Origin of the sequence: Streptomyces sp. NPDC090021, from assembly GCF_044748225.1 — a bacterium.
In the GTDB taxonomy this organism is placed as follows: domain Bacteria; phylum Actinomycetota; class Actinomycetes; order Streptomycetales; family Streptomycetaceae; genus Streptomyces.
Genome location: NZ_JBIVFO010000056.1, coordinates 1 through 42522, shown reverse-complemented (window position 1 = coordinate 42522; position 42522 = coordinate 1). Strand labels below are relative to the sequence as shown.

At 70.9% G+C, this 42522-nt stretch carries 36 protein-coding genes and 2 pseudogenes; 15 read left to right on the top strand and 23 right to left on the bottom strand.

Annotated features, from left to right (window positions below):
• Positions 1-89: 89 nt before the first annotated feature.
• A complete protein-coding gene (locus tag ACIPXC_RS31985) occupies positions 90-881 on the bottom strand; it encodes a metal-dependent hydrolase (RefSeq protein WP_401625100.1) in 792 nt (263 codons plus the stop codon).
• 142 nt (positions 882-1023) lie between these two features.
• Here ACIPXC_RS31985 and ACIPXC_RS31980 point away from each other — a divergent pair, with 142 nt between their 5' ends.
• From ACIPXC_RS31980 to ACIPXC_RS31970, 3 genes are read left to right on the top strand one after another with little or no spacing between them, the layout of a single operon-like run.
• Positions 1024-3546 carry a DEAD/DEAH box helicase gene (locus ACIPXC_RS31980; protein ID WP_401625097.1) on the top strand — a complete coding sequence of 841 codons (2523 nt, stop codon included), beginning with the start codon at positions 1024-1026 and terminating at the stop codon, positions 3544-3546.
• A 52-nt stretch (positions 3547-3598) separates the two neighbouring features.
• Entirely contained in the window at positions 3599-4522 is a 924-nt protein-coding gene (locus ACIPXC_RS31975) for an acyl-CoA thioesterase (RefSeq protein ID WP_401625094.1), read from the top strand.
• 8 nt (positions 4523-4530) lie between these two features.
• Positions 4531-4932, top strand: coding sequence for a YchJ family protein (locus tag ACIPXC_RS31970; RefSeq protein ID WP_401625091.1), 402 nt, complete (start codon positions 4531-4533; stop codon positions 4930-4932).
• Here ACIPXC_RS31970 and ACIPXC_RS31965 read toward each other — a convergent pair.
• Positions 4896-5762, bottom strand: a complete 867-nt coding sequence (locus ACIPXC_RS31965) for a DUF6397 family protein (RefSeq protein WP_401625088.1) — start codon at positions 5760-5762, stop codon at positions 4896-4898. The two genes, ACIPXC_RS31970 and ACIPXC_RS31965, sit on opposite strands and share 37 nt — an antisense overlap.
• Positions 5763-5888: 126 nt before the next feature.
• Positions 5889-6287 carry a roadblock/LC7 domain-containing protein gene (locus ACIPXC_RS31960; protein ID WP_030657457.1) on the bottom strand — a complete coding sequence of 133 codons (399 nt, stop codon included), beginning with the start codon at positions 6285-6287 and terminating at the stop codon, positions 5889-5891.
• Positions 6288-6393: 106 nt separating this feature from the next.
• Here ACIPXC_RS31960 and ACIPXC_RS31955 point away from each other — a divergent pair, with 106 nt between their 5' ends.
• The gene (locus ACIPXC_RS31955; RefSeq protein WP_401625085.1) at positions 6394-6831 is read left to right on the top strand and encodes a PPOX class F420-dependent oxidoreductase; all 438 of its coding nucleotides are present in this window, start codon (positions 6394-6396) and stop codon (positions 6829-6831) included.
• A gap of 120 nt (positions 6832-6951) precedes the next feature.
• Here the strand turns inward: ACIPXC_RS31955 and ACIPXC_RS31950 are convergent, their stop codons facing one another.
• The 5 genes from ACIPXC_RS31950 to ACIPXC_RS31930 form a co-directional block, all read right to left on the bottom strand.
• Complete coding sequence (locus ACIPXC_RS31950) at positions 6952-7623, bottom strand: GTP-binding protein (protein ID WP_401625082.1); 672 nt, start codon at positions 7621-7623, stop codon at positions 6952-6954.
• The gene (locus tag ACIPXC_RS31945; RefSeq protein ID WP_401625079.1) at positions 7623-8006 is read right to left on the bottom strand and encodes a DUF742 domain-containing protein; all 384 of its coding nucleotides are present in this window, start codon (positions 8004-8006) and stop codon (positions 7623-7625) included. Before ACIPXC_RS31945 ends, ACIPXC_RS31950 begins: the two co-directional genes overlap by 1 nt.
• A gap of 17 nt (positions 8007-8023) precedes the next feature.
• A complete protein-coding gene (locus tag ACIPXC_RS31940; protein ID WP_401625076.1) occupies positions 8024-8467 on the bottom strand; it encodes a roadblock/LC7 domain-containing protein in 444 nt (147 codons plus the stop codon).
• Positions 8467-11256 carry a nitrate- and nitrite sensing domain-containing protein gene (locus tag ACIPXC_RS31935; protein ID WP_401625073.1) on the bottom strand — a complete coding sequence of 930 codons (2790 nt, stop codon included), beginning with the start codon at positions 11254-11256 and terminating at the stop codon, positions 8467-8469. The genes ACIPXC_RS31940 and ACIPXC_RS31935 overlap by 1 nt, the downstream gene beginning before the upstream one ends.
• A 159-nt stretch (positions 11257-11415) precedes the next feature.
• The gene (locus ACIPXC_RS31930) at positions 11416-12195 is read right to left on the bottom strand and encodes an MHYT domain-containing protein (protein ID WP_401625106.1); all 780 of its coding nucleotides are present in this window, start codon (positions 12193-12195) and stop codon (positions 11416-11418) included.
• Between the two features lie 177 nt (positions 12196-12372).
• Here ACIPXC_RS31930 and ACIPXC_RS31925 point away from each other — a divergent pair, with 177 nt between their 5' ends.
• Positions 12373-12972: a class I SAM-dependent methyltransferase gene (locus tag ACIPXC_RS31925; protein ID WP_401625070.1), complete on the top strand. Its 600-nt coding sequence runs from the start codon at positions 12373-12375 to the stop codon at positions 12970-12972.
• A 101-nt stretch (positions 12973-13073) separates the two neighbouring features.
• On the opposite strand, the gene ACIPXC_RS31920 is transcribed toward ACIPXC_RS31925, so the two are convergent.
• Entirely contained in the window at positions 13074-13988 is a 915-nt protein-coding gene (locus tag ACIPXC_RS31920; RefSeq protein ID WP_401625067.1) for an oxygenase MpaB family protein, read from the bottom strand.
• A 134-nt stretch (positions 13989-14122) separates the two neighbouring features.
• Between ACIPXC_RS31920 and ACIPXC_RS31915 the strand changes: the two genes are divergently transcribed.
• The 3 genes from ACIPXC_RS31915 (at position 14123) to ACIPXC_RS31905 (ending at position 16691) form a co-directional block, all read left to right on the top strand.
• The gene (locus ACIPXC_RS31915; protein WP_401625064.1) at positions 14123-14902 is read left to right on the top strand and encodes a hypothetical protein; all 780 of its coding nucleotides are present in this window, start codon (positions 14123-14125) and stop codon (positions 14900-14902) included.
• 139 nt (positions 14903-15041) lie between these two features.
• The gene (locus tag ACIPXC_RS31910) at positions 15042-15500 is read left to right on the top strand and encodes an SAM-dependent methyltransferase (RefSeq protein WP_401625061.1); all 459 of its coding nucleotides are present in this window, start codon (positions 15042-15044) and stop codon (positions 15498-15500) included.
• 192 nt (positions 15501-15692) lie between these two features.
• Complete coding sequence (locus ACIPXC_RS31905; RefSeq protein WP_401625103.1) at positions 15693-16691, top strand: polyprenyl synthetase family protein; 999 nt, start codon at positions 15693-15695, stop codon at positions 16689-16691.
• Between the two features lie 214 nt (positions 16692-16905).
• On the opposite strand, the gene ACIPXC_RS31900 is transcribed toward ACIPXC_RS31905, so the two are convergent.
• A complete protein-coding gene (locus ACIPXC_RS31900) occupies positions 16906-17088 on the bottom strand; it encodes a hypothetical protein (protein WP_401625058.1) in 183 nt (60 codons plus the stop codon).
• 1084 nt (positions 17089-18172) lie between these two features.
• On the opposite strand from ACIPXC_RS31900, the pseudogene ACIPXC_RS31895 reads away from it, so the two are divergent.
• The 4 genes and pseudogenes from ACIPXC_RS31895 to ACIPXC_RS31880 all read left to right on the top strand — a co-directional run.
• Positions 18173-18391: pseudogene (locus ACIPXC_RS31895) on the top strand (aldehyde dehydrogenase family protein); the annotation flags it as partial.
• 252 nt (positions 18392-18643) lie between these two features.
• Positions 18644-18967, top strand: coding sequence for an oleate hydratase (locus tag ACIPXC_RS31890; protein ID WP_401625055.1), 324 nt, complete (start codon positions 18644-18646; stop codon positions 18965-18967).
• A 30-nt stretch (positions 18968-18997) separates the two neighbouring features.
• Complete coding sequence (locus ACIPXC_RS31885; protein ID WP_401625052.1) at positions 18998-20020, top strand: universal stress protein; 1023 nt, start codon at positions 18998-19000, stop codon at positions 20018-20020.
• Positions 20021-20190: 170 nt separating this feature from the next.
• On the top strand, positions 20191-21102 hold the full coding sequence (locus tag ACIPXC_RS31880; protein ID WP_401625049.1) for a universal stress protein: 912 nt from the start codon (positions 20191-20193) through the stop codon (positions 21100-21102).
• 393 nt (positions 21103-21495) lie between these two features.
• Here ACIPXC_RS31880 and ACIPXC_RS31875 read toward each other — a convergent pair whose 3' ends face one another.
• The 9 genes and pseudogenes from ACIPXC_RS31875 to ACIPXC_RS31835 form a co-directional block, all read right to left on the bottom strand.
• On the bottom strand, positions 21496-22401 hold the full coding sequence (locus ACIPXC_RS31875) for a universal stress protein (protein WP_401625047.1): 906 nt from the start codon (positions 22399-22401) through the stop codon (positions 21496-21498).
• Between the two features lie 175 nt (positions 22402-22576).
• A complete protein-coding gene (locus ACIPXC_RS31870; RefSeq protein WP_401625044.1) occupies positions 22577-22816 on the bottom strand; it encodes a hypothetical protein in 240 nt (79 codons plus the stop codon).
• Positions 22817-23082: 266 nt separating this feature from the next.
• The gene (pflA, locus tag ACIPXC_RS31865) at positions 23083-23811 is read right to left on the bottom strand and encodes a pyruvate formate-lyase-activating protein (protein WP_401625041.1); all 729 of its coding nucleotides are present in this window, start codon (positions 23809-23811) and stop codon (positions 23083-23085) included.
• Positions 23808-26075: a formate C-acetyltransferase gene (gene pflB / locus ACIPXC_RS31860; RefSeq protein WP_401625038.1), complete on the bottom strand. Its 2268-nt coding sequence runs from the start codon at positions 26073-26075 to the stop codon at positions 23808-23810. Before pflB ends, pflA begins: the two co-directional genes overlap by 4 nt.
• Before the next feature lie 276 nt (positions 26076-26351).
• A complete protein-coding gene (gene ppdK, locus ACIPXC_RS31855) occupies positions 26352-29054 on the bottom strand; it encodes a pyruvate, phosphate dikinase (protein ID WP_401625035.1) in 2703 nt (900 codons plus the stop codon).
• A gap of 82 nt (positions 29055-29136) precedes the next feature.
• Positions 29137-29529 (bottom strand): hypothetical protein, encoded by a 393-nt coding sequence (locus ACIPXC_RS31850; protein WP_401625033.1) that lies wholly within the window; start codon positions 29527-29529, stop codon positions 29137-29139.
• Positions 29530-29613: 84 nt separating this feature from the next.
• Entirely contained in the window at positions 29614-30324 is a 711-nt protein-coding gene (locus tag ACIPXC_RS31845) for a response regulator (protein WP_401625031.1), read from the bottom strand.
• Positions 30325-30513: 189 nt separating this feature from the next.
• Positions 30514-33171 carry a bifunctional acetaldehyde-CoA/alcohol dehydrogenase gene (adhE, locus tag ACIPXC_RS31840; RefSeq protein ID WP_401625028.1) on the bottom strand — a complete coding sequence of 886 codons (2658 nt, stop codon included), beginning with the start codon at positions 33169-33171 and terminating at the stop codon, positions 30514-30516.
• A 232-nt stretch (positions 33172-33403) separates the two neighbouring features.
• A pseudogene (locus tag ACIPXC_RS31835) lies at positions 33404-33589 on the bottom strand (type I glyceraldehyde-3-phosphate dehydrogenase); the annotation flags it as partial.
• A 360-nt stretch (positions 33590-33949) separates the two neighbouring features.
• Here ACIPXC_RS31835 and ACIPXC_RS31830 point away from each other — a divergent pair.
• The 3 genes from ACIPXC_RS31830 (at position 33950) to ACIPXC_RS31820 (ending at position 36746) form a co-directional block, all read left to right on the top strand.
• Positions 33950-34624, top strand: a complete 675-nt coding sequence (locus ACIPXC_RS31830) for a CBS domain-containing protein (protein ID WP_401625025.1) — start codon at positions 33950-33952, stop codon at positions 34622-34624.
• A 305-nt stretch (positions 34625-34929) separates the two neighbouring features.
• Positions 34930-35727: a sigma 54 modulation/S30EA ribosomal C-terminal domain-containing protein gene (locus ACIPXC_RS31825; protein WP_401625022.1), complete on the top strand. Its 798-nt coding sequence runs from the start codon at positions 34930-34932 to the stop codon at positions 35725-35727.
• Between the two features lie 86 nt (positions 35728-35813).
• Positions 35814-36746: a universal stress protein gene (locus ACIPXC_RS31820; RefSeq protein WP_401625019.1), complete on the top strand. Its 933-nt coding sequence runs from the start codon at positions 35814-35816 to the stop codon at positions 36744-36746.
• A 671-nt stretch (positions 36747-37417) separates the two neighbouring features.
• Here ACIPXC_RS31820 and ACIPXC_RS31815 read toward each other — a convergent pair.
• The 4 genes from ACIPXC_RS31815 to ACIPXC_RS31800 form a co-directional block, all read right to left on the bottom strand.
• Positions 37418-38950 carry a YfcC family protein gene (locus tag ACIPXC_RS31815; protein ID WP_401625016.1) on the bottom strand — a complete coding sequence of 511 codons (1533 nt, stop codon included), beginning with the start codon at positions 38948-38950 and terminating at the stop codon, positions 37418-37420.
• On the bottom strand, positions 38947-39900 hold the full coding sequence (gene arcC / locus ACIPXC_RS31810) for a carbamate kinase (RefSeq protein WP_401625014.1): 954 nt from the start codon (positions 39898-39900) through the stop codon (positions 38947-38949). The genes ACIPXC_RS31815 and arcC overlap by 4 nt, the downstream gene beginning before the upstream one ends.
• A 33-nt stretch (positions 39901-39933) precedes the next feature.
• A complete protein-coding gene (gene argF, locus ACIPXC_RS31805) occupies positions 39934-40935 on the bottom strand; it encodes an ornithine carbamoyltransferase (RefSeq protein WP_401625011.1) in 1002 nt (333 codons plus the stop codon).
• A gap of 72 nt (positions 40936-41007) precedes the next feature.
• On the bottom strand, positions 41008-42231 hold the full coding sequence (locus ACIPXC_RS31800; RefSeq protein ID WP_401625008.1) for an arginine deiminase: 1224 nt from the start codon (positions 42229-42231) through the stop codon (positions 41008-41010).
• Between the last annotated feature and the right edge of the window lie 291 nt (positions 42232-42522).

Sequence of the window (42522 nt, the reverse complement as noted above, 5' to 3'; positions counted from 1 at the left end):
GCTACAGACCCTCCTCGCGACATGGACCGGCGCCTGCCCCACGTGCCACCGCGGCACACCCACACCAGCCCCAACCTGACCAAGCCCTACTAGATGAAGCCCAGGGCGGAGGCGCCGCCGAAGCCGCCCAGCAGGATGAACACCGGCATGAGGACCTTCAGCTCCACCCAGCTGCCGGCGCGGAAGCGCATGGCCTTCGGCGGGCCGATCGGGTACCAGCGCTTCCCTGCGATCGGCAGGGGCCACAGGACCGGGCAGCCGGAGACCGTCAGCGCGTCGCCGATGTCGTGGACCAGGGCTCCGAGCACGATGGGCAGGCCCAGCCAGAGGTATTCCTGCCCGGGTTCGGTGAACAGCCAGTTCGCACCGTTGCCGGGCTGGTCGAGGACCCCCGCCATGATCCATGCGCTGGTCGCGCCGAGCAGCCAGACCAGGACGTCGCTGGACATCCGGGCGGCCCGCCACAGGAGCCCCTCGACCGCGAGCACCAGGTGCACGAAGAGCAGGGCGAGCACGCCCCAGCGGTCGGCGGTGACGGCGAGCGCGGAGGCTCCGCCCCCGATCAGCACGGCCCAGAGCCAGGTGTGCGTCAGGGTGCGGTGGCCGCCGGAGCGGCGGGGGTCCTTCGTGGAGCGGGTGGCCTTGTAGACGGCGTAGGAGATCTTGTCGACCACCTCGCACAGCCCTTTGGACAGCGGACCGAAGGCGCGGGAGATCGTCGCCGACTTGTGGTCGAGGTCCGGGGCGAGGGCGGCGCCGGCGCAGATCAGTGCGCCGACGACGAGGACAGGCCAGGGCATGGGGTGGCCGGCGGCCGCAGTGGCCGCGCCCACCCCCAGCCAGGCCGCCGCCCCGGACAATGAGTGCGCCGGACCCATCATGGTCGTTCCCCGCCCCGCTGGTGTGTGTCGGGCCCTGTCGACCGGTTCGTTCGGGCCACATCGACGGCACAGCGTACAGCCGGTGATCTTCCTCCCGTCCTCCGGTTCCCTGATCCGGGGGGAAGCCAGGCAAGATGGGGGCGTGACCCTCATTGATCAGCTCCCGCCGACCGCCGACCCCGACGCCCTCTTCGAGGCTTTCTCCTCGTGGGCCGAGGAGCAGGGCATCACTCTGTACCCGGCTCAGGAGGAGGCGCTGATCGAGGTCGTCTCCGGGGCGAACGTGATCCTGTCCACCCCGACCGGCTCCGGCAAGAGCCTGGTCGCGGCCGGTGCGCACTTCACCGCCCTGGCCCAGGACAAGGTGACCTTCTACACCGCCCCGATCAAGGCGCTGGTGTCGGAGAAGTTCTTCGACCTGTGCAAGCTCTTCGGCACCGAGAACGTCGGCATGCTGACCGGTGACGCCTCGGTGAACGCCGATGCCCCGGTGATCTGTTGCACCGCCGAGGTGCTGGCATCCATCGCACTGCGCGACGGCAAGCACGCCGACATCGGCCAGGTCGTGATGGACGAGTTCCATTTCTATGCCGAGCCGGACCGCGGCTGGGCCTGGCAGATTCCGCTGCTGGAGCTGCCTCAGGCGCAGTTCGTCCTGATGTCGGCGACCCTCGGCGACGTGAAGCGGTTCGAGGACGACCTGACCCGGCGCACCGGCCGGCCCACGTCGGTGGTCCGCTCCGCGACGCGTCCCGTCCCGCTGTCGTACGAGTACGTCACCACGCCGATCACCGACACGATCACGGAGCTGCTGGAGACCAGGCAGGCCCCCGTCTACATCGTGCACTTCACACAGGCCCAGGCGGTCGAGCGGGCGCAGTCGCTCATGAGCATCAACATGTGCACGCGCGAGGAGAAGGACAAGATCCAGGAGCTGATCGGCAACTTCCGCTTCACCACCAAGTTCGGCCAGAACCTCTCGCGGTACGTACGGCACGGCATCGGCGTGCACCACGCCGGCATGCTGCCCAAGTACCGGCGCCTGGTGGAGAAGCTCGCGCAGGCCGGTCTGCTGAAGGTCATCTGCGGCACGGACACGCTCGGGGTCGGCGTCAACGTCCCCATCCGCACCGTGCTGTTCACCGCGCTCACCAAGTACGACGGCAACCGGGTCCGTACGCTGCGCGCCCGCGAGTTCCACCAGATCGCCGGACGGGCCGGCCGGGCCGGCTTCGACACGGCGGGCTTCGTGGTCGCCCAGGCGCCCGAGCACGTCATCGAGAACGAGAAGGCGCTCGCCAAGGCGGGCGACGACCCGAAGAAGCGCCGCAAGGTGGTCCGCAAGAAGGCCCCCGAGGGCTTCGTCGCCTGGTCGGACACCACCTTCGAGAAGCTGATCGCCGCCGACCCGGAACCGCTGACCTCGCGCTTCAAGGTCACCAACATCATGCTGCTGTCGGTGATCGCCCGGCCCGGCGACGCCTTCCAGGCGATGCGCTCCCTGCTGGAGGACAACCACGAGCCGCGCAAGGCCCAGCTGCGGCACATCCGGCGAGCCATCGCGATCTACCGCTCGCTGCTGGACGGCGGCGTGGTGGAGAAGCTCGACGCCCCGGACACCGAGGGCCGCACCATCCGGCTCACCGTCGACCTCCAGCAGGACTTCGCGCTCAACCAGCCGCTGTCCACCTTCGCGCTGGCCTCCTTCGACCTGCTGGACCCGGAGTCCCCCTCGTACGCGCTGGACATGGTGTCCGTCGTGGAGTCCACCCTCGACGACCCGCGCCAGATCCTTGCCGCCCAGCAGAACAAGGAGCGCGGGATCGCGGTCGGCCAGATGAAGGCCGACGGGATCGAGTACGAGGAGCGGATGGAGCGGCTCCAGGACGTCACCTATCCCAAGCCTCTGGAAGAGCTCCTCTCCCACGCCTACGACGTGTACGCCAAGAGCCACCCCTGGGTGCGCGACCACCCCGTCTCCCCGAAGTCGATCATCCGCGACATGTACGAACGCGCGATGACCTTCACTGAGTTCACCTCCTTCTACGAGCTGGCCCGCACCGAGGGCATCGTGCTGCGCTACCTCGCGAGCGCGTTCAAGGCGCTGGACCACACCATCCCCGACGACCTCAAGTCCGAGGACCTCGAGGACCTGATCGCCTGGCTGGGCGAGCTGGTCCGCCAGGTCGACTCCAGCCTGCTCGACGAGTGGGAGCAGTTGGCGAACCCGGAGGTGGAGACGGCGGAGCAGGCCCAGGAGAAGGCCGACCAGGTCAAGCCGGTCACCGCGAACGCGCGCGCCTTCCGTGTCCTGGTCCGCAACGCCATGTTCCGCCGGGTGGAGCTGGCCGCCCTCGACAACGTCGACATGCTGGGCGAGCTCGACGCCGAGTCGGGCTGGGACGCCGACGCCTGGGGCGAGGCCATGGACGCGTACTGGGACGAGTACGACGACCTGGGCACCGGCCCCGACGCCCGCGGCCCGAAGCTCCTCCGGATCGAGGAGGACGCGGCGCACGGTCTGTGGCGCGTCCGCCAGACCTTCGCCGACCCGAACGGCGACCATGGCTGGGGCATCAGCGCCGAGGTCGACCTGGCCGCGTCCGACGAGGAGGGCCGGGCGGTCGTCCGCGTCACCTCGGTCGGCGAACTCGGCGCCCTGTGACCTGATCCGGCAGGCCGCCGGACCGCCCGGACCCGACAGTGGAGATCCTCTGATGACGAACCCCGCCGAGAGACTGGTCGATCTGCTCGATCTGGAGCAGATCGAGGTCAACATCTTCCGCGGCGCCAGCCCGCAGGAGTCCCTCCAGCGCGTCTTCGGCGGCCAGGTCGCCGGCCAGGCGCTGGTGGCCGCGGGCCGCACCGTCGGGAGCGACCGTCCGGTCCACTCGCTGCACTCGTACTTCCTGCGCCCCGGCAGCCCCGGGGTGCCGATCGTGTACCAGGTGGAGCGGGTGCGCGACGGGCGGTCCTTCACCACGCGCCGGGTCACCGCGGTCCAGCAGGGCAAGACGATCTTCAATCTCACCGCCTCCTTCCATCATCCGGAGGAAGGCAGCATCGAGCACCAGCTGCCTCCTCACCACGTCCCCCATACCGACACGCTCCCCAAGGTCGCGGACGAGATCCGCGAGCACCTCGGGGCGCTGCCGGAGGCACTGGAGCGGATGGCCCGCCGCCAGCCCTTCGACATCCGCTACGTGAACCGGCTCCGCTGGACCCCCGAGGAGCTCAAGGGCGCCGATCCGCGCAGCGCGGTGTGGATGCGAGCGGTCGGCCCCCTGGGCGACGACCCGCTCGTGCACACCTGCGCCCTCACCTACGCCAGTGACATGACCCTCCTCGATGCCGTGCGCATCCCCGTGGAGCCCTTGTGGGGCATGCGCGGTTTCGACATGGCCTCGCTCGACCACGCCATGTGGTTCCACCGGCCGTTCCGGGCCGACGAGTGGTTCCTGTACGACCAGGAGTCGCCCATCGCGCACGGGGGCCGGGGCCTGGCCCGGGGCCGCATCTACGACCTGGAGGGCAGACTGCTGGTCTCCGTGGTCCAGGAGGGACTCTTCCGCCCGTACCACGCCCAGCAGCCGAGCCCGGACCAGCCGGGCCGGTCGTCCGATCCCGCACCGAAGAACTGAGCAGACCGATGCCCACCCCCGCCCTGCCGTGCCCCTGCGGGCTGCCCGCCGCCTATCCGGAGTGCTGCGGCCGCTTCCACTCCGGTGACCGGCAGGCACCCACCGCCGAACTGCTGATGCGCTCCCGCTTCAGCGCCTTCGCGGTAGGTGACGCCGCCTACCTGCTGCGCTCCTGGCACTCCTCGACGCGCCCGGCCGCCCTCGACCTGGATCCCGGGCAGCGCTGGGAGCGGCTGGAGATCCTCGCGACGGAGCGCGGCGGGATGTTCGAGACGGAGGGCTCGGTGGAGTTCCGCGCGCACTACCGGGAGGGCCGGCACACCGGCTCACTGCGCGAGCACAGCGCCTTCTCCCGCGAGGAGGGGGCCTGGGTCTACATCGGGCCTCTCTCCCCGGTCGACTTCGACTGACCACGGGCCCCGGTCAGGGCGAACTCCAGGCTGCTGCGGTACCAGTGGACCTCGTCGGGCGGCCCGGCCCGCAGCAGCCCCTCCGCCACCGCGGCGGCTGCGGGAACCTGCGGATGCCCGTACGGCGGGGGCGGGGCCAGCGCGGCCAGGACAATCCGCTCCGCCGGATCGGGCACGGCCTCGCGCAGCTCGTCCTCGGGAAGCACGCCTGCCAGCACGGCCGCTCGGGCCCATGGGTCGGCGGTCCGTCTCAGCAGGAGTCCCACATGCCGCCCGCGCCAGGTGCGCGGGCGCAGGTCCCCCTTGGCCTCCAGCAGGTCCCGGTCCTGGGCGGACGCCCTCCCGCGCAGCAGGTCCGGCTGCCGGTCGGCGAACTCCCTGAGCTCCACGGTCAGATAGAGCCACACGACGGCGCGGTAGCGATTGATCCGGTAGCCGACGGGGATGAAGTGCCCGCAGCGCGCGAGCCGGGTGAACCGGCTCGGGCCGATCCCCAGCACCTCGGCCGCCGCCTGCGCCCCGGCCACGGTCTCGACCCGGCGGCGCAGCGCGTCCGGCGGGCCTTCGGCCGCGGCCCGCACCCGCGCCAGCTCCGCCCGTGCGAAGCGTGCGGCCCCGCCGGTCGTCGGCGGCCCGGCCCGCACGATCCCCAGCTGGACGGCCCTGGCCAACTCGCCGCGCGTCAGCCCCAGTTCCCCTGCGGCCTGCGCACTGCCCACGAGCGGCTGCGCGGCACGGTCGGCACAGTCGGTACGGTCGCCGCGGGCGGCCGCCGGGTCCTCCTCGCGCACGGCCCGGTCCTGCGGCGGTGCGGTCACCATGTACGTCATCACGATCCTCCCCCACGAGCAATGATTACTCTGCGTGAAGACCGTAACGTGCTGCGACGACACCCCGCGAGGCCTGTGGAAAACTCCACGCGCCCGCCGAGAGCCGCCGCCGGATCCGCCGCCGGCTCAGCCGCCGGTGATGCGGCGCTCCGCGACTCCCAGGTGCTCGCCCACCCTGTTGACCAGCAGCGTCATCTCGTAGGCGACCTGACCGATGTCCGCCTCGGCCGCGCTCAGCACGCACAAGGAGCTGCCCGCGCCGGCCGCCATGACGAAGAGCGCCCCGTCGTCGTACTCGACCATCGTCTGCCGGACCTCACCGGCCCTGAAGTGCCGTCCCGAACCCTTCGCCAGACTCTGCAGCCCCGCCGCGACGGCCGCCAGGTGCTCCGCGTCCTCCCGCGGCAGCCCCGCGCTCGCCCCTGTCACCAGACCGTCATTGGACAGGACCACCGCGTGCCGCACTTGCGGGACCCTGCGCGTCAGGTCGTCCAGCAGCCAGTCCAGTTGCTTGTCCAGTGCCATTCCAGGCCCCTCCCCGTCGACGCGGCCCGTTCGGCCGCGCCCCACCCCGCGTACTCGTGCCGCAAGCCTTCCCCACCAGCGCCTTTCCGGCAAGGAGGATGTACCCATGGCGAAGAAGATGACTCAAGAGGAATGGCGGGCATTCGTCTCCCGTTCCACCCGCACCGGAAAGCTCTGCACCGTCCGCGAGGACGGAAGTCCGCACGTCGCGCCCATCTGGTTCGTGCTCGACGGGGACTCCTTCGTCTTCAACACCGGGAAGGACACCGTCAAGGGACGCAATCTGGCCAGGGACGGCCGCGTCGCGCTGTGCGTGGACGACGACCGGCCGCCGTTCTCCTACGTGGTCCTCCAGGGCCGCGCGGAGATCAGCGGACACGCCGACGACGTGGACGGGATGCTCGCCTGGGCGACGCGTATCGCCGCCCGCTACATGGGCGAGGAGGAGGCCGAGGCGTACGGCCGCCGCAACGCCGTGCCGGGCGAACTCCTGGTCCGTGTCCCGATCGACAAGGTGATCGCCGTCGCCGGGGTCGCCGACTGATCCACCCACCGGGCCGGGCCGGGCCGGTCCGCACGCGCCCGCCGGGCGCACCCGGTCCACCCGGTCCGCCCGGTCCACCTGATTCGCCGGGTCGGCCAGGTCCACGCCGAGTACCCCGGCTCACCCGGAACCGGCCTGCGGCCCCACCGAATCCAGCAGCCGGGCGGTGTGCACCCGCCCGGCGTACTCGACCAGCCTGATCAGCACTTCCTTGCCCGAGTCCTTGTCGCGTGCATCGCACAGCACCACCGGAGTGCCCTGCTCCAGATCCAGTGCGCGCGACACGTCGTGCGCGCCGTAGCGCCGTGCCTCCGTGAAGCAGTTGACGGCGACGACGAAGGGGATGCGCCGGTGCTCGAAGTAGTCGACCGCCGGGAAGCAGTCCTCCAGCCGCCGTGTGTCGGCGAGCACCACCGCACCGAGCGTCCCCTGCGACAGCTCGTCCCACAGGAACCAGAACCGGTCCTGCCCCGGGGTGCCGAACAGATAGAGGGACAGCCCGGACCGGATGGTGATCCGCCCGAAGTCCATGGCCACGGTCGTGGTCGTCTTCTGGTCCACGCCCCCCGTGTCGTCGACCAGTTCACCCGCCTCGCTCAGCTGCTCCTCCGTGCGCAGCGGCCGGATCTCGCTCACCGCACCGACCAGCGTGGTCTTGCCCACCCCGAAGCCGCCCGCCACGAGGATCTTCAGCGCGAGGGCGGCCGGTTCACCGTCCTCCCCCACCGATCCCGGATCCGTGTCCAGGGCTTCTCCGGGCGATCCGGAGGTCCGGTTGTCGTGGTGTTCCATCAAAGCGCTCTCAATCCCTCGATGACTTCACGCAGAATCCGTACGTCGGGCAGTTGGGCGGGGGGTACCGGACGGCTGACCCTGACGTGCCCGCCCTCCAGCAGGTCCCCGAGGAGTACCCGTACGACTCCCACGGGCAGATCGGCGTCGGCGGCGAGTTCCGCCACCGACTGGGTCTCGGACCGGCAGAGCCCCAGCAGTGCCCGGTGTTCGGGGCCGAGCAGCGACTCGGCCGCCTCGTCCGCGCCGCCCTCCGGATCCACCGCGACCAGGGCGATCAGGTCGAAGCGGACCCCGTGCGGCCCCGGCTTCGTACGCCCTCCGGTCATGGCGTACGGGCGTACGAGCGGACCTGCTTCGGCGTCGTACCACTGGCCGTTCATGGGGCGGACCGCCGCCCTCAGCCTGCGGCCGGCGGCCGCGCCGCGAACCGGGTCGGGGTGTAGAGGTGTTCGCCGACCCGCTTCACCAGCCGGGCCATCTCGTAGGCGATCAGTCCGATGTCGGCGCCGGCGGTGCTGAGCACGGCCAGGCAGGAGCCGTCTCCGGCCGCAGCGACGAAGAGGAAACCCTCGTCCATCTCGACCAACGTCTGACGGACGCCCCCGGCGTGGAAATGCCTGCCTGCGCCCTTGGCCAGGCTGTGGAAGCCGGAGGCCACCGCTGCCAGGTGCTCGGCGTCCTCCCGGCTGAGCGCGCTGGAGGCGCCGACCGCCAGACCGTCGTTGGAGAGGACCACGGCGTGCCGGACCTCGATGACCCGGTGCACCAGGTCGTCCAGGAGCCAGTCGAGTTCACCCGCCCAGCGGATGCCGTCGTGGCCGATCCTCTGGTGTTCGATCATCACACGTCTCCTTCGCTGCCTGCGTGGGGGGAGTTCTCCTCGGCGCCGCGGACCCATCCGGCCCGGTAGGCCGCCATCCGGTCCCGGGCCTGTTCCGGGCTACGCCCCGGCGGGTCCTCGGGCAGCCGGACGCCGGCGGGCTCCTGGAGGGTGGGGGCCTCGCGGAGCTGAGGGACCAGGCTGGCCTGGCGCACCCGGCGCGGGAGTTCCGTCACGGAGTCCGAGGAGTCCGAGGAGGCCGAGGGGCCCGCGGAGGCCGAGGAGGGGCCCGCGGAGGCCGCGGGGCCCGCGGAGGCCGAGGAGGGGCCCGCGGAGGCCGCGGGGCCCGACGATGCCGCGGACAGCGCGGACGGCGCGGCGGCCTGTGTACGGGCGCCCGCGCCGCCCGTGGGGCGCGGCCGCAGCGGCGCCACCGGTGCCGGGCGCTGGTCCTCGGCCGCGTCGGCGGCCGCGCCGCTACGGACCGGGGCGCCGGGCCCGCCGTCCCGCACGAGGGCCGGGCCGCGCGCGTCGTCCCGTACGGCGATCACGCCGGGGGGCCGGTTCGCCGCCGCTGCCGGGTCCCGCGAGTGGCCGGGGGACGAGGCCCTGGACGGGGCCGTCCGCGGGGCGGCGGCCTGCTCCTCCCGGTGCCCGCGGCCCGGAACGGCACCTGCATCGACGTCGACATGGGTACTGGCGCCGGCACCGGCCGGGCTTGCGGCCGGTGCCCCGGCTCCGACGGCGCCCTGGAGCAGGGAGTGGGCCAGGAGCACCACGGCGGTGGTGCCGCCGTAGGGCGAGGTGCGCAGGTGCACCTTGATTCCGTGCCGGGCGGCGAGGCGGCTGACGACGAAGAGGCCGAGCCGGTCGCTGTCGAAGAGGTCGAGGTCCTCGGACTGCTCGATGCGCCGGTTGGCATCGCTCAGGGCTTCGCGGCCCATGCCCAGGCCGCGGTCCTCGACCTCCAGGACGTAACCGGTGCCGACCGGTTCACCGCTGACCCGGACCTTGGTGTGCGGGGGCGAGAACTGGGCGGCGTTCTCGATGAGTTCGGCGAGCAGGTGGGTGAGGTCGGCGACGGCTCCGCCGACCACCGCGGCCTCGGCGAGCCGACGGACCTCGATGCGCGGGTAGTCCTCGATCTCCGAGACGGCGGCCCGGACCACGTCGGTCAGGGGGACGGGCATCCGCCAGGCCCGGCCGGGGGCCGCACCCGAGAGGATGATCAGGCTCTCGGCGTGCCGGCGCATCCGGGTCGTGAGGTGGTCGAGGCGGAAGAGGTCGCCCAGCTCGTTCGGGTCGTCGGCACGCCGCTCCATCGAGTCGAGCAGCGTGAGCTGCTTGTGCACGAGGACCTGACTGCGGCGGGCGAGGTTGACGAAGACTCCGGAGACCCCGCTGGCGAGTTCCGCCCGTTCGACGGCGGCGCTGAGCGCGGCCCGGTGGACCGTGCCCAGGGCCTCACCGACCTGGGTGATCTCGTCGTCCGCGGGCGGACCGGGCGGGGTCTCGGCGACGACGTCGATCTCCTCGCCGGCACGCAGCCGGTCCATCGCGTCCGGGAGTTTACGGTGGGCGATCTCCAGGGCGGTGTTGCGCAGTGAGACGAGCTCGACGACCAGGACCCGGCCGATCCGGACGGAGATGACGAGGGAGGCGGCGACGGCCGCCAGGCCCAGCAGCACGGCGGCGCCCGCAGGGCTGAACGCCCCCTCAGAGACGGGGTCGGCCCGGTCCGCGGCCGCCGTGCGGGCGGCCTCCGCGATCTCCCGCATCGAGGTGCTGATGCCGCTGTGGGCGGTCTCCCACCCGGCGGGTGCCCCGCGGCCGTCCCGGGAGGTGCCGGCGGCCAGCGCCCGGTCCTCGGCACCGGTGAGGTCGGCGTAGGCGGAGCTCTTGGCTACGGACTGCCAGGCGTCCTGCTGGGCGGCCGGCAGGTCCCGCGCCGCGCTCTCGGTGAGCGCGCGGCGGGACTCGATGGTGCCGGTCAGCTGCCGAAGCGTTTCGGCGCTACGCTGCCCCGGCAGTGCGAGCAGGGCGTCCTCTCGTGACAGCAGCTCCGCGGCGCGGGCGAATTCGAGCAGGATCCGGGCGTCGGGGCCGAGTTCGGCGTTCTCACCCCCGGTCAGGGAGCCGCCCACGGCGAAAGCGGCGTCGACCACCCGGGTGTAGATGGCGAAGGCAGCCTCGGGGGTGGCCCGGCGGTCGGTGATGTCCTTGCGGGCCGAGCCCAGCTCCTCTGCGGCGACGACGAACGCGTCGAGGCGGACCACGATGTCCGAGCGGTAGTCGCCGGAGTCGGCGACGGTGTGGCGGTCGCCGAGCCGCAGGGCGCGGACCGCGGTCTCGGTGCGGCGGGCCTGCTGGTCCAGGGTGCCCGGGTCGGCGGCGGGGTCGGCCAGGAGGCGGACGGCCGCCCGCCGTTCGGCCTGGAGTTCGGCGACGGCGGCTGCGACGGGGACGCGTATCTCGGAGTCGACCTGCTGGATCCGGCCCAGCCGGGCTATGTCCTGAGCGGTGTTGACGGTGGCGAAGGCCCAGAGCGCGAGGAGCGAGACGACCGGGACCATCAGCAGGGAGACGATCTTCGCTCGGACGGTGGCGGGGCGCAGCCGGGTCCGGGGACCTCGCCGGGGCGGGACGGCCGGCCGGGGCGTGCGGCCGTCGTCGGCCCGGCCCGGCTGCTGCCGCGCCGGGTCCTCCGCCGGTTCCTCGGCCGGTGGCCCGGCATGGGCCCGGCGGCCGCGTGCCGGGGGCGCGGGCAGCCGCGGCGCCGCTGCTTCCGGTCTTCTGCGGGGTGTGCGCATGGGCTCCTCGTTCCGGGCGCTGCCTACGGGTGCGGTCGGCCGGCGGGTCGTACCGCCGGTCTGCGGTCTGCGGTCTGCGGTCTGCGGTCTGCGGTCTGCGGTCTGCGGTCTGCGGTCTGCGGTCTGCGGAGGGTCGCGGGGGCGCGGGGGGCTCGGCCGTCAGCGGGCGGCCGCGGTGCGTTCCCCCAGATGCCGGGCGGAGGCGGAGGCGGCGCGCTCGTCGGCCGTCGGGGAGAGCGCGACGAAGGCGGCGGTGATGAACAGGTAGGAGCCCAGTCCGACGGCGAGCGGGAAGATGAACTGCATCGCGGTGGCCCCGGACAGGGCCGCGTCCGAGGGGCTGACGCTGACGGCGACGGCCATCATCCCCGTGTAGTGCATGCTGCTGACGGCCGCGCCCATGACGAGCGAGGCCGCCGCCACGGCCACGGGCGACTTGATGTTGAGCGCGGCCCAGAGGGCGGCGGTGGCCGCGACCACGGCGATGGCGACGGAGAGGCCTACGACGAGCGGGTCGTAGGAGACCTCGCCGTGCAGGCGCAGGGCCGCCATGCCCAGGTAGTGCATGCTGGCGACACCGAGTCCGGTGGTGAGGCCGCCCAGTACGAGGGAACGGCCGCGGGCGCTGCCGTAGCCGACGGCGAAGACACCGGCGCCGACGACCAGCACGGCGACGAGCAGGCTCAGGATGGTGAGCGGCACGTTGTAGCGGATCTCGGTACCGGTGACCTCGAAGCCGAGCATCGCGACGAAGTGCATGGTCCAGATGCCGGTGCCGATGGCGGAGGCCGCCGTGAGGAGCCAATTGCGGCGGACGGCTCCGGTCGCGGCGAGTGCGCGGACCGTGCAGCGCAGCCCGAGGGCGGCGCCGATCGATGCCATCACATATGACAGCACGGGTGTCAGCCAGCCGTAGGCGGCATGGTCCAGATGTCCCAGGTGTCCCATGGCCACCGGACGCTAGTCCGGGTGAGGGCGCGAACAGGGGGCGCATTTCGAAAGCAGCTGGAAGTGCTGGAATATGACAGAGCTACGTTCACCTTCGATCACCCCAGGCGCCACCTTGCGCACGGCCCGCGGACACCCGGACGCGCAGTCGTGGGGGATCATGGGCCCATGAGCGAAGACCACACGCACGTGCAGGAGTTCTTCGGGGCGCGGGCAGCCGACTGGGACCGTAAGTTCCCGGAGGACGGGCCCGCCTTCGCCACCGCCGTGGCGGAGTGCGGGCTGCGGCCCGGGGACCGGGTGCTCGACGCGGGCTGCGGCACCGGGCGCGCCCTGGGCGCGCTGCGGGCGGCCGTCGGGCCCACGGGGACCGTGCTCGGCGTGGACCTCACCCCGCAGATGCTGGCCGCCGCTCAACGGGCCGGGCGCGCCGCCGAGGGCGCGCTGCTGATCGCCGACGTGGCCCGGCTGCCGCTGCGCGACCAGGCGCTGGACGCGGTGTTCGCCGCCGGGCTCATCGCCCACCTGCCCGATCCCCCGGCGAACCTGCACGAGTTGTGGCGTGTGGTCCGCCCGGGTGGCCGGCTCGCGCTCTTCCACCCGATCGGGCGGGCGGCGCTCGCCGCGCGCCAGGGCCGCGAGCTGACCCCGCAGGACCTGCGGGCCGAGCACAACCTCGGCCCGCTGCTGGCCGCCGCGGGCTGGGAGATGACCTCGTACGCGGACGAGGAGCACCGCTTCCTGGCACTGGCAGCGCGCCGTCCTTGACCTGAGCGCCCCCGCACACGCTGCCGGGCAGCACGCCCGCCCGGAACGCCGGAACGCCGGTACGTCGGCACCGCACCCGGCGCCCGCGCAGGTGGCCGGGATCAGGCCGGGGGCTGGGCCTCGGCTCCGGCGGGCCGGCGGGGATGGGGCACGGGGCAGCCGCCCGAGCCGGGCACGGGGAACGTGCCGAGCTCACCCACGTCGTAGCCACCGGGGTAGCCCTTGATCTCCGGGTTCTGGCGGGCGTAGTGCGGGGTCCGGCGCGGGGGCAGCAGCCGGACCGCACGGCCCCGCAGCCTCAGCGCACCCTGCACCAGCTTCCGGACCCCGGCGCGCGGGGCCTCGAACCGGAAGGCGTCGATCAGTGAGTCGTCGAGCAGGGCGACGCCCCCGCGGCGCACGGCGGGTGCGAGCGGCGCCGGGTACCAGGAGGCCATCAGGTCGAGGGTGGCGTCGGCGACCGAGCGGGCGCCCTTGTCCCAGCCGAAGTGGGCCGCTTCGTAGGCGTCGAGGGTGGCTTCGAACTCCTCGTAGGAGCCCGGGATGTCCGTGATGCCCATGTGCCGGCCGAGCGTGGCGTAGTAGTTGGAGCTCGCCCGGCGCTCGTGGTGGGTCATGGGACGCCAGCCGTAGGCATCCAGCCAGCGCGCCGGAATCACCACGAACGTGCACAGGACGTAGCGCATGTCGTCGTTGGAGATGTCGTAGCTGCGGTGCATCTGGTTGACGCGGCGGATCGCCGTGCGCGCGGTGTCGCTGTCGAAGCCGTGCTCGACGACCGCGTCGAGGAGCAGTGCGGTGTCGTCGTAGCGCTTCTGGGTGCGCTCGGTGAACTCGGCGGTCTCGGCCAGCAGGCCGCCGATGCTGGGGACGGCGTATGTCCGGAACAGCGCGAGCTCCAGGGCGCGGGCGAAGTCCCAGGGGAACTCGTAGGTGGTGGTGAGCCGGTAGATGGCGAGGAAGTCCTCGTCGGGGTCGAGCCGGAGGATCTCCTTCAGCCGGTCGTAACGCTGCACCGGGTGTCCCTTTCTGTGGCGGGTCCCCAACTCTACGTGCAGGTGGCGGCCTTGGAAATCGTGGCCCGCAGCTCTCGACGCACGGGTTACCGACTAGTTAAGGTGCGCCGACGAGAGAGCAAGCTGGAGGCCAGGTGTCCGACGACGAGGGTGGCGGCTCGCTGTACGTGCTGACCGCCGTGCTCCTGACCCCCGCGCAGTTCCCCGGCTTCCTGGGGGACGACTTCCCCGAGGCCTGCTCCCTGCTGGGCGTGGCGCCCAACCGGGAGGGGTACGGGCTGGTGCTGGGCCAGGACGAGGAGGGCGCGCGCTGGACGGTCGTCGTCGACGACGTCTCGCTCGTGGCCGCGGCCATCGCGTCGTGGGACTGCGGCATGGAGTACGACCTGTCGCCCGACGAGCGGACGATCGTGGTCTCGCTGGCGGGCTGGCCGGTGGAGTTGTCCGTGGCCGCACCGGGGGTCCCGGAACCGCACGATCCGGAGCAGGGTGCGGACGGTACGGGGCGGGTGCCGCTGGCGCCGCCGTCGGCCGAGGCGTGGGGCCCGGTGCAGCGACGGCTGGGCGCGGACCAGATCGCCCGGGAATGGGCCGACTGGCGCGAGCGCGTGGCGACGGACGGCGGGGCCGCCGCTGCGGCGCACCCCGGGCTGGCTCGTGCGCTGGAGGAGGCGATGGAGTACACGCGGACCCCGCCGCCGCCCGGCCGCGTGCGGTCCTCCTTCGCCGGCGAAGGGGCCCGGACCCTGCGCGTGGACGGGCCCGGCTGGTCGCTGGTGGCCCGTACCGGCGAGGCGGCCTTCGTCCTCCTGGACGAGGAGCCGGGCGAAGTGCTCACGGTCCCCCGGGAGGGGGATCCCGACCTGCCGGAACTGCTGGCGGCGCTCGACGGCGTCGCGGTCCGGCCGGTGTGACCCGCGGCCGGGCCGGGCCGCCCGGGACACGGGCGAGTGGCGGCGCGCGGACGCGGTCGAACGGCCGCGCGCGGACAGGGACCGGGCACGACGCGCGGACGAAGGGCGTCCGCCCGAGCGACGGCACGAGGGGGACACGGTGGCGGAGTCGGAGCCGGTGGGTGCGGCCGTGGGCGGTCGCGCCGAGGTCGTGGACGACGGCTGGGGGCGGGAGACGGCGGTGATCCGCCTGGACGGCGGCCGGTTCGGTCCGGAAGCCCTCCACGGGCTGGAGGACTTCTCGCACGTCGAGGTCGTCCACCACTTCGACCGGGTGCCCGTCGAGAGGATCGAGACGGGTACGCGGCACCCGCGCGACAACCCGGACCGGCCACTGGTCGGCGTCTTCGCGCAGCACGGGAAGAACCGGCCCAACCGGCTGGGTGTGTCGCGGTGCCGGGTGGTGAAGGTCGACGGGCTGGACGTCCGCGTGGTGGGCCTCGACGCCGTGGACGGCACACCTGTACTCGACCTCAAGCCCTACATGGTCGAATTCGGGCCACCCGGCGAACTGCGGCAGCCGGAGTGGGCGACCACCTCGATGGATGGCCATTACTGATCCATTGCATGGCGTGAAATGTTCATTACCGGCGGTAGTTTAACGAGTCAACTAATAGGATCCGGCCACATCGACTGAAAATCGCTCTGGATCCCCTTCCTCCGGAATGATCGAATCGGCCAGTCACACGGCTCAAAGGGTGCGCACCTCACCCCCACGCTCATTCCACGATGGAGGCCACTCTTGAATTCCATGTCGTATCTGGACCTGCACCGGAAGGTCGCGCAGGACATCGATACGGAGATCGAAGCCGCTCTGGACCGACTCGGCCCGGCCGCCGCGACCACACGGAACTGCGTCGCAAGGCTCCTGGAACAGCGGAAACTGAGACATCCCCTGTCAGTGCTCCCGTTGCTCACGCACGCCATAGAGACGGGGAATCCCGGCCCGGCCGTCCCGCTGTCGGCGGTGCACCTGCTGTGGTGGACCTCGGCCTGCTATCTCGATGACCTGGCCGATGCCGACGGCGCGTCCATCTCCGGCGCCCTCACCGAGGACGAAGCACTGCTCGCCTCCGTCATCATCGGCAATGCGCTCCCCATTCAGATCGTCCTGGCGCAAGATCTCCCGGAAACGACGCACGGCGCTCTGATAAACGAGATCCTGAACGGCTGGATCATCGGAGTCGACGGCCAGATAGACGACATGCGCGGGGACATCCGCAACGCCTCCCGCACATCGGTGGTGCAGACATACCGCGGAAAATCCGGCGCCCCCTTCGGCATGATCACCGCCATGGCCGCCTTATTCTCCGGAACGACGCATGAGAAGGTCGAACTCTGGCGCGAATTCGGCTACATCTTCGGAATCCTGTGGCAGCTCTTCAACGACCAGGAAGACATCCTGTCCGGGCGCGACGAAGACCTGGCCAACGGCACCGTGACCTACCTGCTCGCCTCCGTCCTAGAGGACGCGTCCCCCCTCTCCCGGGAACACATGCTGGGGCTGTGCGCCGCCGCGAGCCGGTCGCACCAGGCCAGGAGGGAACTGGCGAGCATGCTCCGCACGCCCCTCGCCCTCGACCGCTACCGCGCCGAGATCGACGGCTTCCGCGCGGAGGCCTACCGGATCCTGGACGAACTCGGCGGCGACGAGGCCTACCAGCCGGTCCTCCGCAGCCTCGTCGACCACGCGTCCCAGATGCTGCTCGAAGCGGAGCTTCCTCCGGTCGTCGTGAGCGGCGCGGCCTGAACCGAACCGGCCGGTCGGCCGTCCGTACGGTGGGCGCACGGGCACTCTGCGCCCCACCCACACGCGACTCCTCTCACGCCGCGGCGCAGCCCGCCGGGCTCCGCACACCAGCCGGAGCCCGGCCACTCCTCGGACCGGCCCACGCGGGCCCCACATCGGCCGCGCGCAGTGCACCACGCGCCCCGCGCCCCGCATCACGCACCCCGCGCCTCCGTCAGCGGCCGAGCTGCTTCCTGGACAGGCCGCGCACCCGACGCCGCTGGGAAGGATCGAGCAGGAGGTAGGCCGCGGCCGGCACCCCGATCAGGACCAGCAGGCCCGCCCAGAAACCCACGGCCCAGAACAACACGATGGCTGCCGCAACTCCGGCAACCGCGACCTTTCCGCGACTGGACATCTACGGCCACCTCCATGTGACGTCGACCACTACCCCCTCAACGCGCCGCGCCGACCACACGTTCCCGGCAGCCGGACAGAATGCGGGGCCCGGCTCCCTCGACCCGGCCGACGCCGCCGACAGCGCCGACGCCGGCGGGAGCACCGCGGCGCGCTGCTCTCCGTCAGCCGGCGCCACACCCTCGGTGACCAGGGCGAAGCGCCCCCTGGTGCGGCTGCGTGACCAGTAGGTGCCGATGGATCCCACCGAGGCGCGTCGGGCCCGCCGCACGAGGCCGTCGTACGCGAGACCCTCGCGGCGATCACGGAGGCGGACGGGATGGAGCGGCGCGGTCTGGTCGCCAGGCCGCTGACCTCGCTCACTCCGTGGGACCCGGCGGCTGCGTACCGTCCGGCACCTCCACCCCGTACCGCCCGGATCCGGCCGGAACGGTGCCCGTGCCGTGGCCGACGTACCGCTTGCCGGGGTGCGGTCCCGCGACGACGATGGGGCGCTGCGGGCAGGTACCGCGGCACCACGGGAGGGTGACATGGGCGACCGGGATCCGTCGGTGGCACTGCCGGACGGGGCCGATCCCGCGGCCCGCTCGCGCGAACTGCGGCGGGCGCACGCCGCGTTCACCCGGGACGGTCGGGTGGACGCGCCGGTCCGGGCGGTCATCGCGCGGTCCTGGCGGCGGTGCGCGCGGGCCCGGCTCAGCCCCGAGTGCGCGCCACGGGTGGAGCTGGCGGGGGCGGATCTGCGTGCTTACCGGGAGGAGCACCCGCTGGCCCGGGTGATGCCGCTGTTCCGGGATCTCGTCGGCGCGTTCGCCGCGCACGGGGCGCACCTGCTCGCCCTGTACGAGGACGAGTCGGTGTCACCGGTGACGCTGCGCGCCGAGATGTCGCGGCTGCGCACGCTGCTTGGGCCGGCGGCGCCACTGTCGCACTCCTATCGCCCGGCCCGTCCGCTGGACGCGGACTTCACCGCCCTGACGAGGCGGCTGGCGGTCGGCGCCGTCTCCGCGGCCCTCCACCCCTATGCCCGGCAAGGGGAGGACACCAGGGCCCGTTACGCTGCGCCCGGCACCGAGGGGGCGCTCATGTCGTAGGCGTCCCGCTACGACCACTTCATCGGCGGCGAGTACGTCGCGCCCGCACGCGGCCGGTACTTCGCGAACCCCTCCCCCGTCAACGGCCAGACCTTCACGGAGGTCGCCCGGGGCACCTCCGAGGACGTGGAGCGGGCGCTGGACGCGGCGCACGCGGCGGCGCCCGCCTGGGGCCCCAGTTCCGGCCAGCCTCCTGGCCGGGTGCTGGTCTGCGAGTGAGCGAGGCCGGAGACATTGGCCAGGGGGAGCTGGCCGGAGCTGCCCCGGTGAGGACCGGCTGCCGACACGCGACGCATCAAAGGCGGGCACATGTAGTCCCCCGGATACGGATCCTCCACCAGGGGCACCGAAGGGACCAACGGACCTGGCGACCAGGCCCCTCGGCTCCTGTGGGTTCTGCTGCCAGGGGAGTTGAGTGGACAAAGTGGCGGGGAGGCACCTCGTTCTTGGAAGGGCATGGCCATGACGAACGAAGCCCAGAGCTCGCACGCCTCTCTGATCGGCGGAGGAATCGCCTCGCTGGCCGCGGCGGTCTTCCTCGTACGGGACGCGGGAATGCCCGGCGAGAACATCCACATCCTGGAGGAACTGCCGCAGACCGGTGGCGCACTCGACGGCAGTGGCGCACCCTACACCGGCTTCGTCTTCACCGTCGAGTACTCCGTCCGCGGGGCGATGCACGCGGTGTACGAACTGCTGGGCGTCGCCAAGGAGGTTCCGGCCGTCTACCACGCACTGTCCGACCCGTTGACGGCGCTGCGGGCCCTCAAGGCCGTCTTCGCCTGAGCTGCGGCTCGCCTCTCCCAACCGCACGGCTTGCCGTCCCAGCCCCGGAGGTCCTTCGGTGGTGCCCCCGTAGCAACCTCGCCACCCGATCTCGGGGTCCGGCGATCCCGGGCGATCACCGTCGGTCTCGACGGATCTCGCGAAAGCCTGGCCCCCGTCGCCTGGGCCGCGGACGAAGCGCGCCGACGCGGTCTCGCCCTTCGCCTGCTGCACGTGTGGGGCCTGGAACCGGACGTCCATTCACCGCTCATCGGCTCTCGCCCCCGGCAGGAGCCGTACGACGCGGACCCGCGCTCCACGGCCGAGCGGATACGGCGCACGCATCCGGGCCTGGACGTGGTCGCGCAGGAGCTGTGCGGAGAGCCAGCCACCGTTCTGTGCGGGGCCGCCGAGGAGTCCGAGCTGTTGGTGCTCGGTTCCCGCGGTCTGGGCGGGGTCGCCGGGTTCGTGTCCGGTTTGGTGGCCCTGTCCGTGGTCGCCCGTACCCGGCATCCTGTCGTCCTGGTTCCGGGCCGCGCTCCGATCCCGAACGGCGGCGTCGTCCTCGGCCTGGACCTCTCGCACCCGTGCGACGACGTTCTGGACCACGCCTTCTCCCGGGCCCACCGGCTCGGTGTACCGCTGAGTGTCCTACACAGCCCGCATGCCCAGCGCGGGCTCGGCAACGATGCGGCGCAGGCCTCTTCGGCCATGGCGCCCGGTGCTGCGGACGCGAGGACCGCACGAAACGTGACCCAGGTGATCGAGCAGTGGCGGCACGCGTGCCCAGGCCTGCATGTCACCGGGGAGATCCGCCCCGGCCACCCGGCGCGACGGCTGGTGGAGGCTTCCCACACGGCCGGCCTCCGCATCACGGGCCGCCGCGACCGGGAAATCCCGGCTCGGTCCCCACACCGGAGGTGTGACCCGTGCGGTCCTGCACCACTGCCGGACGCCGGTGGCCGTAATCCCCCACGACTGACCATTCACGGCGCTCCCCATCGCCGTTGCCCGCGTTCCCGCTGTGAGGGACACGGGCTGCTTCGCGTACCAGGTGCTTGGCGACCGGTGTGAGCACCGCGCACGTCCGTGTCCGGCACAGCCACTGTCCGGCCGGGCGACGAGGGACGTTCGGCCCATTCCCCGGGTCTGCTGGACCATCGCTCCCCCACGGTACGGAAGGGAAGGGTGGGACACACACCGCCGACGACGGTATTCGCCCCATAGGCTCCGGAGGAAACACCATGTCACGTACGGTCATTGCGGGAATCGACGGATCCCCTGCATCTCTTGCCGCCGCCGAGTGGGCCGCCCGGGAGGCCCGGCGGCGCCGGCTCCCCCTCAAGCTGTTGCACGCCATGGAGGAGTGGATCCCGTCCTACGGATACGCGTCGCACACCGAGGCCACCCCGTCACCCCAGTACTGGGCTGAGCGCATCCCCCGGGAGGTCGCGCTGCAGTTGACCGAGCGGCACCCCGGCCTGGAGATCACCACGGAGCAGGTGGACGGGCGGCCGCTGACCGTCCTGGTCGCTGCCGCGCAGGAGGCCGAGGTATTGATACTCGGCTCGCGCGGGCTTGGGGCGATGACCGGTTTCCTCGTCGGATCCGTCTCCCAGGCCGTGCTCGCCCACGCCGAGTGCCCGGTCGTGGTCGTGCGGCCGGGCGACTGGCTGAACGCCGACTGCCTGCCCGTATCCGGCAGTGACGGGGCACGGGGAGAAGTCGACCGGTCGGTCGTGCTCGGGCTGGACCTCTCCAACCCGTCTGCCGAGCTCCTCGACCACGCCTTCGACGCGGCGGCCGTACGCCGGGCCCCACTGCGCGTGATCCACCGCTGGAGCATGCCGCCCGCCTTCGCGTTCGACCCGGCGCTGCTCGCGGCCGAGGTGCGCGACGGCCTGGCGGCCTCCACGGCGACAGCGCTCGCCGACGAACTGCGGCCCTGGCGCGACAAGTACCCCGAAGTCCGTGTCGAAGTGGACTGCTCGGTCGGGCAACCCGCCAACCAGCTCGTCGAAGCCTCGGCAGATGCCTCACTGGTCGTCGTCGGCCGGCGGATACGCCGCTCCGCCGTCGGCACCCATCTCGGCCCGGTCGTCCACGCTGTCCTCCACCACGCCTCAGCCCCGGTCGCGGTCGTACCGCACGCTTGAAGCGATCACGTGTGCCGGGTTGCCCTGACTGTCCGCGTCTGACCGCAGACCTGGGAGCAACCCATGCGCGCCGAGCCCGGCCGGGTGATGACCACCGGCCGGGCTCGGCGTGTGCCTGGCGCTACCGCGTTCCGCCTGTGTCTCGTTCTTCACGACGGACGTCTTCCTCGCCCCACCGTTCCGCCTCTGAGGGGCACTGGCCGGTAGTGGTACTTCGGCTCTCGGCGGCAGGGGGCAGGTCTTGTCGAGGGGCTGTGGTAAGGACGAGGCGAAGCCCCAGCCCGCGCTTCTCGGCCTCGGCTGCTGCCCGGGCCAAGCTCGCGTACCAGTTCTCCGCCGGGTCGATGCGGACGAGAATCTCGCCGACTTCGGTGGTGGCCATCCCGGTGGCCGTCATGACGCCTCGCTCCTGTGCTCGTCGGCGTGCCGCGGGATCAGTTCGACGGGGCAGTGCGCGTGGTGCAGCAGGCTGTGCGTCACGCGCCCCAGGGTGCGCCCGAGGTGGCCGGGCGAACGGCGCCCACCCATGACCAGCAGATCGGCATGGCGGGAGGCCTCCACCAGCACCCCGGCGACGGACACACTCCTCTCCGCATCCGCCTGGACCGTCAGCGAGGGGCACTCGGCCCGGATCTGCTCGGCTACGGCCTTCAAGCTCTGCCCGTGGGGGCCGCCGGCCCTGTTCCGGCCATCGACTGCTCCGGCCGCAGAGCCGACGGATTGCAGGACGCCCTGTACGTACAGCAGCCGCAGCGAGGCCTTGCGCAGCTCCGCTTCGCGCGCGGCGTGACGGACGCAATCGAGATCGCGCTCGTCGCGCGCGGCGGCCAGCACGACACCGTGCGCGGCCCCGTCCTCGCTCCCCCGCACGACGATCACGGGTGTACGAGCGTCCGCCGCGACCTTGAGGCCGACCGAGCCCAGGGTCAAGGAGCTGAATCCGCCCGGTCCCCGGTTGCCCACGACAAGGGTGCCGCGGTCGCTCGCGGCCCGGCGCAGGCTCATCTCAGGCCCGCTACGGCTGAACTCCGTCGTGACCGAGAGCGCGGGATGCCGGGCCCGGACGGCCTCGGCCGTAACGTCCAGCAGTTCACGCCCTGCGACACGGACCCTCTCCATGTCGTCGTCCGAAAGCTCGAGGACCCGGCCGTCGACATCGGACCCGTACACGATGTGCAGGGGGCGACGGCGCCGCGCAGCCTCGTCCGACGCCCAGAGCGCCGCCCACCGGGCAGGCTCGGACCCATCGACACCGACGATGACCGATCCGAGGTCCGGACCTCTGCTGTTGCCTTCCATAGCTCCTCCTGGCCGACCGCTGTTGGGGACAGCTCCACGCTGACACCCCAGCGCCGGACAGAAGAGGGGCCCTAGGTACCTCGTCCGGGCCGAAGGTCCCCGCCCAGGTTTCTCGGTCAGCCCAATGGGAGGCGGTCTCGGTTGTTCAGATCGAGGGTGGGGGTGCGGGAGCCGGTCAGAACGGTCCGTAGAGCCAGTTGCCCGGGGCGTTTGGGTCCTCGCTGGCGAAGAACTCCACGACGGCGGCGTCAATCTCGGCCGGATCCAGTGTCCCGTCCCCGTCACGGTCCAGGCGGTGGAATGCCTCCTGCATCTGCTGCGCGGGCATCCCGCCGATCGCCTGACTGAGCAGCAGGTACTCGTCCAGCCCGATCGGTCCGTCGTCGTCCACGGCAGTGCGGGCGAGCCAAGCCAAGGCTCCCGCGTGCAGGGTCTCCAGCAAGGTGACAGGACTGGTGGCGACCGAGCGTCGGATCCCCCGCTCGAACGCCTCGGGGTGGAGGCGGCCGCCATGGGGCCACGGCCGCCTCCACCCGGAGAGCACCGTTCTGCACGCCGCTGTCGGCGCCGGAATGAGCTGGGCCAGTACCGTACAACGCTGGTTGTGGTAGCCCCAAGGCGGAGCAGAAGCCCGCCCGCGGACAGGCCGACACTGTCTCGTGTGACGCGCATTCGGCTGGTTCACCTTGCCTGCAAGCCGTGTGACCGGAACTGGTCGCGAACGCGCTCGACCAGTGCGGCGTCCGGAACCGGATTGTCGCGGAGCGGGAAGGGGATGCCGAGCGAGTCGTACTTGTGGGTGCCGAGTTTGTGGAAAGGCAGGACGTCGACGCGGTCGACGTTGTCCAGCTCCGCGAGGAAGCGGCCCAGCCCATCGATGGCAGCCGGATCGTCGGTCCAGCCGGGGACCAGGACGTAGCGGATCCAGGTCCGGACGCCGAGCCTGTTCAGCCGGGCGGCGAAGCTGAGGGTGGGTGTGAGGTTGCCGCCGGTCAGACGCCGGTAGACGCCGGCGTCGAAGGACTTGATGTCGAGCAGGACCAGGTCCGTATCGGCCAGGAGCGCGTCGTCGGCGCGAGTGCCGAGGGCGCCGGAGGTGTCCAGTGCGGTGTGCAGGCCGAGCTCCTTGCAGCGTCGGAACACTTCGGCGGTGAAGGCGGACTGGAGCAGGGGCTCGCCTCCGGTCAGGGTCACGCCTCCACCGGCCAGGGCGGTGAACTGCCGGTACCGCTCGATGCGCCCGACCACTTCGTCCACGGTGACCTGCTGCCCCTCGCGCATGTGCCAGGTGTCGGGGTTGGCGCAGTACAGGCAGCGCAGTTGACAGCCGCTGAGGAAGAGAACGAACCGGGTGCCGGGCCCGTCCACCCCCGTGGACAGGTCCCAGGAGTGGATGCGGCCCGTGGTCATCGCGCACCGTGGAACGTGCGGTTGACGACGTCGAGTTGCTGTTCGCGCGTGAGGCGGACGAAGTTGACGGCGTAGCCGGAGACGCGGATGGTCAGGTCAGGGTAGTTGTCCGGGTGTTCCATGGCGTCCTCGAGCGTGGCTCGGTCGAGGACGTTGACGTTCATGTGGAAACCGCCTGCGGCGCTGTAGGCGTCGAGGATCCCGACGAGGTGCCCCGCACGCTCAGCCGGATCGTGCCCCAGCCCCTCCGGGGTGATGGTGGACGTCAGGGAGATGCCGTCACGGGCCTGGTCATACGGGATCTTCGCGACCGACAGCGCCGATGCCGCCATCCCGTGTCGGTCACGTCCGTTCATCGGGTTGGCGCCCGGGGCGAACGGCATACCCGCACGGCGGCCGTCGGGGGTGTTGCCGGTGTGCTTGCCGTAGACGACGTTGGAGGTGATGGTGAGCACCGACTGTGTGTGCTCGGCACCCCGGTAGGCCGGGTGGCGGCGCACCTTTGTCATGAAGGAGCGGACCAGGTCGACCGCGATGCGGTCGGCGCGGTCGTCGTCGTTGCCGTAGGCCGGGTAGTCGCCTTCGACGTGATAGTCGACGGCGAGCCCGGTGGCATCCCGAATGACCCTGACACGGGCGTGCTTGATGGCCGAAAGGCTGTCGGCCGCCACGGACAGTCCAGCGATGCCACAGGCCATCGTGCGGTGGACCGGGTGGTCGTGCAGGGCCATCTCGACGCGCTCGTAGGCGTACTTGTCGTGCATGTAGTGGATCACGTTGAGCGCGTTGACGTAGGTCGCGGCGAGCCAGTCCAGCATGCGGTCGTACGCGTTGGCCACATCGCCGTAGTCGAGCTGCTCGCCGGTCAGCGGGGCCGTCGCCGGTGCGACCTGTTCGCCGGTCATCTCGTCGCGGCCACCGTTGATGGCGTACAGCAGCGCCTTGGCCAGGTTCACCCGGGCACCGAAGAACTGCATCTGCTTGCCCACCGTCATCGCGGAGACGCAGCAGGCGATCGCGGTGTCGTCGCCGGTGCGGGGGCGAAGGAGGTCGTCGGATTCGTATTGGATGGAGCTGGTGTCGATGGATGTCTGGGCGCAGAACTGCTTGAAGCCCTCCGGCAGTCGGGGGGACCACAGCACGGTCAGGTTGGGCTCGGGGGCGGGGCCGAGGTTGTGCAGGGTCTGGAGAAAACGGAAGGACGTGCGGGTGACCAGGGGGCGGCCGTCCTCTCCGATGCCGCCGATGGACTCGGTGACCCAGGTGGGGTCGCCGGAGAACAGTGCGTCGTACTCCGGTGTACGCAGGAACCGCACGATCCGCAGCTTGATCACGAAGTCGTCGATGAGTTCCTGGGCGCGGCTCTCGTCGATTTTTCCTTCGTCGAGGTCACGCTGGAGGTAGACGTCCAGGAAGGTCGAGGTGCGGCCCAGGGACATCGCCGCGCCGTTCTGCTCCTTCACGGCGGCGAGGAAGCCGAGGTAGAGCCATTGGATGGCCTCGTGCGCGGTGGCTGCGGGACGGGACACGTCGCAGCCGTAGGAGGCGGCCATCCGTTCCAGCTCGCCCAGTGCCCTGATCTGCTCGGCCAGTTCCTCGCGGTCGCGGATCACGTCGGCCGTGGACGGTGCCTCGTCCAGCCGGGTCCGCTCGGCTCGCTTGGCCTCGATCAGCCGGGCGGTTCCGTACAGCGCGACGCGACGGTAGTCGCCGATGATGCGGCCTCGCCCGTAGGCGTCTGGCAGGCCGGTGATGATGCCGGCCCTGCGTGCGCCCAGCATTTCGGGGGTGTAGGCGTCGAAGACACCGTCGTTGTGGGTCTTGCGGTACGTGCCGAAGACCTTGGTGACGAACGGATCCGGTTCGAAGCCGTACGCGCGCAGCGCGTTGTCCACCATCCGCAGCCCGCCGTTGGGCATGATCGCCCGCTTCAGCGGAGCATCGGTCTGCAATCCGACGATCAGTTCCCGGTCGCGGTCGATGTAACCGGGCGCGTGGGAGGTGATGGTGGACGGCATGGCGGTGTCCACGTCGAGCACACCCTTGCGACGCTCCTCCGGGAAGAGCGCGGTGACGGTCTTCCACACGGTGCGGGTGCGCTCCGTGGGACCGGCGAGGAACGCGGCATCGCCCTCGTAGGGCGTGTAGTTGGCCTGGATGAAAGAACGGACGTCGATGTGCCGCTGCCACTCATCGCCGGTGAAGCCGCGCCACAGGGTAATGGTGCGACTGGCGTCGGCAGGGTGCTGGACGGTCACGGTCATGTCGTCATCTCCTGGGCCGGGACTGAGGCGAGGTGGGCGATCGCCCTTTCTCACTGCTGATGGTTCCCGTCGGCTGTGTCGCCGGCCAGGGTCGAAGAGGCAAGGCGGAGCCCGCTGACCGGCCCTGGTGAGCCGGGCGAAGAGGGCCTGTGGTCCCGGCGAGGCGAGAGACCATGGGCCCTCCCGCAGAGCGTCACGAGCTCTACCCCGCAGCCGCGGCGGTACGGGTCCATGACGACGTGGCTCTCCGCGCCCCCGGGCAGTGCGGTTCGGAGGCTATGCGCTCGCGTCGGTGCCGTGCGCTTCCAGGGCTGCCCGGCCGGCCTCAAGGCGGGCGACCGGGACTCGGAAGGGCGAGCAGGATACGTAGTCCAGTCCGGCCCCGTGGAAGAAGTGGACCGAAGCGGGGTCCCCTCCGTGCTCCCCGCACACGCCGATCTTCAGGTCCGGGTGAGCTGCCCGGCCCTCCTCGACCGCGATCCGCACCAGTCGGCCGACGCCTTCACGGTCGATGGTCTCGAACGGGGAGACGGGGAAGACGCCCTTGTCGAGGTAAGCGGAGAAGAACGCGGCTTCGACGTCGTCCCGGGAGAAGCCCCAGGTGGTCTGTGTCAGGTCGTTCGTGCCGAAGGAGAAGAACGCCGCCTCCTTCGCGATCCGGCCGGCGGTGAGAGCCGCCCTGGGCAGTTCGATCATGGTTCCGACCGGGCAGGTGACGTCGACGCCCGTCTCGTGCGAAACCTGTGCCAGGACCCGGTCCACTTCCTCCCGCACGAGGTGGAACTCCTCGACCGCGTCCACCAGCGGGACCATGATCTCCGCCCGAGGGTCGCCGCCCGCACGCTTCCGTGCGACGACGGCCTCGGCGAGGGCCCGTACCTGCATGGCCACCAGCCCCGGCACCACCAGCCCCAGGCGCACGCCGCGCAGGCCAAGCATCGGGTTCTCCTCGTGCATGCGCGTGACGGCTGCCAGGAGGTCGGTGTCGTGCGGATCGGCCGGTGTGCCGAGCGCTTCGCCGCGTGCGAGACGGACGGCGAGTTCCGTGCGGTCCGGCAGGAACTCGTGCAGCGGCGGGTCGAGCAGCCGGACGGTGACCGGCAGGCCGTCCATCGCTTCGAGGATGCCGGTGAAGTCCTGCCTCTGGAGCGGCAGCAGCGCCGCGAGTGCCGCCTCTCGTTCGGTGTCGCCGTGCGCGAGGATCATCGCCTCGACGAGGGGGCGCCGGTCGCCGAGGAACATGTGCTCGGTGCGGCACAGGCCGATTCCCTGGGCACCGAAGCGGCGGGCGCGAGCCGCGTCCTCGGGGGTGTCGGCGTTCGCCCGGACCTCCAGGCGCCGCACGGCGTCCGCCTGCCGCATGAGCCGGTGCACATCACGCACCGGCTGCCGGGCCGTGCAGTCGGCCGGCGGCACACCGCCCTCCTCGAAGTACCGCATGACGTCGGAGTCGACCAAGGGTACGGAGCCAAGGCGCACCACGCCATCCGACCCGTCGACGGAGACGACCGTGCCTTCGGGGACCGTCACGCCACCGGCGCTGAAGCGCCGCTCCCGTGTGTCCACGACGATGCCCTCCGCCCCGCACACGCACACCTTGCCCATGCCGCGTGCGACGACCGCGGCGTGGCTGGTCTTCCCGCCCCGGCTGGTGAGCACCGCCTGGGCGGCGACCATGCCCGACAGGTCGTCGGGCGTCGTCTCCTGACGTACGAGCACGACCTTCTCGCCGGCGGCCGCCCTGCGGACCGCTTCCGCGGAGTCGAACACGACGGCTCCCACGGCCGCTCCCGGCGAGGCGGGCACGCCCCGTGCGATGACCCCGCTCGTGTCCGTGGTGGCGAATCGGGGGAACATCAGCCGTGCGAGCGCCTCGCCGCCGACCCGGCCCAGCGCCTCCCGCTCGCTGATCAGTCCTTCGTCGGCGAGCTGGGAGGCGATGGCGAAGGCGGCTTGGGCGGTGCGCTTGCCGACGCGGGTCTGGAGCATAAACAGCGTGCCGCGTTCGATGGTGAACTCGATGTCGCACAGATCGCGGTAGTGGGCCTCCAGCCGGTCCATGTAGCCGCGCAGCCGCGTGAACGACACGGGGTCGAGGCTGGCCAGATCCTCGAGAGGCACGGTGTTGCGGATGCCGGCGACGACATCCTCGCCCTGGGCGTTGGGCAGGTAGTCGCCGTAGACGCCCGGTCGGCCGGTCGCCGGATCCCGGGTGAAGGCGACGCCGCTGCCGGAGTCCGGACCGAGATTGCCGAAGACCATGGTCTGGATGTTGACCGCGGTGCCCAGGTCGTCCGGGATGTGCTCGCGTCGGCGGTAGAGGCGTGCGCGCTCGCCGTTCCAAGAGGTGAAGACGGCAAGGACCGCCCGCCGGAGTTGCTCGGTGGGATCCTGTGGGAATTCCTCCCCGGTCCGCTCGTGGATCAGGTCCTTGAAGGTCTCGACGATCCGAATGAGGTCGCAGGTGTCCAGCTGTGTGTCGTCGCCCCGGCTGTGTTGCTGCTTGACTGCGGCGAGCGCCGCCTCGAAGTGGGAACCGTCGACGCCCATGACCGTACTGCCGAACATCTGCACGAGGCGCCGGTAGGAGTCCCAGGCGAAGCGTTCGCGCTCGGGAGTCTTGGCCAGGCCCAGGACGGAGAGATCGTTCAACCCGATGTCGAGGATGGTCTCCATCATGCCCGGCATCGAGAACCTCGCCCCCGAGCGGACGGAGAGCAGGAGCGGGTCGTCCACTTGGCCGAGCCTCTTCCCGGCGGCTCGTTCCAGCCTCGCGAGATGCTCGCTGATCTGCCGGTCGAGGCCGTCCGGAGCCTGCCCCATGGCAAGGAAGCTCCGGCAGGCTTCGGTGGTGACGGTGAAGCCGGGCGGCACGGGCAGGCCCATGCGCGCCATCTCCGCGAGGTTCGCTCCCTTGCCTCCCAGGAGACCGGCCATGTCCCGGCCGCCCTCGAAGAAGTCGTACACATAGGTGGTCATGGCTGCTCGCCTGTCTCTTCGGTGGATGTCGGGTCCCGGGAACCGGGGCGGCGTGCCGCACGGTAGCGGCCGGTTCGGTCAGTCAGTCAGTCGTGCGGCACGACCGCGACGCGAGCCAGGGAGTGGTGGATGACGGCCCCGATGTGCGTGCCGATCCGCGCACGCCGGTTCCTGCGACCCACCACGACCAGCCGGGCCCCCGTGAGGCATCAACGAGGTCCTGTGCCGGCCGGCCCTGGCGGCATTCACGGACGACGGACACACCGGGGTACTTCTCCGTCCACGGGGCCAGCGCCTCGTCGAGCGCCCGGCGCGCGTCCTGCGCGACCTCCGCCCACATCAGTTGCAGCGCGGCGCCCATGTCGGCTCCGTAGAACGCCGGAAGGGCCCACGTGTGCAGGACGCGCAGACCGCAGCCGTACCGGTCGGCCGCCGCGAAGCGGAAGGCGAGCACCTCTTCGCCGGGTGCGGACACGTCCAGCGACGAGAAGGACGCCGGGCCGGGCCGCTCAGCCGTTTCGCGGGCGCGTGAACCAGCGCTCAGATCCTGGGACAGCCGTCACACCTTGCCGAGCCGCCCGATCTGGTCTCCCTGGGCGGCCAGAGCCTGCGTGGCGATGACGGCGGCCTGCACTCGCCGTTCGACGCCCAGTTTGGCGAGCAGCCGGGAGATGTTGTTCTTGACCGTCTTCTCCGCCAGGTAGAGCCGCTGGCCGATCTCACGATTGGTCAGCCCTTCCCCGACCAGAGCGAGGATCTCACCCTCGCGCTCCGTCAGGCCGGGCAGACCCGGCGGAAGCTCCTCCTGCGGAGGTCCGCCGCGCAGCCGGGCCATCACCCGCGCCGTGGCGCCGGGGTCCAGCATGGACTGGCCGGAGGCGACCGTCCGCACGGCGTTCACCAGGTCGGTTCCGGTGATCTGCTTGAGCACGTATCCGGACGCGCCGGCCATGATCGCGTCGAGCAGCGCCTCCTCGTCGTCGAATGACGTCAGCATCAGGCAGGCGAGGTCGGGCATTCGGGAGCGCAGCTCCCGGCAGACACTCACGCCGTCCCCGTCCGGCAGGCGCACATCCAGGACGGCGACCTGCGGGCGCAGCGCGGGCACCCGGATGAGCGCCTGCTGGACCGTGCCCGCCTCCCCGACCACGGTCAGGTCCGGCTCGGCATCCAGCAGATCGTGCACACCGCGGCGCACGACCTCGTGATCGTCGAGGAGGAAGACCCTCACCGGTTCCTTCCCGGTGAGGCCGCCGCTGCTGTCCGTCATCGCACACTCCGAGTTCGCCGAATCGTCCGCCCGCCGGCGGATCCACTGCATCGTGCCGTGCGAGCATGACCTTCAGCCAGGGCCGGATGGCCCTCATACGCGGCCGCATCCCATACGGCTGCCCTGGAGCACCGGGTACCACACGGTCACGGCGGCCCGGACGCAGAGAGGCCGCCGCCCGACCCGCGGTCAGAAGGAGGGAAGCGGCCGGGGCCCGGCGTAGTAGGCCGTGCGCATGATGTCCTCCATGTCGTCCAGCATCGGCATGCGCGGGTTGGCCGGGGCGCACTGGTCCTCATAGGCGTTCAGTGCCTGCTGCGGCAGCGCGCCGATGAAGGCCGCCTCGTCAAGTCCCAGGGCGCGGAAGGACGGTTCGATGCCCACGGCGTCCCGCAGGCGTTCCACCGCGGCGGCGTACGAGGCCACGCCCTCGGCGGGGGTAGATGCGGGGAGCCCGAGGGCACGGGCAATGTCCTGGAACCGCTCGGGCGCACGGTAGCTCTCGTACTTGGGCCATCCCGTCAGCTTGCCGGGAACGGTGCCGTTGTAGCGGATCACGTGCGGCAGGAGGATTGCGTTGGTCCGCCCGTGGGCGATGTGGAAGGTGGCGCCCAGGGTGTGGGACATCGCGTGGACGATGCCGAGGAAGGCGTTACCGAAGGCCATGCCGGCGATGGTGCCCGCGTTGTGCATCTTCTCCCGTGCCACGCTCCTCCGTGCCGCCTCGCCGGTGACCGCCGCCTCGAGGTGGTCGAAGACCAGCCTGATGGCGTGTAGCGCCAGACCGTCGGTGAAGTCGTTGGCATAGACGGACACGTACGCCTCGGTGGCATGGGTGAGAGCGTCGAAGCCGCTGTCGGCGGCGAGCGACGCCGGCAGGTCGTCGGTCAGGACGGGATCGATGATCGCCACGCTGGGAGTCAGGGCATAGTCGGCCAGCGGGTACTTCTTGCCGGTCGCCGGGTCGGAGATCACGGCGAAGGGGGTGACCTCGGCGCCGGTTCCCGAGGTGGTGGGAACGCAGACGAGACGGGCCTGCTTGCCGAGCACGGGGAAGCGGAAGGCCCGCTTACGGATGTCGGAGAACTTCTGCCGCATGTCGGTGAAGTCGACGTCCGGCTGTTCGTACAGCAGCCACATCACCTTCGCCGCGTCCATGGGGGATCCGCCACCCAGGGCGATGATGGTGTCCGGCCGGAAGTCGCGCATGAGGGCGGCGCCACGCTGTACGGAGTCGATGCTCGGCTCCGGCTCGACGTCGTCGATGACCTGGATGGTCACGGGTTGCTGCCGCTGTTGCAGGACCCGGCTGACGCGTTCCACGTAACCGAGCCGGGTCATGGTCGCGTCGGTGACCACGGTGACGCGGTGAACGTCGGGCATCGCCGCGAGGTAGCGGATGGCCTGGGGCTCGAAGTAGATCTTCGGCGGCACCTTGAACCACTGCATGTTGTTCTGCCGGGTGGTGACGCGCTTGATGTTGAGCAACTGGGCGGCCGAGACGTTGTCCGAGACCGAAGTGCTGCCCCAGGAACCGCAGCCCAAGGTCAGGGACGGAACCAGACGGTTGTAGATGCCGCCGATCGCTCCCTGCGAGGACGGCGAGTTGACGATGATCCGTACGGTCTTCATACGGCGGCCGTAGCGCTCGGCGAGGGCCGGGTCCCCGGTGTGAACCACCGCGCTGTGTCCTTGCCCGTGGAAGTCGACCATGTCGGCCGCGAGGTCGAAGCCCTCCTCGGTGGACGCTGCCCGCAGCACGGTGAGGACGGGGCAGAGCTTCTCCCGCGTCAGCGGCTCGTCGGGCCCGACGTGGCTCGCCTCGGCCAGGATGAGCGAGGTGTCCGCGGGTACCGTGAACCCTGCCTGCTCGGCGATCCGGTCGGGGCTCTGTCCGACGGCTGCCGGGTTGACGCGGCCCTGTCGGCCGGCCGGGTCGGGCGGAAAGAGGTAGGTCTCCAGCTTCCGCTTCTCCTCGGCCGTGGCGACGTACGCGTGCAGGCGCCGGAATTCGGCGAGCGCCTCGTCGTACACGTCGGTGTCCAGGATGACCGCCTGCTCGGACGCGCAGATCATGCCGTTGTCGAAGGACTTGGACAGGACGAGGTCGTTGACCGCCCGGCGCAGGTCCGCGCTGTGGTGCACGTAGGCGGGCACGTTGCCAGCGCCGACGCCGACGGCGGGCTTGCCGGCCGAGTAGGCGGCCTTGACCATGGCGTTGCCGCCGGTCGCCAGGATCAACGCGACGCCAGGATGTCGCATGAGGAGGCTTGTGGCCTCGATGGAGGGAGCCTCGATCCACTGCACGCAGTGCTCGGGCGCTCCGGCGGCGACGGCGGCGTCCCGCACGATGCGTGCGGCTTCGGTGCTGCACACCTGCGCGGAGGGGTGGAAGGCGAATACGACGGGGTTGCGTGTCTTCAGCGCCATCAGCGCCTTGAAGATGGTGGTGGACGTCGGGTTGGTGACGGGCGTGACCGCGCAGAGCACGCCGACGGGTTCGGCGATCTCGATGATGCCCTCGATGTCGTCGCGGCCGATGACGCCGACCGTCCTCGCCCGGGACATGCTGTGGGTGACGTGCTCGCAGGCGAACATGTTCTTCGCCGCCTTGTCCTCGAAGACACCCCGCCCGGTCTCCTCCACCGCCAAGCGGGCCAGGGCGGTGTGCTGATCCAGGGCGGCCACCGACGCCTTGGCGACGATGTGGTCGACCTGCTCCTGCGTGAAGGACTCGAAGTCGGCGAGCGCCTTGGTGGCGTTGTCGACCAGGAGGTTCACGGCGATGAGCGTGTCCGACGGGGTGCCGTCGGTGGTGGAGCGGGGGTCGCTGGTCACCTGTGTCATGGAAAGCTCCCTGGGTGTGGGTGGCACTGTGGCCACACGTGGCCGGCCACTGGGGTGGCCACCCGTTCCGTCCTGTCACCTACAGCCTTGCCCGGGACGCGTCCTCGGCTGAGGTCCCGAAGGTCCCTCGACGGGGCCCGATGGTCTCCGGCCGCTGTGGCAGCGCAGAGGCTTGCGCCACCACCGGGCCTTCCGTGCCTCTACGGCGTCCGCTGCCCGGACTGCCGCCGGCTCACCGGGCGTCGAGCAGCGTCGCGACGTACTGGGTCAGGTCGACAAGACGGTTGGTGTAGCCCCACTCGTTGTCGTACCAGCCGAAGACCTTGACCAGATCGCCGTTGGCCTGCGTCAGCGGGGCGTCCACGATGCACGAGGCGGGGTCGCCGACGATGTCGCGCGAGACGATCGGGGCATCGCTCGATGCGTACGGTCATCTCCGCCGCCCCTTCCCTTGGGTGCCGATGCGAGTGGTGCCAGCCTGGGGGCCATGTCGCGCCGCAGGCAGGGGTCGAACGGGGTGCACGCCAGGGCCGTTGGGCCCTCTCCCCGGCCGGCCCGGCCCGGACCGGCCTGTCACGGGCCGAACGGCCCGGCGTACGGGTCCTGACCGGTTCTGTCCCCCGGCCGTCCTCCGCCCCACTCTGGAAGCAACGGCAAGCATGAGGAGCAGACGAACCCGGGGCCTCCCGGCCCCCGGCGCGCTGAGCACAGCGGTCGGCGGGCAGTCAGAGGTCGAGGCGCCATCGGCGGTATCCGGAAACCTGCGAAACGAGTGGAGATGAGCACCGTGGTCGAAGAACGGACGGTGGGCCAAGTCATGACCACCGAGGTGGTCCAGGCCCGCCCGGACACCTCCTTCGAAGAACTGGCTCGCATGCTCGTCGCGCATCGGATCAGCGGGCTGCCTGTGGTGGATGACGACGACAAGGTCATGGGCGTCGTCTCCCGGAAAGACCTCGCCAGGCAACAGGGCTGTCTCGGCCGGCACGAATCCGGGCGGCATCGGATGGCGCACACACCACGGCGACCGGCCGATGCCCACTCCGTCGCGGGACCCGCCCCGGCGGCAGGCGAGCTGATGACCAGCCCGGCGGTAACCGTGCATCCCGAACAGCGCGTCGCCGACGCCGCGCGCATCATGGAACGTCGCCGCGTCGACCGGTTGCCGGTGGTGGACGAGGAGGACCGTCTGATCGGCATCACCACGCGGCGTGATCTGCTGCGCGTCTTCCTGAGGACGGACGAGGAGATCCTCGCGGACGTCGCCGATGCCGTCTCCGGACGGGCGCTGGCCGCCCACCACATCGACGGGCTCCGCATCGACGTTCGCGACGGGATGGTCACCATGGCGGGATCATCTGAACCTGCCCTCGATACAGCGACGTTGATCAGGGTCACGTGGCGCGTGGACGGTGTGGTCGGTGTGGTGAACCGGCTGACAACCGGCCACTGACAACAGGGTGGGACACCACGGGCTCTTCCGTCGGCCGAGCGGCGGCGGGCACCGCGGCCGGTCGCGGCGACCTGGAGCCGCCGACCCGAGCCGTGCTGTCCGTCCGGCACGCCACGCGATATCGGGCCGGGGCACGTCGACTTACCCATCCCTGGGTCTGGAGGCCGAACGGCCTTGCCCGGCCGACCGGAAGTCCCGGGTTCTCGGGTGGTGTCGGTACCAGTGGCACCGTGGCGGGGTCCGGACAGCTCTGCCCGGGAGCGGCCGCCGGCAGACAGGCTGGAAGGGATGGAGGAGGAGTTCTCATGAGCGGTCTCAAGACCAGCCGGACAGCCGACGTTCAGGTCCGCAACCGAGGGCAGGTGCCCGATGGCGCGGACGTGTACGCCCAGGGAAAGATGCTGGCGGTGATCGGCCACGTGCGCGGACCCGTGCTGACCGTGCGGGTGAAGCTCACGCAAGCCGTCAACACTTCGGCAAACCGTCCGGCCACGGCTCAGGCCGTGGTGGACGTCAACGGCCGAATGGTTCGCGCCCACGTGGCCGCGAACAGCATGTTCGAAGCGGTCGACCTCCTGCAGGAGCGCCTGGCTGCCCGGCTCACCCGGCCACGGCGGTATGCGGCGGACGGCCCCCACCGCAACAGCACTCCCAGCCGGACATCGCGGGACGGCGCAGGGCACGACCACCGTCAGCACCGGCATCACGTTCCCGCCGAGAAGCGCCGGATCGTGCGGCACAAGTCCTTCAGCCTGGTCCACCAGACGCCTGAGGACGCCGTGATCGACCTGGAAGCCATGGACCACGACTTCTGGCTCTTCACGGACCTGGCCTCCGGGCACGACAGCGTCGTCTACCGCGACGTCCGCACCGGGCGGCATCGCATGGCTTCGCTGGGACCTCTGGGTCAGGAACGGGAGGTCGACGGTCTGCTCGGCGTGAGCACGGTTCCCGTGCCGACGAGCAGTGTGACCGAGGCCGTTTCACGGTTGCACCTCACCGGGCTGCCTTTCGTCTTCTTCAACGACACGGCCACCGGCCGGGGCTGCGTCCTCTACCACCGCTACGACGGCCACTACGGGCTGATCACTCCGTCCCGGTAACACGTTCCGGGCGACGCCGCGCGCCCGGCCGCCGGTCCCCGGACCCGTGCCGCAAACCACCCGAAGGCCCCTCACCCGGAGGAATCATGTCACGTACCGTCATCGCCGCTGTGGACGGCTCGGCCGAGTCGCTGGCCGCCGCGGACTGGGCCGCCCACGAGGCACAGATGCGCCGTCTGCCCCTGCACCTCCTGCACGTCTGGCAGGACTGGTCACGGGCCTTCGCCCACGCCCCGTTCACTGGCCTGGACACCACGCCCGGTGAGGGGGCGACCGCCACACGGCACTACGCCGAGCAGGTCACCCACGACGCGTCCGACCGGCTGCGGGCCGCGCACCCCAGCCTGGACATCACCGTCGAGCAGGTGCACGGCCGCCCCGCGGAGGTGTTGCTGTCCGCCGCAGAGAAGGCGGAAGTCCTGGTCGTGGGTTCACGAGGGCTGGGTAGCCTGGCCGGCTTCCTGACCGGATCGGTGTCCCTGCCCGTCATCGCGCACGCCGAGCGTCCCGTCGTCGCCGTACGGGCCGGGGAACGGGCCGAGTGTGAACCGCTCCCCGGCACGGGCGGCCACGGGGACCGCAAGGGGCAGTGCCTTGATGTGGTGCTCGGCCTCGACCTCTCCAGGCCGTGTGACGAGCTGCTCGCGTACGCCTTCGAAGCCGCCACTGCCCGAGCGGCCACCCTGCGGGTCGTGCACGGCTGGAGCGTACCGGTGGTCGAGGGGTACGACCCTGCGGCGGCCGACCCCGGCCACGGCGTCGCGCTGGGACAGCGCGAGGCAAGCGCGCTCACCGACGTACTGCGGTCGTGGCGCGGCAGGTTCCCCCAGGTCGAGGTCAAGGAGCAGTGCCTGGTGGGACGGCCCGCGGGCCACCTTGTGGAAGCGTCGAAGGAAGCCTCGCTGCTGATCGTCGGACGGCGCATACGCCGGGCGGTGGTCGGAGCACACATCGGCCCGGTCGCCCACGCAGTGCTGCACCACGCCACGACGCCCGTGGCGGTCGTCCCTCATCTCTGATCGTCGCGGGCCGCACCGAGGACGGATACGCCCCGGTTGCGGTCCCCCGACGGAAGCCGTCGCCCCTTGACATCAGGAGCCCTCGTCGCGCAGCTGCGCGACGAGGGCTCCTGGTGTGCTGCAACCGCAGTGGTCGGTATGTTGCTTGTCGTACCGGGTGGAAAGACGGAAGCCGCCGCCGCGGGGGCGCGTTGGGGCGGTCGGTCCGGGTCCACAGGCCGGCCGGGAAGGACCGTTGCGGCAGTCCCCGCCCGTCCCCACCACCTCGAACCAAAGCGTCCATGCAGGCCTTGCCCGCCCGCATGCGCCGGCGCAACTCTCAGACCTGCCACCCCAGATGGGTGGCCGCCCGACGCCGTGAGCGTATCCGCACAGGCGAGCGCCCCACCAGTGGCCCGTCGACGCTCTCGCACTGCCGGTCCACAGCGAGGACGGGAATCGCACCCGTGCAGTCGCTCCGATGGCCGGCAGTCCGGGCATGAGGTCCCACCTCCTTGAGCGGCCACGGACACCATGCCCCCGCCGGAGCTCACGGTCGCGGCCCAGAGAAGCGCCCAGGGCTCTGTTGGCGCTGTCCGGTGGAGCCCACAGGTCCGCCTCGTGCTGGGCACACGACGGTGGCCGGCTGGTCGGTGTCCCGACCAGCCGGCCACTTGCCTGCCCGCAGCGATTCAGCGCACTGCCGCACCGAGTGCGAGGAATCCGGCGACGGCCACCAGCAGGGCGCCCATCAGTGGTGCCATGAAGCGCAGGTACCGGTCGTAGCGGATCTTGGCAAGGGCGAGACCTCCCATGACGACGGCCGAGGTGGGCGTAACGAGGTTCACCCATCCGGAAGCCGACTGGTACGCGGTCACCACCAGGGCCCGGCTCACTCCGGCGAAGTCGGCCAGGGGGGCGAGGATGGGCATGGCGAGTGCCGCGTGGCCGGACGAGGAGGGGACGAAGAAGGCCAGCGGGAGATTCACCAGGAACATCAGGACGGCGAACACGCCGGAGGAGGTGTCGGCCACAGCGCTCTGCAGGACGTCGAGGATGGTGTCGGTGACACTGGCGTTGTTCATGATCACCGTGACTCCGCGGGCCAGCATGACGATCAACGCCGCTCCGATGAAGTCCCCTGCGCCGACGGTGACGCCTTTCACCGTCCCCTTCTCGCCCAAGCCGCCGACCAGCCCCACGGCGACCGCCGCGACGATGAACAGGGCGGCGAGTTCGGGGAAGTACCAGCCGAGGGTGGGCAGGAAGGTGACGTGCAGATCGGACCAGGGGACGACGGCGAAGACCATGAAGAGGAACGTGGCCGCGAAGAGGTACAGGACCGTGCGCTGGCGACTCGTGAGCTTCGCCGCTTCGCTGCCCTCAGCCTTGATGCGGAGGTCGTCCTCGGTGAGGGGTGTCAGCGACCGGGAGGGGTCCTCGGTGACGCGGCGGGCGTAGCGCACGACGTATGCGGCGGCCAGCGCGGTCAGACAGGCCCACATCACCAGTCGCAGGACGATGCCGTCTCCCGTGCCGATGCCGGCGCTGTCGGAAGCCACCCCAGTGGCAAAGGGGTTGACGGTCGAGGCGAGGGTGCCGACCCCGGCTCCCACCATGACGACTGTCGCGGCGACCATGCGGTCGTAGCCCAGGCCGAGCATCAGGGGGATCATCAGCCCGTAGAAGCCGAGGGTTTCCTCGGCCATACCGTAGGTGGTCCCGCCGAGGGAGAACACCGTCAGCAGGACCACGAGCAGCGTGGTCCTGCGGTGGTGCAGTCGCTGCGCGAGGCGCGCCACTCCCGCCGTGAGTGCCCCGGTGCGCATCGTGACGGTGATGAACGCGCCCACGGCCAGGATGAAGAGGAACACGCCGGCCGCGCCCGCGAAGGAGCCGGTCCCGCCGGGTGCGGTGAGGCCGGTCCCGGTATCGGTGACGCCGTACAGACCGTTGACCGGGGCGAGGAACAGGTCTTTGAGCCGCTCCCAGAATCCGGTGGTCAGTTCTACGGAGTGGTAGGTGCCCGGTACGGGGCTGCCGTCCTTGGTGTCGTAGCGGCCGGCGGGGATGACGAACGTCAGGGCCCAGACTGCGACAGTGACGGCGATCAGGACGGTGAAGGCGGACGGGAACCGAAGCCGCCGCCGTGGGGCGTCGGGCGAGCCGGAGTCCGTTCTGGCTCTGGCCGGCTGCGGGGATGCGGGTGCGCTCTGCAGAGTCATGTCAGGTCCTGTGTTCCGTCATGGCGGGCTTCGCGGTAGCTGCCGCTGGGTGTGACGACGGTGCCGGCGTCTCCGTCGAGGATGGCTCGGGCGTCTTCGAGAGCGCCGATGGCCGCCATTCCGCCGGTGAGCTCGACGAACCGGCACACGGCGTCGACCTTGGGGCCCATGGATCCGGCGGGGAACTGCTGGGCCCTCAGGGCCGCGGGCGTGGCCCGTCCGATGGGCTCGGCGCCGGGGGTGCCGTAGCCGAGCGAAACGTGGGCAACGTCCGTGAGCAGCAGGAGTGCGTCGGCGTCGAGCGCCTCGGCCAGGAGGGCGGCGGTGAGGTCCTTGTCCACCACGGCTTCGACGCCGGTCAGCTGCCCCTGTTCGTCACGGATCACCGGCACGCCGCCGCCTCCTGCGCACACGGCCACCGCTCCCGAGTTGAGCAGCAGCCGGATGAGCCGGGTCTCCACGACGCGTTGTGGACGGGGGGACGGAACCACGCGTCGCCAGTGGGCGCCGTCCTGCTTGACCGTCCAGCCGCGTTCGGCAGCCAGACGCTCCGCTTTGGTCCGGTCGTAGACCGGGCCCACGAATTTGGCCGGGTCGGTGAAGGCGGGGTCGGCCGCGGAGACAAGGGTCTGGTTGAGCAGGGCGCAGACCTGCCGTTCGGGCAGCGCGTTCTGCAGGGACTGGAGCAGCCAGTAGCCGATCATGCCCTGGGTCTCCGCGCCGAGGACGTCGAAGGGGTAGGGGCTGCTCAGGGAGCGGTCGGCGGCGCTCTGGAGAGCGAGCACGCCGACCTGAGGTCCGTTGCCGTGGGTGATGACGAGTTCGTGCTCGTGCGCGAGGGGGGCGAGCGCGGACACAGCGCCGCGGATATTGGCGAGCTGCACGGCGGCGTCCGGCCGCTCCTCGCGGCGGAGCAGGGCGTTGCCGCCCAGTGCGACGACTACACGCATGACGTGTTCTCCGGAGGTCGAGGGGATGCCGGTTCAGTCGCCGAGGGTGGCGACGAGGACGGCCTTGATGGTGTGGAGCCGGTTCTCGGCCTGGTCGAACACGATGGAGTGCGAGGACTCGAACACCTCCTCGGTGACCTCCAGTGCGGTCATGCCGGTCCGCGCAGCGATCTTGGCGCCGACGGTGGTGTCGCTGTTGTGGAAGGCCGGAAGGCAGTGCATGAACTTGACCGCCGGATTGCCTGTCGCCTCCAGAGTCTTCGTTGTCACCTGGTATGGCTTGAGCAGGGCTATGCGCTCGTCCCACATCTCCGGCGGCTCTCCCATGGAGAGCCATACATCGGTGTAGACGAAGTCGACGCCGGCCACGCCTTCGGTCACATCCTCGGTCAGGGTGATCCGCGCGCCGCTGACGGCCGCCGCCCGCCGCGCCTGGTCGACGACGTCGGAGGCGTTGTGCAGGGATCGCGGGCCGACCATGCGTACGTCCATGCCGAGCATCGCCGCGACGATCAGCAGGGAATTGCCGACGTTGTTCCTGGCGTCGCCCAGGTAGGCGAAGGACACCTGGTTCAGCGGTTTGTCGGTGTGCTCCCACATGGTGAGAACGTCGGCGAGCGACTGGGTGGGGTGCCACTGGTCCGTCAGGCCGTTCCAGACCGGAACGCCGGCGTGCTGGGCCAGCTCCTCCACCAGGCGCTGGTCGCTGCCCCGGTATTCGATCCCGTCGTAGTAGCGGCCGAGGACGCGTGCGGTGTCCTTGATGGACTCCTTGTGCCCGAGCTGGGATCCGGCCGGGTCGAGGTAGGTCACGTGCGCGCCCTGCTGGTGCGCGGCCACTTCGAAGGCGCACCGGGTCCTCGTCGACGTCTTCTCGAAGATGACGGCGATGTTCTTGCCGCGCAGCCGCTGCTCCTCGCGCCCCTCGCGGCGGGCCGTCTTGATGGAGGCGGAGAGTTCCAGCAGGTGGCGGAACTCCTCGGGAGTGAAGTCGAGTTCCTTCACGAACGGGCGCTGGTGCAGGTCGTCGTGCATGGCAAGCTCCTTGATATGTACGGGGTGTGTGCGACGGGCGGTGAGGGGGACGCGGGGGTGCGGGAGGGGTGGTCAGGCGGCCTCGCGCTCGATGGGGCAGGTCATGCACCGCGGACCACCACGGCCCCGGCCGAGTTCGCTGCCTCGCACGGTGATGACTTCGATCCCGCTCTTGCGCAGGTGAGTGTTGGTGGTCACGTTGCGCTCGTAGGCGACGACCACACCGGGCTCCACGGCCAGCACGTTGCAGCCGTCGTCCCACTGCTCCCGCTCGGCGGACCGCAGGTCCTGGCTCGGGGTGAGGACGTTGATGGAGGGCAGACCCAGCGCATCGGCGATGGCCCGGTCCATGTCCTCGGGGGCGTGGTCGGTGACCCTCAGGCCCTCCCCGCCGGCCCCCGGTTCGATGGTGGAGGAAGGCAGCATGCCGAGGCCGGCGTATCGGGTGAAGGTGTCGCCGCTGACCATCGTCATGACCGTGTCGAGGTGCATGAAGCTGCGGCTCTTCGGCAGGCTGACGGCCACGACCCGCTGGGCGGAACCCGCCGCGAACATGCGCAGGGCGAGATTCTCCACGGCCTGAGGCGTGGTGCGCTCGCTCATGCCGACGAGCACCGCTCCGTTGCCGATGACCAGGACGTCGCCGCCCTCGATGGTGGCGGGATAGGCCGCCTGCCCGTCGGCCCACCGGTGGAACTCCCCCTTCGCGAAGAGGGGGTGGTGCTGATAGAGGGCTTCGAAGTGAACCGTTTCACGGCGGCGTGCCCGCTTGTTCATCGGGTTGACGCTCACGCCGTCGTACACCCAGCACGAGGTGTCGCGGGTGAACAGATGGTTGGGCAGCGGCGCGAGGAGGAAGTCGTCGGGCGACATGGCGTGCAGGCGTACGCTCGGTATCGGGCCCGTGCGCTCGAGCAGTTCCGCCTTGGTGACGCCGCCGATGAGGCAGGTGGTCAGGGCGGCCGGCTCCAGGGAGTCGAAGTGCGTGCGGATCCGGTCGGTGCCGAGGATGCCGAACTCGCGTTCGTCGAAGACCCGGTCCAACACCAGCTGCCGCGCTTCGATGCCGTCCAACGTCTCGGTGAGCAGGTCGGCGAGGAGGTGCACACGCACTCCGCGGTCCCGCAGGACATCGGCGAACGCGTCGTGCTCGTCGCGGGCGCGCTTGGCCCACAGCACGTCATCGAAGAGGAGCTCGTCCTTGTTGGTGGGTGTGAGGCGTGTCAGTTCGCGGTCGGGGCGGTGCAGGATGACCTGCTTCAGCCGGCCGGTCTCAGAGTCGACGTGAAACGTCATGGGGTCCCCCGGAGATAAAATGGAAGGTGCGCTCGACGGGCGCCGTAATGGGATGTGCACCTGGCCGGGCGTCCTCTGGGACGCCTCGGAGAGCACTTGAACTCTGTCACTCGCGCCCCCTCATGCCCGGCGGCAACAGTCCCCGGTGGCGGGCCGGTCGGCACTCTCCGAGAGGTCCCGTTCGGTCGCTGCGCAGGGCCCTTCGGGGCGGGGGCAACGCGCCCGCCGGGCGCCACAGCGCGGGGGGGGGGCGGCCCCCCACGAATAAGTAAAAAAAAGTTCAAACCAAAC

Excerpts from the sequence above, each read along its gene's own strand:
- ACIPXC_RS31985 (WP_401625100.1), bottom strand. The coding sequence starts at position 881 with ATGATGGGTCCGGCGCACTCATTGTCCGGGGCGGCGGCCTGGCTGGGG.
- ACIPXC_RS31975 (WP_401625094.1), top strand. The coding sequence starts at position 3,599 with ATGACGAACCCCGCCGAGAGACTGGTCGATCTGCTCGATCTGGAGCAG.
- ACIPXC_RS31970 (WP_401625091.1), top strand. The coding sequence starts at position 4,531 with ATGCCCACCCCCGCCCTGCCGTGCCCCTGCGGGCTGCCCGCCGCCTAT.
- ACIPXC_RS31965 (WP_401625088.1), bottom strand. The coding sequence starts at position 5,762 with ATGACGTACATGGTGACCGCACCGCCGCAGGACCGGGCCGTGCGCGAG.
- ACIPXC_RS31960 (WP_030657457.1), bottom strand. The coding sequence starts at position 6,287 with ATGGCACTGGACAAGCAACTGGACTGGCTGCTGGACGACCTGACGCGC.
- ACIPXC_RS31955 (WP_401625085.1), top strand. The coding sequence starts at position 6,394 with ATGGCGAAGAAGATGACTCAAGAGGAATGGCGGGCATTCGTCTCCCGT.
- ACIPXC_RS31950 (WP_401625082.1), bottom strand. The coding sequence starts at position 7,623 with ATGGAACACCACGACAACCGGACCTCCGGATCGCCCGGAGAAGCCCTG.
- ACIPXC_RS31945 (WP_401625079.1), bottom strand. The coding sequence starts at position 8,006 with ATGAACGGCCAGTGGTACGACGCCGAAGCAGGTCCGCTCGTACGCCCG.
- ACIPXC_RS31940 (WP_401625076.1), bottom strand. The coding sequence starts at position 8,467 with ATGATCGAACACCAGAGGATCGGCCACGACGGCATCCGCTGGGCGGGT.
- ACIPXC_RS31935 (WP_401625073.1), bottom strand. The coding sequence starts at position 11,256 with ATGCGCACACCCCGCAGAAGACCGGAAGCAGCGGCGCCGCGGCTGCCC.
- ACIPXC_RS31925 (WP_401625070.1), top strand. The coding sequence starts at position 12,373 with ATGAGCGAAGACCACACGCACGTGCAGGAGTTCTTCGGGGCGCGGGCA.
- ACIPXC_RS31905 (WP_401625103.1), top strand. The coding sequence starts at position 15,693 with ATGTCGTATCTGGACCTGCACCGGAAGGTCGCGCAGGACATCGATACG.
- ACIPXC_RS31900 (WP_401625058.1), bottom strand. The coding sequence starts at position 17,088 with ATGTCCAGTCGCGGAAAGGTCGCGGTTGCCGGAGTTGCGGCAGCCATC.
- ACIPXC_RS31890 (WP_401625055.1), top strand. The coding sequence starts at position 18,644 with ATGACGAACGAAGCCCAGAGCTCGCACGCCTCTCTGATCGGCGGAGGA.
- ACIPXC_RS31880 (WP_401625049.1), top strand. The coding sequence starts at position 20,191 with ATGTCACGTACGGTCATTGCGGGAATCGACGGATCCCCTGCATCTCTT.
- ACIPXC_RS31875 (WP_401625047.1), bottom strand. The coding sequence starts at position 22,401 with ATGGAAGGCAACAGCAGAGGTCCGGACCTCGGATCGGTCATCGTCGGT.
- pflA (WP_401625041.1), bottom strand. The coding sequence starts at position 23,811 with ATGACCACGGGCCGCATCCACTCCTGGGACCTGTCCACGGGGGTGGAC.
- pflB (WP_401625038.1), bottom strand. The coding sequence starts at position 26,075 with ATGACCGTGACCGTCCAGCACCCTGCCGACGCCAGTCGCACCATTACC.
- ppdK (WP_401625035.1), bottom strand. The coding sequence starts at position 29,054 with ATGACCACCTATGTGTACGACTTCTTCGAGGGCGGCCGGGACATGGCC.
- ACIPXC_RS31845 (WP_401625031.1), bottom strand. The coding sequence starts at position 30,324 with ATGACGGACAGCAGCGGCGGCCTCACCGGGAAGGAACCGGTGAGGGTC.
- adhE (WP_401625028.1), bottom strand. The coding sequence starts at position 33,171 with ATGACACAGGTGACCAGCGACCCCCGCTCCACCACCGACGGCACCCCG.
- ACIPXC_RS31830 (WP_401625025.1), top strand. The coding sequence starts at position 33,950 with ATGAGCACCGTGGTCGAAGAACGGACGGTGGGCCAAGTCATGACCACC.
- ACIPXC_RS31825 (WP_401625022.1), top strand. The coding sequence starts at position 34,930 with ATGAGCGGTCTCAAGACCAGCCGGACAGCCGACGTTCAGGTCCGCAAC.
- ACIPXC_RS31820 (WP_401625019.1), top strand. The coding sequence starts at position 35,814 with ATGTCACGTACCGTCATCGCCGCTGTGGACGGCTCGGCCGAGTCGCTG.
- ACIPXC_RS31815 (WP_401625016.1), bottom strand. The coding sequence starts at position 38,950 with ATGACTCTGCAGAGCGCACCCGCATCCCCGCAGCCGGCCAGAGCCAGA.
- arcC (WP_401625014.1), bottom strand. The coding sequence starts at position 39,900 with ATGCGTGTAGTCGTCGCACTGGGCGGCAACGCCCTGCTCCGCCGCGAG.
- argF (WP_401625011.1), bottom strand. The coding sequence starts at position 40,935 with ATGCACGACGACCTGCACCAGCGCCCGTTCGTGAAGGAACTCGACTTC.
- ACIPXC_RS31800 (WP_401625008.1), bottom strand. The coding sequence starts at position 42,231 with ATGACGTTTCACGTCGACTCTGAGACCGGCCGGCTGAAGCAGGTCATC.